The sequence below is a fragment of the Candidatus Hydrogenedentota bacterium genome (assembly GCA_019695095.1).
GTDB lineage: Bacteria > Hydrogenedentota > Hydrogenedentia > Hydrogenedentales > SLHB01 > JAIBAQ01.
This window is the reverse complement of record JAIBAQ010000024.1, coordinates 1-46,988: the sequence shown is the minus strand read 5'-3', so window position 1 is coordinate 46,988 and position 46,988 is coordinate 1. Positions and strand designations below refer to the sequence as shown.

The window sequence follows — 46,988 nt, the reverse complement described above, 5'->3', positions numbered from 1 at the left end:
GTCAACGATCCGGGGACAATTCCGCCGCCCATCACGCGGTTGCACTCCGCGAGTTGGATGTCGAGGCGGGTAGAAACCCCTTGCGCGCTATCGGTTATGGGAATGGGTGCGGCAGCTTGCTCCTTGAAGGATTGACGGGTATGCTTTCCAGACTCGACGACCTCTTCTTCGACGATGGTATTCCATTCGCCGCACGCGTCGCAGCGTCCGGACCATCGAACGGAAATCGCGCCACAACTCTGGCAGACAAAGGTCGACTTGGCTTTTGACATCAAACTGGCCCTTCCGAATGCGATTTGCCAGGAGGATAGCAGATAGCGGGAGGATTGGGGAATCGGGTGTGCATAAACGCGATTTGATGTGAAAGGGGATCTGTTTCGCGTCTGGTGTGTGATGCCCTTGGGCTGCGCGGACGTATTGTTTACCGCTACATAGAAGGGATTGGTTGACCGTATGGAGAAGTTGTCGTTTCTAACGCCGGAATTGGCCCGACGCATACAACGCGAGTTTGGAACGCCGGTCTTTGTTTACGACCAGGCGACCCTTGAATCGCAGGCCAAGGCACTGCTTGCGTTTCCCAACGCGTACGGACTGAAGGCGCGGTATGCCATGAAGGCATTGCCCAGCGCGGCGGTATTGAAGATATTCTCCAAGATGGGACTCCATATTGACGCGAGCAGCGGATTTGAAGTGGTGCGTGCGTTGAAAGCCGGGATTCAGCCGAATGAGATTCAACTCACCGCGCAACAGTTGGCGGATTCGTTTGGCGACTTTGTTCGCAAGGGGGTCTTGTTTAACGCGTGTTCCCTGTATCAACTCGATGCCTATGGCAAGGAATTTCCGGGGACGGAGGTATGTGTCCGCATCAATCCCGGGATGGGTTCCGGGCACAGCAACCGAACAAACGTGGGGGGGCCTTCGGCGAGTTTCGGCATTTGGCACGAGCATCTTGATGACGTTTTCGCCGTGCAGAAGAAGCACGGTCTACGGATAACCCGCATGCATACCCACATCGGTTCGGGAAGTGATCCGGCGGTGTGGGAGCATTGCGCCCGGCTTTCGCTGGGTATTGCGGCGAAGTTTACCGAGGTTGAAACGTTAAGTCTCGGCGGGGGCTTTAAAGTCGGGCGTATGCAGGACGAGGTGTCAACGGACCTTCAGGCGATAGGCAAGCCGATCGCGGCGGATTTCGTGCAGTTCTACGAGCAGTACGGGCGCAAACTGCGCCTTGAAGTGGAGCCGGGGACCTTCCTCGTGGCAAACGCGGGCGCACTGGTTGCCACAGCGGTGGACGTTGTCGATACCGGCGCCGACGGGTACACGTTCATCAAGGTGGATAGCGGGATGACGGAGGTGCTGCGTCCGTCGATCTACGGGGCGCAACATCCGATTGTGGTCGTTCCAGCACACGACGAGGCGCGCGGAGAGAGAGACTACATCGTGGTGGGTCATTGCTGCGAGAGCGGCGACGTATTGACTCCGGAGCCTGGCAACCCGGAAGGGCTTGCGCCGCGGCGTCTCACGGAGGCACGTATTGGCGATCCGGTGGTCATCGGCGGGGCCGGAGCCTACTGCGCGGCCATGTCGACCAAGAACTACAATTCCTTTCCCGAAGCTCCCGAGGTGTTGCTGACGACTGGCGGGGAATTGCGGCTTATCCGCAAGCGGCAGACTCTGGAGCAGATTCTCGAGAATGAGGTTTAGGGGGCGCTTGACGCCTTACTCGAGCACACGCTTCTTTCGCGAATCGCGACTAACCCGATCACAAAGACTATTGCCGCGATTGTCAGGATAAGGAGGGAGAAACCTTTTTCCTCTCGCACGGCGGGGCCCACAATGCGATCGACGGCATGTGGGACGTGATTGGTCTCGATGAGAATCGAAGACGCGTTCACAATGAAGTGGGCGAGCATGCCAGGAAAGATGCTTCCCGAACGGAGCACGATGAAGGCGAGGACCACGCCGCTGAGCCCCGTGATGAGTAACCGGTGAACGCTCAAGTGGGCTAGTCCAAAGAGAAATCCCACCGCAATCAGCAATGCCCAACTGGGTAGATGTCTGCGAAGCCCGGAGAGAATGGCGCCGCGAAACAGCGCTTCTTCGCAAATGGCGGGAGATAGGGCCAATACGAAGAGGAGTATGGGGACGGGCGTATTTCCCATTCCCAGCAGGCGCGACATTTCTTGAGCCAAATCTTCCGGGAATGGCAACACTCGTTGCTGCCACACGCTAACTTGAAGGCTTAGCACGACCCACCCAGAAGCGGCAATCGCCGATCCAATGAGGGTGCCAATGGATGGCGCGCGGAGGTTGAGTGCCGATTTGATGTCTACCCGCAGGAACCAGAGCATGGCAAGCGTGGGGAGGAGGAAGAGTCCCCATTGAGTCACGAAAAGCCCGACCAATGCGTGCTTTGCCTGAACGTACGCGCCCACGTAGTAGAGAAGCAGCAGACAAAGCGTGAAGAGCAGAAGGGCTGTGCCTGGAGTCGGTTGTGTGCGCGGCGTAAAGCGCGAGCGTCTGAATGTGAGAGGAATGCCGCGATCTTGGGACAAGACTACTTCCTCACGCTGGAAGAGTTTCGCCGCCAGAAGCAGTGCAAGAATAGCGTAGAGAGTCGTGCTCGCCAGTACCATGAAGACGGGTTGTAGTCCGACTTCGTCGGTCATGAGGTCCTTGAATAGGAGTGCGACGTTGACGATAGGAATGAACTGTGTGCCCGTGCTCAAGGAGATGCCCGGTACGGCAGCGAGTGCGGCGGGAAAGAGGAGTAGCAGGAGGAAAGGAGCGAGTAGATTCTGTGCTTCACGAAAACTGCGGGCGAGTGTGGCGATGGACATCATGACCGCGGAAATCAAGAAGGCCAGCGGGGCCAACGCCAAGGCGATTATGACAACACTGCGAACGGGAAGGCTCAGGCTGAATTCACCAATGGTCTGCTCCAGTTGTGAGAGTTGAATGGCGAGTGCCAGGATCATACTCACCAGATTGAGTGCACCCGTGAACATAGCCAGACAGAAGACGGTCAAAAACTTCCCGGCAAGTATCTCGAGACTTGATGTCGGCGTCGAGAGTAGAGTCTCGAACGTTCCTCGTTCTTTTTCGCCTGCGGTCAGATCGACAGCGGGCACCAATGCGCCGATACCCAACATGACGATCATGATGAGGGGCATCATCATTCCAAGGATGGACCCGGTGGACTTTGCGGGCGTTGCAACATTCTTGCGAGTAACGTCAATGGGACGAGCGAATTCCTTCTGGATACCCAATGACGCGAGACGGTCATCCAAAAGGGCTTCATAGCGCTTGTCGAGACCCTCGGCAAGCCTGTGTTCTGCCTCCAGCGAATCGCCCTCGGCGGCGTCATAGAGAATACGGATTCTCGCCGTTCCTCCGCGCGCCAGAGTCTCCTGGACGTTGTCCTCAGCGATCACCACTGCATGGATCTTGCCTGCGTTCAGATCCAACCTGGCGTCCTTGGATTCGAATAGGGCGATCTTTGGGATGTCCGAGATCCACTCGCGAAGCTGCTCAGTGCCCGGTCCTTCGACGGCAACGCGAGACATACCCCCAGCGACCTTTCCTTGCTGGAGAAGAACGGCCTGGGAACCGGCGATGAACAGTCCTGGATAAATGACGACCGGAATGCCAATCATGGCAATGAGGGTGCGCTTGTCGCGCAGCATGTCCACGAGTTCCTTCCGGAAGATGACAAATACCGTGAAGAAGTTCATGGAACGGCCGCCTTGCGCTCTTCCACCAGCGCGAGAAACGCATCCTTCAAATTGTCGGTATGGGTTTGCTCAAAGAGGCTGGCCTTGGTTCCCATGGCGAGGATACGGCCGGAGTACATGAGGCCAACCCTGTCGCACAACAGATCGGCCTCGGTCATGTAGTGCGTGGAGAAGATGATGCAGTGATTGCGCTGCTTGGCGTCGATGATGAAGTCGAGGATGGTCTTGCTCGTCATGATGTCCAAACCGAGCGTGGGCTCATCCAGAATGAGGACAGGGGGATCGTGCAGCAGAACGCGGGCGATGGATACCTTCTGAGACTGCCCGGTACTCAGGGCTTCACAACGCCGATCGAGAAAGTCACGCATGCACAGGGAGTCCGCGAGGTCTTCGGTGCGGCGTGCGATGCTCGTATCGTGCATTCCGAACAGGCGGCCGAAGTACCGGAGCAATTCGCGGGCGGTGAGGCGGCCATAGAGTTTTGTATTGCCGGAGAGGAACCCCACTTTGCGGCGTGCATCGGCAGGTGCGTCGTGGGTTGGCCTGCCACCTATAGAGCAAGTCCCGGAGGTGGGCGTGATGATCGTGCCGAGCATACGCAAGAGGGTCGTCTTGCCTGCGCCGTTGGGACCCAAAAGGCCAAAGATCTCGCCGGGGTAGACGGACAACGTAGCGTCCTGCACCGCCAGCACACGGCTGCCGCCCGCCCCCTCGAATTCTTTCGTCAGGGCTTCGGCGCGGATCATTGGCTGCGCATTGTCGGACAAGTCTTACTCCCGGTAAACCGACAACCATTCATCGGCATGCAAGAGGTTGTCACTGATTCGACACACCTGTCAAGCTGCCGCGAGCTTGTATCCTTAAGAGGGGCGACGGTACAGTGAAACCACCGGGACGGGAAAGAGCTTCCTTGTCCGCCGCTGGAGGATACAGAATGCCGTGCTTAGTGGTTTTGCTCGCGCTGATCGTGCCGCGGGTTACGCTGTTTTTTATGTGGATAACGGGATACACGGGGCGGGCATTCGAAACGTGGCTATGGCCGTTGGCCGGCTTTTTTATCATGCCGTACACGACCTGCGCCTACGCTATCGGTATGAACAGCACGGGTGGTTTCAGAGGCTGGACGTTGGTCTTGCTCATTGTGGCCATCTTCTTTGATTTGGGTGGCCATGGGGGCAGCGCACGGCACACGCGGCGGCGGTTGGTTCGCGTGCGTGTAGACAGACACTGAAAGGACACAAGACGTGGGTAAGGCTATTGCTTTGGTTACGGGTGCAAGTCGCGGAATTGGCCGCGGAATCGCAATCGAACTGGCCAAGCATGGGTACGATATCGTGGGAATCGCCACCAAAGCGGACCCGGCCAACACCGAATCGGGGTTGTACGAGGTCAAAGGGGTCGTCGAATCACTCGGACAGCGAATGCATCCCATCGCAGGAGATATCTCGAATGTGGACGATCACGAACGCGTGCTCCAGGGCGCTTTAGACGCATTTGGGCAGATCGACGTTCTTGTGAACAATGCGGGAGTCGCTCCGTTGAAGCGGATGGACATTCTCGAGACCAGTCCAGAGAGTTTTGACAGGTTGACGAACATTAATTCGCGTGGCCCCTTCTTTTTCACGCAGCGCGCTGCCAAACAGATGATTGAGCAGGTCAAAAGAGGAACTACCTACGCGCCCATCATCGTTTTTGTGACGAGCATTTCGTCCAATACGGCCAGCCCCAGCCGGGCCGAGTATTGTGTGAGCAAGGCCGGCCTGTCGATGACAGCCCAGTGTTTTGCCGTCCGTCTAGCCGAATTTGGAATCAACGTCTACGACGTTCGTCCAGGGATCATTGCAACCGACATGACGTCTGCTGTGCAGTCGAAGTACGACCACCTGATTGCCGAGGGATTGCTGCTTCAGAAGCGGTGGGGGACCCCTGAGGACATCGGCAAGGCGGTAACGGGGCTTGCAGAAGGCTATTTCGCGTACGCGACGGGGGCGGTCATTGAAGTCGGCGGGGGATTTGGCGTCCAGCGACTTTAGCCAAGCCTCCTTGAGGCCAGGTGGATTTGAGGCGATTTCATCGCTATCATGGAGCCAGCAACTGCAAGGCTAGTTTCGCGTAGGTGGTATCGCCATGACGAATCGCATCAACGCTACCGTACTGTGCTGTCCTGTTTTACTTTTCTTGTCGTCCCTTACGGCGTCGGCTCAAGAGCCGCCTTCCGCGCCTCCCGAAGCTCTCAATCGCACAATTAGCTTCGAAAATGACATTCATCCCATCCTCGCGGAGCGCTGTTTTGAGTGCCACGGGCAGGGAAAGCGAAAAGGTGGTCTTTCGATGGCGTCGCGGGAGACTCTCTTGGAGGGAGGAGAATCCGGTGCTGCTGTCGTTGAAGGAAAGAGTGCTGAGAGTCGCCTGATTCGACTGGTAGCGGGGATGGAACAGGATACCGTCATGCCGCCGAAGGGCCCCCGGTTGACCGATGAACAGGTGGGACTTCTGCGTGCATGGATCGATCAGGGATTGCCCTGGGACCTCAGGACCGAACCTGCGCAGACGTCGTGGAAGCCGTCAGTCACGCTGAATCGGACGCAACCGCCGGGCGAGGTTCAAGGCAATTCGCTGGACCGGTTCCTGGGCGCATACTGGGAGAAGCACGGTGTTCAGCCTGCCGAGCCGGTTTCCGATGCGGCGTTTATGCGCCGGGCGTATATCGATGTATGGGGTCTGCTTCCAGATGAGGCGGCGCTTAAGGCATTCTGCGAGGATACCGCCGCCGATAAGCGCGCGAAGCTCATTGACACGTTGCTCGCCGATCAACAGGCGTATGCCGAAAACTGGATTTCGTTTTGGAACGACGCGTTGCGCAACGATTTTCAGGGGACTGGGTATATCGACGGGGGGCGGAAGCAAATCACTGATTGGCTTTACAACGCGCTCTATCAAAACCTGCCCTATGATCAGTTTGTCTCCCAACTCGTGAATCCGACTCCGGAGAGTGAAGGCTTCGTCAATGGCATCATTTGGCGCGGGGTGACGGCGGCGGCCATGGTGCCGCCGATGCAGGCCGCGCAAACGGTGTCGCAGGTCTTCCTTGGCGTGAATCTGAAGTGCGCTTCGTGTCACGACAGCTTCGTGGATCATTGGAAGCTCTCGGATTCGTACGGTATGGCCAGCGCGTTTTCGGACAGTCCGTTGGAGTTGGTAAGGTGTGACGTGCCGATGGGTGAGATGGCCCAGGCGAAGTTCCTGTGGCCGGAAGTCGGCGAGCTTGACGGAACACGGTCCAAAGAAGGGCGCCGTGCCCAACTCGCGCGGCTGATTACAAGCGAACAGAACGGCTTTTTCACGCGCACCATCGTCAATCGGCTTTGGGCGAAGTTCATGGGGCGTGGCCTTATCGAACCGCTGGAAATCATCGAGAACGAGCCGTGGTACCCGGAAATGCTGGATTGGATGGCCGCGGACCTCATTGACAACGGCTACAACCTCAAGAGCACGATGCGGCTAATTCTTACGTCCAGGGCGTATGCGCTCCCCGCCGTGAGTACTCCCCTCCAATCGGAGGAACCGTACGTATTTAAAGGGCCTGAGGTGAAGCGCATGTCTGCCGAACAATTCCTGGATGCGCTGGCGTCGGTAACGGGGGCTTGGCAACAAGATCCAAAATTCAACTTGCCGCAAGAAGCCAAAGGCCGCGAAGGGCAGATCCGCGCGTGGCGCATCAATGCCGATCCGCTGTCGCGGGCGATGGGGCGTCCCAATCGAGAACAAGTCACGTTGCGTCGGCAGTCTGTTGCAACCGCCTTGGAGGCCGTGGAGCTTACCAACGGCAAGACGCTTTCCGACGGCATGAAGCGAAGCGCCGCGGCATTGCTGGCATCCGGACAGACTGACACCGATGCTTTGCTTCAAGTTCTGTACCGGCGGGCCCTGCAACGCGATGCGACGACTCAGGAATTGGAGATTGGCAAGGGAATTATCGGGGCTCCGCCGACTCAGGAAGGCATGGAAGACTTGCTGTGGGCCATGTCGATGCTTCCTGAGTTCCAATTGATCCATTGAGAAGAACGGTGGGAATGAGGACACTACGATGACGACGTTGAATAGGCGCGATTTCCTCAAGACGGCGAGCGCGGCAACGCTGTCTGCCCTGGCGGCAGGTTTCCCCCGCAAAGCCGAGGCAAATGAACTCGAGAGCATTCGACCCACGGCCGATACCATGATTGTGTTGTGGATGGCGGGTGGGATGGCACATACCGAGACGTTCGATCCGAAGCGCTACACGGAGTTCACAGCGGGAATGCAAGCGAACGACGTGCTCAGTACTTTTCCTGCGATCGACACTGTCGTGGACGGCATGAAGTTCTCGGAGGGGCTTGAGAAGATTGGTTCCGTGATGGATCGCGGAACGCTTATCCGTACGTATCAAGCGGCTGATCTGGGTTTCATTCTACATTCGCGTCACCAATACCACTGGCACACGGGCTATGAGCCGCCGCTGTCCGTTGCCGCGCCACACATCGGATCATTCATTTCGCGCACACTCGGCCCATTGAATCCTGACGTGCCCGCTTTCATCGACATCGGCCAGAGTTTCGATCTGGGTGAAGGGGAGGAGTTGAAGGCATTTCACACGGCAGGCTTTCTCGGGACGGAGTATGGGCCTTTCTTCGTTCCGAATCCGACCGAAGCGCAGGCCAGCGTGCAACCTCCCGCAGGAATGAGCGATGCACGCTTCAAGAACCGAAACAAAGCGTATAAGGCTCTGGCCGACGCCAGTCCAGTGGGTCAACTCGGAAGCGACTATCAACGCGAATCGTTGGTTCGTTCGATGGAAGGCGCGTATCGTCTCTTAACGTCGCCGGCAGCGAAGGCATTCGACCTTTCCCAGGAACCAAAGGAAATCTACGACATCTACAATACCGGGAAATTTGGACTTGGCTGTCTGCTTGCCCGGCGTCTTTGTGAGGTGGGCGCACGCTTCATAGAAGTCACCACGGAATATGAGCCCTTCAAGCATTGGGATACGCACGAAGACGGTCATTCGCGCATGGTCGGCTTGAAGCAGATGATCGACGCGCCCGTTGCGCAGCTTGTTCTGGACTTGGAAGCACGGGGTCTCCTGGAACGAACCCTGATCGTGCTTGCGAGTGAGTTTAGCCGCGACATGCTGACCGAGGGCAAGCCTGACAACAAGGTGAAAGACCAAGTCGAAGTGCCTGCGGTATTGACCGAACCAAAGCACTACGGCATGCACCGTCACTTCACGGACGCGGGTTCGGTCCTCCTGTTTGGCGGCGGCATCAAGAAGGGGTATCTGCACGGCGTCACCGCGGACGAGCGCCCCTGCAAGACCATTGAAAAGCCGGTGAAGACGACCGACCTGCATGCCACGATGTATCGGGCGATGGGAATACCGCCAAACCTGGCCTATGAGGTCGAACGCAGGCCTTTCTACACGACCAAGGACGGACTAGGGAAGCCCGTGATGGAGTTGTTCGCGTAGGGAAGAGGCTGCGTTAACCGGCAACGGCAACAGGATCGGGCAAGTCCCTGCGTATCTCGTCAATGCGGTAGCCAAAACCGGGGCCTTGAATCGTGCTTAGGTCGAGTTGTCCGTTGCGCCGACGGAACAACCCAGGGTGCACGGCCGCCTCTAACGACGATGCCTCGGGGTAGAACTGCATCGCATTGGATTCGACGCCCATGATCGTGCCCGCGTGCGCCGCGAGGAGAACGTGGGGGACTTGCGCCAACATAGGATTGGTGAGATCTTGCACCATGAGTGTCATGCCGTGGGCCTTGGCCCAGCACAGGCTGAGGAGTGCGCCCGTCTGTGTCTTGCAGGTCTTCAGCGCCACACCGGACCAGCCCAGTTCTCGCCCCAATTTCACCAGCCGCCAGTCGTGCGCGCTTTCATCCATGAACAGGGGTTTACGTGCCGATACGCTGTGCACATCGATGCGATGCGCTTCGAGGTCGTAGGGAAAAGGTTGCTCCACGTACAAGAGCATGCCGTAGATGGCAGGGTGTTCGGCCATCAGGCGGTCGAGAATGACATTCACGTAACCGGGCTCCGTAACAGTGCAGTTGAAGTCTGCTGAGAGCCAAAGTACACCACACTTTTTGGCTAACTCGCCAACTCGCACGAGACGGTCCCAATCCCAATCGGCGTCGTTGCCGCGCAACTTCACCTTCAAGCACCGCAACCCGTCGCGGGCGATCCAATCGCGCAGCAGCACCGGATATCCGTCGTCGGGTTCGGAGCCGTCGAGTTCGGAAACGCTGATTGGGTCTTTACCGCCAACCAAATGCCAGACAGGAAGCGAGTCGAGACGAGGAAAGTCGAGATAATCCGCCGGAAACTTGCCCTCGAATGAAATGCCGCCATTGCGTGCGGTATCCAGATACGCGGAGAGGTCGCGGCTCATGAACTCGGCGGTGTAAGTATCATAGACGGGCACGCCGTGTAACTGGCCGTATGCGTCATGCAAGGCGATATCGAAAGCGGAGCAGCACACCAGTGCCGCCAACCACGGCATGGGCTCGGAATGGGATGCGTTGTGTTGTGCCAGAAGGGGAGGAAGGACCTGTTCTTGGAAGTCGGCGCCAAGTTCCACCGGGTGACCAGATGACTCGAATCCCGCCCAAGCCGACACCAGACTTATGCAGAATTGCTTTATCCGTTCGTGTCGCTTCTCATACGGGAGGGTACTTGGCCAGACCCACTGCACGCTTAGCGGAGTCTCGCCCCAACCAACGGCCGTGCGGCCTGTCTTGCCGGCGACAGTGATGCAAACGCGCGCGCAGGTAACGTGTGTGAGGGTTTCCGTGCCAAACTTCAGGGGCACGCGCGTTTCAACGGGCAGGTAGAAGAGGGTGGTGCCCGTAATTCGAACGTCGTTTCTTGTGACCATTAGCTCAATCCCAAAGAACAGTAGTCCTAGTAGATGCAGGCATCAAGCAGCGACAGTACCTCGTCAAGGAGATTGTCGGAAGCCTTCGTAATGTACTTCACGCTCCGTGCACGAAAATCAACAGATTTGATTTGCTCCACCATCACGAATCCAGTGACTTTCCCTTCGTTGTCGAGTGGAACATGAAATGGATATTCGCGATTTGTGTTGGTAATTGGGCAGAGCAACGCCATGCCTGTATGTCTGTTGAAGGTTGTCTTGCTTACAACGATGGCAGAACGGCGCCCTTTCTGTTCGTGACCCGACTGAGGATCAAGTGTTACGGAAACAAGATCGCCTTGGCGAGGCACATAAGACGGCATCTACCAAGTTTCCTTGCCGCGAGGCTCGCCCCACTCGATTTCCCCGCGCTTGGCGTGCCTGGGGATTCTGGAAACTAGTTCCTCGATGTCATACTTGCCTCGGATACGTCTCGCTACCCGAATCTCGATTACTCCTTGCCGTGTGGAAACCTCAACTTCCTCACCGATCTCAATCGAAGCAGATTCTAGGATATCTCGCGTAAGGCGAAGCCCTTGGCTGTTTCCCCACTTCTGTATGCGCGTGACCATAGTCGATTCTCCAAGGTATATACAAAGTATAGCCGCAGAAAGAAGGGGAGTCAACGTGGCGGAACGGGTAACGTAATTAACGCACCCCAGCCATTTCCAGCGCTCGAATCTCTTCGGCCCACTTGGCTCGTTGGGATTCCGCGACTTGAGGGTCGGGCAGAAGACTTCGGCGCGTACAATTCACAAGGGCCTGAAGCGTCTGATAGCGGCGAGTCTCCCCAATGGCAGGAGGGACGTGATCGTGAAGGACAGCGAGTGCATCGTCGATGGTGAGCGGTTTTTGTTTGAGTGCGGCTTTTGCCTTCAATTCCGATCGCATGGAAGCAAAACTGGCCGCTGAATAACCCAAGGTCGCTGCGTCGAGACGCTGAAGCGATGAATCGTCCAAGGTTCCCTCCATGCAGCCACTCACGAGCCACTTCACGAACTCCGTGCGGTCATCACCTTCGGGGTCAAGAACGGGGATGATCAGGTCGCCCACGCGGCCAGGCCGTCGCAGGTCAGGGGACAAAAGGTGAATGCGAGCGGTCATCAGGAGCCAGACGACGCGTCCGCGAGACTTGGGATCGGACATCATGGCTTGGATCTTACCAGTCAATCGGCGCTCGGTTTCGTGAGCCTCGGGGCCAATCGCCCCGAATTGCGTGTCGGCCTCATCCACGAAGATCAGGACCTTTGCGAGAGCGTCCAGCACGCGGCGCAACCGCTCGAATATGACGTCGGTCTGTCCGAACCACTGGCTCCGGATGTTCTTGAGGACCAACACCACCATATCTAATTCAGACGCAACTGCCTCAAAGATAAATGTCTTGCCGCCGCCGATGGCACCCGCGACTGCTGCGCCGGATAGGGCCTCCGGCCCGGTGGCACGGAAACGGGGAATGAGTTCCTCGCGCAGAAAGCGTTTGAGCTTTGTGAAGCCAACCACATCGTTCAGCGTATGAGAGGGTTTCTTGAACTCAACAATATCTTCTCCCAATTGCCCTTTGATGTAGTCTTCGACTTTTTCGATCACTTGCTCTTGCGTGAGCGTTTTGCGCTCGTGTTGCGCGCCCTTCATGAGCTGCATCAATGCATGGATCGAAAGGCCAGCCGTAAAGCGCGCCAGGTCTTCGGGGCTGCTCCATAGCTGTAATGGTCCAGTCTCGGAACGACTAGCAAGGAACCAATTGATGAAATGGAGGCGAGCCGACTCGTCGGGAGAGGGCACACTTACCTCAAGGACCTGTGGAAGTCGCGATACGCGGCTGTTGAGGAGGCTGCGAGATTCCGACAACAACACCACGGCATCGTGCCCGTTCATGAAACCCGGATCGCCAAACCAGTCGTGGCAGATATTGACACGGTGTCTGTCGACGTCCGAAAGGCGGGTAATCTCACCTTCCGGGAGGAGCATGTCGGCGGATTCGATGAGGATGAGCAAGTCCTCTTTCAGCAACGGAGCTCCATTGGACTCGGAGCGCGAGCACAGGCACATCTGCCGGAAGAGTTCGAGGGCGACGGTGGGATTTCCTACGGCGGCCTTTAAGTTGGCGTCGAACGCCGCCCCCAAGGCTTCGTGTTCAATGGCTTCCTTGGAGTTGGAAAGCATGCGCTTGATGGCAATCTCGTTTGCATCGAGTCCGGTTCGCCATTTCAACCACGCGTCTTTGACCTTGTCTCGGTCGGCTACATTCACAAAGCGAATCGGGCCGTTTATCTCGTAAACAACCAAGATGACATTCGGAAGCTTCCACTGCGCGGAGAGAAAGTCGAGTAACGTTACGTAGTCTTGCGAACCGTCTGCGCTTGAATGGCAGAACAAGTCGTACACATTTCCGGTAAGTACGACCGTGCGTGCCTGACCGGAATTCAGGATTCGTCCTGCCGAACGGAGAAACGCGTAATCTGGAGAGGTCATTGCACGATTTTCCTCGCGACGAGACTATTCGGGCAGCGGGGTCTTTTCTGCTGGGGCCTTATCCTTTTCGGCAGGTTTGGTATCCGCAGCTTGGGCCAAACCGAGTAGCTGATCGAACTCGGACGATGCGGATGTGTTTCGTGCATATTCGAGGAATTCCGCTTCGCGTGCGCGGGAATCCGTGCCCGCGAGCTCTTTTGAAATGCGGGCCTCCGCCTTGGCCTCTTCACGCATGGTGCGCAGTCTCTGCAGTTCCTCGGCGGTCCCGTCATGCGCGATGCCGGACAGGGTGTCCGCGATTTCACGTTCTTCTTTTGCGGTCATGATTTCCGCAACGGCGTCCACGGCCTCGCTGCGCAGCTTATCCACTTCACGCATGAGTGATTCGAGTTGGACCTTGTGTTCCTTGATGCGGCTCGCGAATCCTTCGACGTCTTCTTCCAGCTCCTGGATGCGGGCCTTTTTCTCCTCAAGCGTGGAGGAGAAGTCGTTGTAAGCGGCCAGGCAACGCATATAGTCCTCGTTGCTCTTGATTTCTTCCATGCTCTTGCCGGCGGCCTGCATCTGGGAAACGGTCTGTTTTGCTTTTGCGAGCGCGCCCGTGCGCAGGCGTTCGAGATGAGCGACCTCTTCGGACAGGGTCTTCACCTTGGACATCTTCATGACTTGCTGCGAAATGAGACCCGCAACCGCCTGCTTGAATTGCTGAATACGTTCGGTTTTCTCGCGCACGATTTGATCGTAACGAGCCCGGATTACGTGGGGATTGGTGTCCAAGCCGCGGCGTGAGGAATCCACGCGGCCGGTAACGAGTAGAATTAGGGACTTGAACCAACGTCCGATTGCGCTGAACATGGGCGCGTCTCCTTTCGCGTTTCCCCACTCGGGGAATCCGTCATGCAGTGGGTCACTGCGAATGTCTACATAGGAATTTCACCAGCAATGCAGGTGGGAATGCAAGTAACCAGTTTGCCATCTTCAATATTTGATCGTTTTCAAGGCCGCGGAACATACCGTGTGGGTATTGATGCTCTTGGAGGACATTTCGTTTAGCCGCCGGTGACTCGGCACGAAATGTCGTGATTCGACGGCAGATTCAGAGGAGCGCTGGCCACTTTTTTCGAGGGTGAATCGACTCGATGACTTGAATCGATCCATATACCTTGGATATTATAAATGTGCGTATTATAGGAGTGCCGCTATGTACCGCGAGAATGGGGCTTGGAGGAAGTTTGAATGACGGATGGAATGCAGTTTTCCGTTAATGTGGACGGACCGCTGGCCGTTTACACACAAATCGAAAATCAACTCATGTTTGCTATCGCGTCCGGAAAGCTTGCAGAAGGAGAAGCGATTCCTTCTGGGCGCGACATGTCTGAAATGGTGTCAGTTAATCCGAATACAGTTAACAAGGCATATCGCGATTTGGAGATTATGGGATTGCTGCGTACGCGCCGTGGAGTAGGAGTCATGGTGGCTGCGGGCGCCAAGCAAATTGCGTTGCGCAAGACGTTACCAATGGTTGCCGAACATCTCCGGGATGCCGTTGCGGAGTGCCTGGCGTGCGGTATGAAGGCAAGCGACATAACCGCGACGGTAAACAAGGCGATCAAGTCTGGAGCGACGCCATATGCTGGTGGTGCCTGATTCGGGCTCGCTGAGGTAAAGTTCTGAAGGAATGCAGAGCGGGACGCCCCAATGGGACGTCCCGCTTTTTGTTGTGTTGGGTCAGGCCGATTACAGTGCGCTAAGCGCGTACGAAATGAAGCAAGACCAGAAACGAGAGAAGGGGGTCTCGCCCGGGTACTTGATGAAGGACACGTGGCCGTCCATATAAAGGACGTTACCACCGCCAGGTACGTGGTTGAAATTGCCTGAGTTGTCGCCGCTGATGTCGTCGGTCATCACGAAGATTTCGCTCTGGGCCTTCGCGGAGGCGGCCGGGTTGTTGATGTCGGAGATCAAGAAACGCTCGATGCCTTCCCTCAGGCGCGGGAAGATTCCCAGGTCATCCTGATAAACGGATGCGTCTACACCACCGGTTTCCCAGGTTTGTGAGCCTGTAAGCAGGTCAAGTAGGCTGTCTTGCGCATCTGGGGTCATGTAGGCCAAGACACTAGCGTCAGGGGTGAGAGCAGCATCGTTTTCCTGTGTCGGATCAAGCATGGCCTTCTGCGGCGAAATTAACCAGCCGATGTAGATGTAGGAACGCGCGTCAAAAGCGCAGGGATCGGGTTGACCGGCCGTGCTGAATTCGTCCAGCTCTCTATCGTAGCTGGCATCAGATGGACATTCGAGAATATTGACGTCGGTCAAGTATTCCGGAAAGATGTCCACACCATCGCAAATTGCCTTGAAGTTGCTCGCGACGCAAGTACCAGGGACTGCGGTCCGTCCCCACTTCTGGTTTGTGGGATACTTCTCGCCCTTGGACTCGTTGGCGTACATCTTGAAAACGAGACCCATTTGTTTGAGGTTGTTTTGGCAGCTCGCGCGGCGTGCCGCTTCGCGGGCCCGAGCTAACGCCGGAAGCAAGATGGCTGCAAGTATGCCAATGATAGCAATCACTACAAGAAGCTCAATGAGAGTAAAACCACGCTTTTTCATCTAGGAATTCCTTCCTTGCGCAAAGCTCAAAGCAATGCATGTTACTGAATTCCGGTTCTACCAGGATTGACACATAGCGGGCTACTGCAATTTCGGAACCGAACGAATTGACTACTTTCCCACCCCCTTCCGTCGCAATTACACGACCTTGTAAACCAAAGAAAGGGTTACTCGGGGACGCCGACTGCTATTGGAAAGGCATCGGAATCACCAGTACGTACAGCTTGCTGCATTCACCCTAGCATGATTCGGATTTTTCTGCAATAGGTTTGCGACCAAGAGTCAGGAGGTGTACGTAGGGTCAGATGAGCGAAGCTGACGCAAGTGTAGCCGAAACGGCTGGTTGCATATTTGTAAGGAAGACGAGTTGTCGAGCTGTTTGACACAACGTTTTCTCACAAAAGCCTTTACAAACTCAGGCTGTTAAGTCTCCAAGTCAGCCTTCTAAAGATGGTTACGGTTAAGGGGGGTTGCGTATCTGTGCTAGTCTGAGGTTGGACGGTCATTCTCGTCGAGAGTTCGCCGGATTCGTAGGTAGGATTCGTAGCGGGCTCGGGGAAGCATTTCTTCCTCTACAGCGGTCTTTACAGCGCACGACGGTTCGTGCGTATGCGTACAGTTGCGAAATCGGCACGATTTCGAGAAGTCCGTGAATTCATGGAAGTAGAAGTCCAGTTCCTCCGGGACAACTCCCCACAGGCCCAACTGACGAATACCGGGTGTGTCGATTATGCGAATCCCCCCGCGAAGTTCATACATTCGAGAGGCAGTTGTGGTGTGCTGTCCGCGTTGAGTGCTCTCAGAGATTTCACGAGTCACCAATTCGTGGCGAGGGTCCAATGCATTGATGATCGATGACTTGCCGACACCGCTGTTCCCCGCCAAGACGCTTATTCGACCCGTCAAGCAGTCTCGCAGTTCTTCAAGTCCGTCACCGTTTGTGCAGCTTGTATTAACAACACGCACTCCCATGTCTCGATAGAGCTGAAGTTGCGGAGGCTCCTGCGAGACAAGGTCGATCTTATTCAGACAGACCAGGGGTTCGACGTTACCCACTTGAGCGGCTATCAAGTATCGGTCGATGAAGCCAGGGTTGAAGTACGGTTTGGCTGCCGCGGCAACCACAACCGCTAAATCGATGTTCGCAGCAAAGACCTTCTCGCGATTCTGTCCGATAGCGGGCCTGCTGAGTTTGTTGCGTCGATGCCGAACCGCTTTCACGAAGGGTTTGTCCTCAAGCCGTTCAACAAGCACTTCGTCGCCGGGAGCAAGTATGGAACGTTTGCGGTCTAACAACGAGTCAGCGACGCGGCAGAGACACTCTTGACCCTCCCAGAGAACGAAGGCGAGCGAACCGTACGGTGAAACTAAAAGCGCGTTGGGTTCGATGTCGCTGAAATAGACCCTGTCTTCCGGCGTGCGACCGGAGGGTGTCTCTTGGCGAGAGTTGGCTACGCGAGTCGGCGTGTCGATGTCTTGGACGCCCCAGTTGCGTTTGCGTGTTCGCCCGCGCTTAGGCATGGATTCCCTGCTGACCTGAAAGGTGAATCATATGCTGCCCCATACAACCATGGATTCCCAGGCTATGGGTTCATCAAGGTGACCCTTTAATTCAATCTCGGAGCGCAATCGGGCTACCCCTTCATCAAACTCCGTGGAATCCATCAGATTGAACGTGCTGATAAAGCGGTTTTCGATCTTTCGCAGGTACGCGGAGTCTATCGGCACAGGTGCGGCTCGGTGGACACGGTGGTCGATACGGTTAAATCCGGCGGCCTTCATCGCAGAGACGACAGTCTCCAAGGGTTGGAATCTCTTCGTGTCAATCGAGGCAAAGCTGGGAAAGTAGCGGTTCATGGGGTGGCGTTCGATGAAGTCGTGCGTTGTTGTGACATGCGCGCTATGGCCCGATCCGAGCAAGCGTGCACATTCGCGAAAGAGCGGGTCTAGATCGTCAATGTGGTGCAGCATGTACACGCTGAAGACAAATTGCGCGACGCCCGATGCGAGGGGTGTGGCCAGCGCATTCGCTTGGATCCAACGAGCGCTTGGACACTTCCGGCGGCCTTCGCGCAACATGCCCAGGGAGGCGTCCAGGCACGTAAGCTGACACGGATGACCTTCAAGCAGGGCAACGGAGTTGTTGCCGGTGCCTGCACCCAACTCGACCACGCTCCGGGCCCCACTCTCGCGCGCCAGCGAGAGTATGGAATCCATGAAAGGCCCACCGATGCTCCGGAACCGATCGTAGGTCTGCGCAATTTGATCGTAGTTCACGGACACGCGGTATCCGCTCCTTGTGTTACTTCTTCTCGATGCGCGTAAAGTCGGCCACTTGAGTCACGGTATTCAAGAACTGCTGCAGAAGCGCCTGGCGATTACGGCGGACACGTTCGTCCGGATCGTTCACCAAGACTTTCTCGAAGAAGCCCGAGATGACCGGCACTGCGTGCGAGATGGCCTCGATGGCGTCGTCGAATTCGTGCCGCTCCATCAGAGCGGGGATTCTGTCACGAATGGCATTGCACTCAGCGAGAAGATTCTGCTCAGGCTCGGTCAACAGGCCCGCATCCAGGCTATCCGCGGGCTCCTTAATGATGCGTTGCATGCGCTTGGTCTGTTCCGCAAGGCTTTGGACTTCGCTGTCCTCCAGGCGCCCTAATGCTTTCGCGCATTCACGGGCATGACGGGGACGGCGTCCATGCGTAGCCAGAGCGGCGGCGACCAAGTCGTAGGAGAAACCCTGGTCACGAAGAACTACAGCCATGCGGTCGTTGAAGAAATCGATCAATTCCTGCAAAGCCTTGTCCGGCGCGTGTACGACGGTCCCGTAGTTGGCAAGGGCCGCGCGGAAGAATGTCTCGAGATCGATTTCCAGCCCCGCCGACTCCACGATGGAAAGCAAGGCAAGGGCATTGCGGCGGAGCCCGAACGGATCACTGGTTCCCTTTACGCGCATGCCTATTCCAAAGTAGCCCGCCAACGTATCAAAGCGATCGAGCAAGGCTGCCACAATTCCCAGAGCCGAGGAGGGGAGTTGGTCACCGGCGCGCCGTGGCAGGCGATGCTCGGCAATAGCGTCTGCGATGTCGTGAGCGATGCCTTCTTTCTTGGCATAGAGCATACCCACTACGCCCTCAAGGGAATCGAACTCGAATACCATTTGTGTCGTCAGATCCGCCTTCATCAAGGTCAGGACGTCCGCCATCTTCCGGTCATCCACCAGTGGCAAGTGACCCTTCAGGGTGAAGTAGAGATCGCGCAGGCGCGCTACCTTGTCGGCCACCGTCCCGAGCTTCTGGTGGAACATGACGGACGACAATTTCTCTGCAAAGGCTTTCAAGGGTGTTTGGGTGTCGCTGTCCCAGAAGTACTTCGCATCACGCAGGCGCGCGTTCAGAACACGCTCATTGCCTTGCCGGATAATTGCCTTGCCTTCGGCGGAATGCTCGCCGTTTGCTACACACACAAAGTAATGACTCAGTTTGCCATTTGCCGTCCGGAGGGGGATGTACCGTTGATGAACCTTCATGGGTGTGATAATGACTTCTTCTGGCAGGGTGAGCGCGTCTTCCGGTATGGCCCCGACAATCGGTTCGGGCCACTCGGCAAGGTTGGCAATTTCCGTGTATAGATCTTCATCCTGCTCGGGGACGAGGTTCATCTCTGTCGCGAGGGCCAGGACTTTATCCCGAAGAACAGCTTTGCGCTCCGCCCCGTCGACCAGCACGAGGCGTCCGCGCAGGTCATCTACGTAGGATTGCGCAGATGAAATCGTTACAGGCCCTGCTGCCAATCGCCGATGACCATAGGATTCGCGGCCTGAATACACGAAGCGCTCTGGGCCAATCTCGGACGCGTCGCGTAGCTTGATTTGTACGGGTACGAGTGTCGAGCCGTGCAATGCGACAACCCAACGAATCGGACGCGAAAACACCAGGGTGGAATTCTCCCACCCCATGGTTTTGACAAAATGAATACCCGTCACGAAATCGTTGACAATCTCATTAAGCAGCTTGGACAGGTGACGGCCCTTTTGTTGCACTTGCGCGAAGGCGTATTCGGCCTTGCCGTCTTCGCGGAAGTAAATGTCTTCCACCGATACGCCGTTACCTTCCGCAAAGCGTTTGGCGGGCATGGTCCAGTTGCCATTGTCGTCTTTGCATACGGCGCGTTTGGGGCCGCGAACTTCCTTGCTGACGTCTTTCTGGCGCGAAGGGACATTCGGTGCTTGAATCGCTATTCGCCGCGGGCTTACGTAGACCGTCAATGGGCCATGGGAAAGACCCCGTTCCGCCATGAGCTTTGAGAAAAGGGCAGGTGCTTGAGCTTCAAGAGTCTGAATGTCCTTGTCCGGTAGTTCTTCGACGCCGATCTCAACCAGGAGTGTTTCCTCAGGCGAGTACTCGGAAGACTCCGGCGCTTTTGCGGGCGCAGTCAGTTCTGCGATGGGCTTGGCGTGGCGCAGCATGGGAAAGCCCATCGCCTCGCGCTGGGCAAGGAAACCTTTGGCACACCGCTCGGCAATCGCGCGGCATCGTAGCAGAAAACGTCCGCGCTCTGTGACCGAGAGAGCTCCACGCGCGTCGAGCACGTTAAACAAGTGCGAGAGCCGCAGGCAGTGATCGTAGGCAGGTAAGATGAAGCCTAGTTCAAGAAGACGGGCGCCTTCGCTTTCCCAGATATCAAACACATTGAAGAGTTTGTCTGTATCCGCCGCCTGGAAATTGTAGTGGCAGTATTCGACCTCTGAAGCATGGAATATGTCGCGGTAGGTAACTCCGCTTGGCGCCCACACAAGGTCATAGACGTTTTCGACTCCCTGCAGGTACATGCAGATGCGCTCGATGCCGTACGTCAATTCGCAGGCGCGCACATCGAGCTTCACCCCGCCACATTCCTGGAAGTACGTGAATTGGAGAACCTCCATTCCGTCCAGCCATGCTTCCCAACCAAGTCCCCATGCGCCCAGGGACGGACTCTGCCAATTGTCTTCCACGAAGCGGAAATCATGTTTATGAAGATCGAGCCCCAACGCTTCCAGGGATTGAAGGAATAGTTCCTGCACATCCGGAGGCGACGGTTTCAGAATAACCTGGTATTGGTAGTAGTGCTGAAGTCGGTTGGGATTCTCGCCGTAGCGACCGTCCGTTGGCCGTGTGCTCGGTTCGGGATAAGCGACTGACCAGGGCTCGGGACCCAGGACGCGCAGAAACGTCGCCGGATTCGATGTCCCCGCGCCAACTTCTGTGTGGTAGGGCTGCCACAACAAGCAACCGCGCTCGCTCCAAAACCGGTTTAATGTCTGCAACACTTCCTGAACGTACATTGCGATATCCTAACTGCTGACGCTTGGTGAGTTGGATTGCCCCGAGGCGCGCCGATACGGATTCCGGCGCGGCAAGCAGGTTCCCGAGGCCGATTGACAGCACACGGGAGCCCTTATGTTAGCAAGTAGTGGGGGGCGCTTTCCACGAAGGTGGACGGTTGAGAAAATAACGAATGAGAGCACCCTGCATGGGAGTCTATCTCCATGCAGGGTGTTGTGAACTCTAATGCTTCGGATTATCCGTTGAGGAGCGTGTCCATCCTCTTGCGAAGGTCCGTGAGATAGGCTTCATCGCCGCCGCCCAACTCGGCGGTGCCGAAACCCTGGTAGCCGACCTCAGCGAACGCTTTCCGTACCTCGGGCCAGTTGACGTCGCCTTCGCCGAGATTGGGCCATGAGCTATCGGCCTTCTTATACTCCTTAACGTGCACTTTGTAGATGCGCTTGCCGAGCGTGCGAATCCAAGCCTGAGGCTCGGCGAACTTCACCACGTTGGCTATGTCGAAGTACGCGCGTACCCACGGGGAATTGAATTGATCCACGTACTTGGCCATTTCGTTCGCATCAAGCAGGAAGTTGTTCCACACTTCTTCAATGCAAATGATTACCTTGAGCTCTTCGGCGACGGGGATCAGCGTGCGAATATGCTTCGTCGAACGCTCCCATGCCTGATCGTACGTGACCTCGCCCTTCACGACGCCGGGGACAAGGAGAATATTGTCGGCGCCCATGGCTTGGGCGGAACGTAGTGCCGATTCAACCTTTGCGCGAGCCGCTTCTTGTTTTGCCGTGTCGGGATCAGTGAGTGTGGGGTCCCAACCGCCGTAGATGACGGAGTGAATGGGGACGCCCGCAGCCTTTGCCAAGTCGCCGCGTTTCTTGGCGGCGGCGAGATCATCGACCGGTTCCGATTCGATACCCTCAAACCCGCATTTCTTTGCCAGCTTGAACCGGTCTTCTTCTGACAGGTCCTTGGGAAGCATGCCGAAGATGAGGGCGGTCTTGAAGGGCTTGGCGGCAGCGTCGGCCGCTGCGGCTTGAAACAGCGAACTGGCCATACCTGCGCCCGCGGCCAATGCCGCTGTCTGCATCATGAAATCCCGTCGTCCGATCATTGAACTGCTCATTCTCTCTTGTCCTTTCCCACAGCCCGGTTAGGCGGGCAATACCCACGGTTTACGATACTCCGGCGTAACAAGAGCGTTCGCCTCGGGGTCGTTGACGATTTGTCCGGTCTGGGCGTCCCAATGAATCTTACGCCCAATCTTATACGAAAGGTTACCGAGATTCAGCGCGATGGCCAAGGGAAGGTGCTTTTCGACATCGCAACTCGGCAACTTCCGGGAGCGAATGGCTTCCAGGAATTCACGCGGATGTTCGGGAATCGAGCCAACCTCAGGCTCGGGGACCGTCACGCCAGCGAGCCGGTCTCCTTCGGGGATAATCCAGTACTCGTCATAGTCCGCACATAGCGTGGCTTTCGTTCCCTGGAAAATGATGCCAAGGCGCCGCCGGATGTCGTTCTTGCCTGGCTTCTGGAAAGCTTGCCCAAAGCTGTTGCCGCACGAGTTCGACCAGGTAAGAATCATACCCGGATACTCGAAGACGGCCTCGAGAGTGTCGGGGATTGTACTGATGTCTTTCATCACGAACTTGCCTCCGACCGCGGAGGCCGAGAGGGGCTGACCCAGTTCAAGAGCCCACACCGGAAGGTCAATGATGTGCGGCCCCATCTCATGCAACCAGCTTCCGTCGAGGTCGGCGAAATACCGATGGTAACCCAATTTGAAGCGGGCTTCGTTGTACGGAGTCAGCGGATGAGGACCGCACCACATGTCCCAATCGAGGCCGGGTGGGGGAGGGGTATCCGGCGGACTACCGATGCCGTCAGGTGCTTCATTCAAGGCGAGTCCGGTTCGAACAACCGAAATAGGGCCGAGAACGCCTGAACGGACGATCTCGACGACCTTGTGGTAATTTGCGCTGGCATGGATCTGGGTCCCAACCTGTGTCACACGGTTATTGGCGCGTGCCGCTTTAACCATGGCCATCGACTCACCCGGTGTCAGGGCCAGAGGTTTCTCGCAGTATACGTCCTTCCCGGATTGACATGCGTGAATGGTGATTAGGGGGTGCCAGTGTGGTGGCGTTACTACGAACACGGCGTCCAGTTCGGGCATCTCGAGCATCTTCCGGTAATCGGAAAAGCCCTTGGGCTTGGATCGCGTGGAGGCAATCGCCTTGTCGAGATGCGGACGGTACACATCGCACATGGCGGCGATCTGAACGTCTTTCTGGCTGTTTAGCCACTGGACGTGCGACATTCCGCGGCCGGCGACACCCACGATACCGATATTGATGCGATCGTTCGCCCCCAGGACACGTCCCTGCGCAGGTGCGGCCGCGGGAGCCTTCTTGGCCACTTCGACCGGTTTTTCGGTCGTTGCGCAACCCGCGCCCAGCCCTGCACCAAGTGCCGCACCCGAACTCGATTTGAGAAACTGACGTCGCGAGATACTCTTCATGCCTAGGCGCTCTCCTTCTTGGTCCCGGCCAACGTTGAGGCAGTAGCCTACGTGAGCGTTGCTAAATGATCAAGGGTAGAGACCGGTATAATCGCCCACAATGTCTCAACTACTTGTCACAACCATATACCGTACTTGTCCATCGAGTGAGTGCTCGGGGTATGTCTATTGCGTGGACTCGGAGGCGGGTCACGTACTTGTCCGATACCCCATCCCTGAAGCGGCATTGCGAGCGCACGACCTCAATCCAAGAGGGGGAATGCGGGGCGGGCGAGGAATTGCCGTGCAAGGAACAGAAATCTATGTTGCCAATTTTGATACGGTCTTCCGGTTCAAACCATCCGGTGAGTTCATCCCGTTTGTCTCACATCCAAGCTGTTCGGATATTCATGACATCGCCTTCATGAATGACAGCATGTATGTGACTTCGACGCGCAATGACTTGCTTCTCATCTTCGATTGCGCAGGTCGCCTTCGCAAATACCATAATGCGCGCGAGTGGACTCAGGTAAAAGGATTCGCCGGCTGGCGCGCCGTGAATCTCTTGGAGGAAGGAGGTATTCACGCGGGTCACCTCGACTTTCGGGACCCCAGAACTCACGAAAAGGACGCTTACGATGGCGCGCATTTGAATAGTGTCTGTCTGGCGCCTGACGGCACGCTATACGTGTCGCTGGGGCTGGTGAGGAATGAGGAGGAGGGTCCGGGCAAGGCCTGCGTGGTGAGGTTGCGAGAAGGACGGGATGCCGAAATCCTCTATATGCGTCACAATGTGCATGTGGCCATTCACAACCTTGTGATGCAACCGGATCGTACGCTGCTCTTTCTGGATACTGGCGAGGGTGAACTGGTGCGTTTGCGGACGGACGACGGCGAGGTTCTCTCCAGACACGCGTTCTCTTCGGAGTATCTGCGCGGTTTGTGCCGATTCGAAGATGGGCGTCTCGTTATTGGCGATCAAAACTCAGTCTTGTTCTTTGACCCTGCCACACCTTCTGCAACTCGCCGCGTCGTATTGTCAGAGAATTCGCGCGAATCCGTTCACTCCATAGCGGTGTTGAAGTAAAAAAGGCACCGCGCGCAGGGGGGGGACTGCGCGCGGCGAGGTATGTAGGTACTACCCGGCTATGAAACGATTCGTATAGCGCTTGCGTCCACCGTGCTATCGGGATTCAGTACCCCTTCAACGTGCACGGTGAGTCCAGCGACAAGGTCAGCTTCAGTGCCTGTCGGCGTATCGGTATCCGCCGGCAAGAAGACTGCTGCGCCTGCATAATTGACGGTTGTCGTCACGCCGCCCGACGTGAGCGTCAGCGTATCAGCGTCCATGTCGACACTCTCGATGACCCCTTCGAGCGTAACGTCGGCTGACTGGACGGTGATATCGGCACGTAGCTGGGGTGTCAGGGTGTACTTGCCGTTGCCGTTCTCAATTAAGTGGATACCTCCAAAGTCCAAAACAATCAGGCTGTTTTGCCCTTCCGGTAGCTCAAACGATTTGGAGATAAACAAGTGGCTGTTGGCAGTCAGGTGTACATCTTCGATGACCGTATCCGGATCGGACTTCAGAACCAGCCTGGGATTATCGATCTCGATACGGATCTTCGTGTAGAGCCCAGAAGGCACGGAATCTACCGCAATCAACGAAGAGAGACCTGACATCGTCAGGTCAAGAAGATCGACGTCTTGTTCACCGTCGAAGACAACGACTTTGCTTGATCCCGCTTTGGTGTCATCGGACGAGCCCGCGTGGTCAAGCGAGATTTCGGTAACGCTAACCACGAAGCTCTCAATATCGTAGATATCGACGACCGATTTCTCAGCCTGCAGGGCAGACACTATTGCAGAGGCAATCTTGTTTTCGCTGCTTGAGAGCAGGACTGTGATGTCCGACTTACCGGTACCTTTTGGCGGGCAACCCAGTATCAAGAGAGGTACCGCCGAGAGTGCAATTAGAGATGCTGCTCGTTGAGCAATCGTTCTATTCAAGTTCATATGCGCGTACTTCCACACCCCGAACGAAAGTATTGAGCACTGACGTCCCTGCCATGTCTCACAATTGGATTTTCCCGAGAACGATGGAATCTGTCAAGGAGTTTGTGTGTTTTGCACGAACGTTCAAAAAACGGCGTGCCGAGTGGTGATGAATGCATCGGAAGACAGGGGCAAAACGACTGTTCTTGAATGAACGTTCAAAAGAACTGCGTCGCGCTACTGCTCAGTCATCAAGACAACGGGACCCAGCAATCCTGATTGCTGCAGTGGCCTGTCAGACGGAAAGCGCACATTGGTCACCGTGCGCTGCTCCGCTTGAGGCAACGAGGCGTCTCCGATGATGCGATTGGGCCAGAGATTTACTACGGTGATCTCGAGCAGGTTCCCTTTCGTCTTAATCGCATCCGTTACATCCACTCTCCACGGAGCGGTCCAGACAATGCCCAGATTCTTCCGGTTGAGTTTCACTTCAGCGATGTACTTCACGTCACCGAGATCGAGATAGACCCGTTTTCCCGATCTTGGCTTTTCAGCGCAATCGAAGTGCGCTCGATAGACAGCCTTCCCTGAATAGAAGCGGATACCGGGATCGGGGTGCTGGGTCCAGTCAATGAGATCGCGGAATTCCAGACCTTGGGGACCACCCCAAGCCGGATCAAAATCGACTGACCATGGTCCAGTGATTGTCTGGCTCAATTGGACGTGAGTGATATTGGTGTCCTGTGTCCCATTCTGGGCCGACGGTATGTTCCTGCGAAAAACCACGAAGGTGGACGCATACGGCGCAAGCTCAAGCGGAACAATTGTGCGATGGCCGTCTTGCTGGAAACTCTGGAAAGACTTTGTCGATCCTGACACGGGATCCCACTGTTCCGGCAGTCTTTCTATCACTCGAAACTTACAGTCTCCCCGAAACCACTGATCGGTTGAGTTGGCAAGAAAGTAGGCTTCCGCTTCGGGCATCGTGCGGTGTATGTATCGTATGAAGATTGGCTTGCCCTCGTTCGAAGCTTCAAAATCTGGGTGGATAGAGAGCTCCTGCAGAACTTCATTCACCGATCGACCGCACATCACGGTTCCTGCGCCCAGGTTGAGTTTGGGATCCGATGTGCCGTTGCTTTCTCCCCAGATATCATGAACAAGTTCGTCGACCTCCTGATCACAGACGGGGTAATCCGAAAGCCCCGGGCAGTTATCGGGGCGGCTTCCGATTACTACTGCCCCTGCCTGAATGAGTTCTTTTATACGTTGCAGGAGCGCCGGTGATAGTTGCGCACCCTCCGCAATAACCATGGCCCTATACGTCGGGCCGTCCGGGATAGACAGGCGTCCGTTTTGAACGCTCATTCGATGCATCAAAATGTCAGCGTTTACCGCGTCGAAGTCGTAACCTTGGGGTATTAGCGGCTTCGTGAACTCCTGCGAAGGCGCAAACGTGGTCACCCCTTCACCGTAGAACCAGCAAATGTCAGCGAAGGGTTTGCCTCGCTGCAGCATATACTGGCAGCGGCCAAGGTAGTTGAAGAAAGCGCGGCTCTGTTCCCACCACGTTATGTTGCGATCGAAATGCGTTCCGGCGCCGTATTGATATCCGGGCTTGATGTCGAGTCGGGGTTGGTGCGTGTACTGATGAAAGACCATGCGGTTGAGACCATTGCAGAAGGCTTCGTCTCCCACGGGCTTCAAGGAAGCTGGATACTCCAGCCAGTGATTCCACGAGGTGAATGCTTCTGCTTGGACAATCGAGCGGCCGTAGGCATGCGCGGAAGAGGATACCGTCTTGATAACGTTTCCCCACGGATTGAACTGCGACATGATGTCCGTTCCAATCCAGAACTCACCCATCGTGATATCGTTCTTGCCGGCGCACTCCAGGCCGTCTATGTGTGGCCACGGGTACGTGCCGTATCCTGTCTCGCTGTGAACCTGCATCCCATGCTCGTGCCCGAGTTCTGCGAATCTGCCAAAGAAACGTTGTGCAATTAGGTCGCCGATGGTTCGCCGGAAGTCCCAGAGAAAGCGATTCGTGATTTCCCTGTTGTCTACAATGCGCCGGGCCATGGCGGGAAGATAGGGCAGAAGGTCATAGCCTCTACGCGCCTGGAATTGCTCTCGAAAATCCTCTACCCATGTGGGCTGCTGACCTCGCACGTCCGCGCCAACTTCGTAGCTGTCGATGTGAAGGTACTTGAGAGACTTCGCGCGCACTTCCTTCGCATCGGCCATCAATGGCAATGCAGTTGCGGCAAAATGGGTTTCGATTCCTTTGGCGCTCAGCATGTCTGATTCATAACCGACCACGGTCGTGCCGCACCGGGTGCGTTGGCCCACCACGGTGTAACCAAAGCGAAGCACCGTCCACCTGCCTGCCGGTGCGTCCCAGCGCAATTGCCCTTGTTCGTTCACGTTCGCGGTCAGGTCCACAACATCTGCTTTACGGCAGTCCGATTCTCCGGTGTCTGGGTATTCTTCAGATAAGACGGCTGGGCCTTGCCGCGGGTAATCCCAGAAGCTTCTGTTTCCTGATTTGAACGGCCACCATTTGATTCCCTGTCGCGGCGCCGCAACATCTGTTTTGCGTAGCACTGCAAATTCCGATATCTGCACGGGGATTCCGGATGCGGAAGGGATCACGAGACGAAAACGGCTCGCGTGTACTTCGGGAAACTCCACGCGACACACTTCGCCGGGCTTCACACTTACGCGTGCTATGGTTGAATATTGATTGGCGTCGAGACCTACCTGGACTTCACAGATGCCTGGCGCTCCCTGCTGTGGCGACAGGACGTAGGCCGCCACGGCGGTTAAGGGTTCGCTGTATTGGAGCGCCAACCAGGCAGGCTTCTCCGGCGTCGGAGACTCTTTACCTGATGACCAGTAAGTCGCCGGATCGTTGTCGACTGCGTCATCCGGTGGGAAGTTCCATTCGTCGCAATAGCCCCCGAGCGTGGAACTTGCGCTCACGGATTGAGGCGAGAGGGGGCGGTCTGGCTTCTCGGGAAAGGCAACGACCATGCAGTCATGGTAGTACCCGTCGAGCTGTGGCGGCGCTGGAAGCGTGCGCTCAATGAGACCGGGTCCTTCGATTTGCAGTTCCGAATAGACCAGTTTCTTGTTCGCGCAGTCCGCACTGATCCACGGACCTCCGGCGTCCCAACCGTCGCATAGGTTAATGCTAACCTCCATGTGAAGCCGGTCTGCTTCACGAAGGGCAAACTTGAAGAGCTCGTGCCATTCGGGGCTCAGGAACTTGGGGCCTGCCGGACCTTCCCCTCCGCCCGCGTTGAAGATCAGGACGCCATTGATTCCTTGCCGTTTCATCTCTGAGAGGTCGGCGGTGATGCCATCCTTGGTCACATTTCCGTTCAGCCACCACCAATATACCCAGGGTTTTGCGCTGTCCGGAGGGCGTACGAAGCCTGCTTCAAGATCTTCTGTCCTCCGCGCCCCGGCATGGGCGAGAGAACTCCAAAGCAGAAGACATGTGGCGACGGCAATCATCTTCTTCATGGCGAGGCTCCCCAGACTTCAACGATACCAGCTCCCTAAGATGATATACTCTAAATCGGCACGCAAGGGAGTCCGTAATATGCACACCCTTTCACGTCCTAAGGTGTACGCACTTGTCGATTGGTATGTTTCCAGGTGCGACAGGCACAGTCTCGTTTACCGCCCGAGCCTGACGGCGCTTCTCAAACGTCTCGGGTATCCTTTCGCCGCGCTCCTAGTTGGCGCCGGGATACTCTATCTGGTCCATCACGCGTCCACACTGACTGCTGTGCCCCTCGTCTTGAAGAGCGGTGCGCAAGTTTTTGTGGTCCTTCTCGGGATACTGAGCATGCTGCCCGTGTTGTCGGCCTTGATCGAGGAGGTGGGCATTGGCCGTGACGCCAGCGGGAATCTGGTAGTCCAAAAGCGGTCCCTGTGGACATCGAGACTCGTCTCGCCGCTCTCTCAACACACAACGATTCAGGTGAGCGCCTGCCAATCGCTCGCTCGCACCCGCCGGCATGGGCCTTTGTATTCACGCGGCTATACGTGGATCGTCACGGTGGTGAGTAGTCCGTTAATGCAGGGCGTAGGAGGGTTCCACCTCGAATTCCAGCTTGATCACCAGCATGAGCGTCCGCTGGACAACAGACCCTTCCCGTCCAGGGTTAAAGAGTTTGTTGACGCGCTGAGTGGTATCACCGGTATTAGCGCAGATCCAAAACCCGCCATCGTTGACGCGCAGGTATCCGGGCGAGGGTGGGGTACAACCAGAAACATCACCATCCCGATTTCGCGCGTAACACGCCACGAGATACCACTCGATGAGTTGCCTCCGGACGTACGTGCAAAAGTTGAGTCTCTCGTCAATTCGGAGAAAGGTGGACTCACTCCGGGGTTCACCAAAGAGGTCACGCTCAAACAGGAGTTCAAGGTTCTGGGGAAGGATGGAAGCGTCCAGCACTATGATTCAATCGAAGATCTCCCGCCTGAAGTGCGCGAGGCAATCGAGCGCATGCACCGCGCGCATGGACGAGAATAGAAGAATCCCACCTGCCGCAATCGTCATTTGTCGTTTATGTTGGCACAATCCGTCTCATGCCGCGTAGAATAGGGTCAGACTTGCCCGCACAACACCCCGAGGCGTTTCATGATTCACACAGAGGCTCTTACGAAGCGATTTGGCGCTAATCCTGCCGTAGACAACCTCAATCTCGACATCGAACAGGGAGAGTTCTTCTGTTTTCTCGGGCCGAACGGGGCAGGAAAGACCACGACCATCAAAATGCTTACGGGGCTATTGAAGCCGACTTCTGGGCGCGCCGTCCTGGGCGGGCTGGATATTCAGAAGGAACCGGTCAGGACCAAGGGGCTGTTGGGATACATACCGGACACCCCGTTTCTTTATGAGAAACTGACGGGCCGCGAGTTCATGCGGTTCGTGGCGGGCTTGTATCAACTGCCTCCTTCGGCCATGAATGGCGCGTGTGGCGAGTTGCTGGAGTTGTTCGAGATTAGCCATGTCGCTGACCGGCTCATCGAGCACTACAGCCACGGTATGAGGCAGAAGCTATCATTCGCGTCGTGCTTTCTGCACTCTCCCAAGATCGTGATTGTGGATGAGCCCTGGGTTGGGCTCGACCCAAAGAACATCCGATTCGTGAAAGACTATCTCAAGCAGAAGACGCGCGAGGGGTTGACAGTGTTCATGTCGACACATTCGCTGAGCGTGATCGAAGACGTCGCCGATCGCATCGGCATTATTTACAAAGGCAAGCTGCTACACACCGGGACGCTCAAGGAGATTCTCGCCCTTTCCGAAAACCCTGGGTCTTTGGAAGATGTCTTTCTCGAACTCACGCGTGAGGCGGATGAATGACTCGCATCGGCGCGCTGCTGTGGGCCAAAGGCCGTATCGCCCGGAATCAGATTGCTTCGGTCCGCAATGAATCGAAGCTGAAAGTGGCCGTCGTTTCTGTTTCCGCCATTCTACTTTGGGTTGGCGCGTTTTGGGCTTTTTCCGAAGCGTTCAATTGGCTCAGGGGTTTCGAGGCTTCGCTGAACCTCGGCAATCTGGTGATGAACCGTCTGCTTTCGGTGTTTGCCTTGGCTCTGTTCTTCATGCTCATTTTCTCGAACGTGCTGATTGCGTTTTCGACTTTGTATCGCTCGCAAGAGGTAGCCTATCTGATCCACGCCCCCTTGCCGTGGTGGGAGTTCTATCTTGGGCGTCTGGTTGAATGCATTGCATTCAGCTCTTGGGCCTCCGCCTACCTGGGATCGCCGCTAATCCTGGCGTACGGGCTTGTGGTCAAAGCACCGCTCCCATTCTATGCGGCTTCGATCGCTTGCTACGTGCCCTACGTGACCATACCCGCGGCAGTCGGTTCCGTGATTGCGATGCTACTCGTGCGCATCTTTCCTCGCCTTCCACGCGGCAGCATGATTGGTGCTGGCGCGCTATCCGTCGTCTTCCTGTTCTTTTACCTTCGCGACCGCTTGAATTCTGTCAAGCTGTCGGAATCCGTCGTCCTCGATGCCATGTCCCGCACGCAATCCTGGTTCCTTCCGAGTCACTGGGCCTCGGCGGGCGTTTTGGCAGCGGGTAGGGGAGAGTATGCGGACGCGCTCTTCTGGTTGCTCATGCTGGTTTCTACGGCATTCATGTCTGTCATGCTTGGGGCAATGCTTGCGCATGCGTTGTTCTATCCGGGATGGTCCAGCCTCATGGGGCACCAGCTTTCCCGGCGTGCACCGGGCAGCGGCTTGCTTGGGCGTATCGACTCGCTGCTCAGACCGCTCCGAGAGCCGCACCGCGCACTGGTCATCAAGGACATTAAGCTCTTTTGGCGCGAACCCAGCCAGTGGTCGCAGTTTGTGATCTTCTTTGGAATCATGGCGCTCTACGTTGCCAGCTTGAAAGACCGCGCGGCCGCTTTCGACACACCTTTGTATCGCAATTGGATGGTTTGTTTGAACATCGCGGCGTGTACGCTGATTTTGGCGACGCTTACCAGTCGCTTCATCTTCCCGCTCATCAGCCTTGAGGGCCGTCGCTTCTGGGTGTTGGGACTGGCACCGGTGACGTTCCGGCAAATAGTCTGGCAGAAGTTTTGGCTCAGCGTGTGTACAACGTCCACGTTTACCATCTCTCTCGTCGCTTTAACCTGCTATATGCTTCAGGTCGAGCCGATAGCCTTCGCCCTTGCCCTGTACAGTATCGTCATCACCAATTTCGGATTGTCAGGACTGGCAGTCGGACTCGGTAGTCTCTACCCAAACTTTCAGGAAGACAATCCCGCTCGAATTGTGTCGGGGATGGGGGGGACCCTCAATTTTCTCCTCAGCATGGCGTACATAGTCCTGATCGTCGGCGCGCAGGCGGTTATCCTGTTCTGGGGAAGCATTCAGGACGCCGGCCATACGCCCCGTTTCTGGATGGCGTTGGGCCTGGTGATCGCTTTTATGACAGTCCTGAGTGCAACGGTCACGCTGCTTCCGATGCGTTTGGGTTTACGAAACCTGAACGAATCTGAGTACTGATATTCTGGTCACATTACACTCGATGAATGCAGCGGTACTCTGGATCATGAGGTACGCACTCGTGACGCGCGCACCGAAGCCGTGAATTGCTATGATTCCTCTTGGGAGGAGTCAAAGCATGACCGAAATTAACATACGGACCACGGAACACTGCCAGTTCGTCAACATTGACCGTCACGTGCAGCGCGCCGTGGATGAAGCGAAGGTCAAGGATGGCGTGTGCGTGGTCTTCGTCCCACACACGACAGCCGGCATAACGATCAACGAAAACGCCGATCCCGACGTGGTCGCGGACATGAAGACGGCACTGAATCGAGTCGTGCCGTGGGACGCGGGCTATGCCCACGCGGAGGGAAACGCGGCGGCGCACGTGAAAGCGTGCATGATGGGCTTCAGCCAGCAGGTACTCGTTAAGAGCGGGCGGATTCAGTTGGGCACGTGGCAGTCCGTCTATTTCTGCGAGTTCGATGGGCCCCGATCGCGAAAAGTATGGATTCAGTGCTTGCGATCTGAGTAGGCGAAATGACTCAGCTTGCCGAGACGTCTTGTGCTTGGCGAGCCAGACGGGAAGATACCTGCCGCGCCTCGTCGGATAGAACCGCCTCGCGAATCTGACGGGCGACGGTGCTGTATTGCCACTCGCTGGAGAGTGGATGCCAGCCGGAGCCATCCATAAGCAGGTGGCATCCACGAGCGATCGCTCCGTACGAATCCGAAATCCCAAGATGGGAGAGAGGCAGGCCACCGAGAACGGCACTGGCCCCACCATCGACAAGCCCCCACAACGCGAAGCACAATTCTGCCGGACTGCTGCGGGCAGGCAATACCAAGTCACCGCAGTCCACGGCATCCACGATAATGGAAGACATGATTTCGAACACGCGCAAGTCGGCGGACTTCATTCGGGCACGCTGCTCTTCGGATACTTTCTCGAGCACGGCCTCCGCGTCAATGATGTGAATGACCCGGAGTTCGTCGGGGTACAAGCGGAAGAAGTGTTCCGTTGCTTCTCCCAGCGCAACCATTCGTTCTCGCGGCCTGCCAGGAAACTGCACGCAGCGTTCAATCATCTCCAGGCGCTTTTGCGTGCACCGAAAGCCCAATTCCGCAACGAGTTCCTCTTTGCACGCAAATCTCGCGTAGACAGTGCCCTTCGAAAACCGCGCGGCCTCGGCTATCCGGCTCATGGTCAGGCCATGATACCCGTCGCTGAGCAACATGGCTTGCGCCAGCCGAAGAAAGAGGTCGTCGCGTTGTCGGAGTTCGCGCTGTTTGCCAGAGACCGTAGTCATGATAATTCCGGACTTGAGCCCAACTCTTTTAAGTTCTCGGGACTAATGGAAAGCGGGGGGCAGAGGTTGCCCCCCGCTATGTGAAATTCATTCAGCAAAAGCAGTCACTATCAAGCCGGACTCTTAATCGAGTTGACTGTGGACATGAAGCATCCAAAGAAGCGAGAGAATGGCGAATCGCCGGGATACCTGATGAAGCTTACATGGCCGTCCAGATAGAGCACGTTTCCACCGCCGGGAACGTGATTGAAGTTTCCGATCCAGTTGCCGCTTACGTCGTCATGCATGACGTAGATTTCGCTCTGGGCCCTGGCGCTCGCCGCGGCATTGTTGATGTCGGAAATCAGGAACCGTTCAATACCTTCGCGGAGACGATACGCAGTTACGCTGCCTTCCGAAAGGTCTTCGTCATAGATTGAGGCATCCAACGTCGTGGGAAACTCATTTGCCAGGTCAAGCATGTCGTTCATGGCCACGCCCGCATCCAAATTGAGATAGCCTATGACATTGTCCGCCGTGATGGCCGCGTCGTTCTCCAATGTCGGGTCTGCCATGAGAACTTTCGGCGTAAGCAGCCAGCCGATGTAAATATACGAACGGGCATCGAACGTGCACGGATCGAACTCTCCGCCTGTCTTAAAGTCTTCAATTTCTTGCTGGTACGTGGCATCGGATGGGCATTCAAGGACATTGATGTCCGTCAGGTATTCAGGGAACACCGCCATACCGTTCGGCGCTGCGCGGAATTCATTTGAGGGAACGCACTGTCCGGCAACCACTCCGCGTGACCACATGTGATTGGTCGGGAACTTCTCTCCTTTTGACTCACCGGAGTACATTTTGAAGACTAGGCCCAACTGTTTGAGATTGTTTGCGCAGCTAGCGCGGCGCGCCGCTTCACGAGCCCTGGCCAGTGCAGGCAACAATATGGCGGCCAGAATTCCAATGATCGCGATCACCACAAGTAATTCAATCAGCGTAAATCCCTTGCGATGCATTACTTCTTTCCTCCCCCGTTTCGGGTATTACGAAAATACTTGAAGGCACAACTTGAGTAAGGCTATACGCGTCGATTGGCTAGGTGGATACAGGCTGGTCAAGCCTGAGTTCTCGATACCCCCTTTCTTCCTTCCGTTGGCACAAGCCCATTCCTCCCCCGAGGCATCTCGTGACTTGTCTGGCCGAATGGATACGGTGCGGCTGCGTCTGCAATACTCGATAGTGAACCCGAGCGCGCAAGACTCGTCGTGCACATTATGACGCAGCGTCAGTATAGTATATCGAGGTCTTTAATCTGTCAATAGGTCATTTTGTGAACGCGAAGTCAATATCGCGCTACTTCACGTCCAAGCGCGCCGCAGTCAGCGGCATACAGCAGAAGTTTGGGGATTGGTTGTTGCAGGAAAGTCAATAATAGTAGGGACTTGGGAAAAAACCGGAGCGAGCTGCTTGCCAGCGCATCAGACCCTTATGGTCTAGCGAGCACCGTCTGAAAGGACTGCATCTCGGTCACGCGCTTCGCTTCTTCGGAAAGAAGAGTATCCCGTATTTGCCTGCTGACAAGACTGTAGTTGATTTCCGTCGTGAGCGGCCTCCAACCCAATCCGTCCATGAGATAGTGGCACCCGCGCGCAATGGCGCCGAATGAGTCTGCGATGCCCAATGCCTCAAGGGGGAGACCTCCAAGACGGGCCGAGGCGCCGCCATCGACAAGCGCCCACAGTGCGAAACAGATTTCGCGGACGGTTGTTCGAGGGGGAAGCGCGAGATCCTTTAAGGAAATAGCCTCTTCAATTAGGTCGGCCATAGCGGCGAAGACTCGCTCATCGTAGGTTTTTAGCCTGCTGCGCTGCTTCTCCGGGACCTTCTCCAGCACGGCTTCGGCGTCAATGATGTGAAGGACTCGAATACTCTCTGGGTACAAGCGGGCGAAGTGCTCGGCCGCTTCGCCGATGGCGACCATCCGTTCTCGCGGGCGTCCCTCGTAGCGCATTGCGCGGTCTACCATCGCAATGCGTTCTTCCCGGCACCGGCAGGCCAGTTCAACGACCAGGTCTTCCTTGCATGTGAAACGATTATAGAGCGTTCCCTTGGAGAAGCGCGTGACGCTGGCGATACGAGCCATTGTCAGGCCGTGATAGCCGTCCTCAAGGAGGATGTCTCGGGCAACGCGCAAGAAGAGATCGTCTCTCATCTGGATTTCACGTTGCTTGCCGCTGCTGCTCTTTTGCGTCATTACGCTGTGGTCACCATCCTGGTTAACCATGGTTTCGCTGCCTCCTCTACTTGCCCAGGTGCCGGTACGTGAGGCCGTGCGATGCTTCGTGTATGCGTGGAGCGGCCGACTCGCGGCCGCTCCACAAAGAATGACGTCTACGACAGGTCATGATCAACCTGCATATATCTTTATTGAGACTAGAGGGTATATGCAAACTCATTCAGGACTGCGATAACGCGAGAAAATGGGCTATCCCCCGGGTACTTGATGAAGGACACGTGTCCATCCATATACAGCACGTTGCCGCCGCCGGGGATGTGGTTCATGAACGCGACCTCTCCAGTGTTGATATCGTCGTACATCACGAAGATTTCGCTCTGTGCCTTTGCCGAGGCCGCTGGATTGTTGATATCGGAGATAAAGAATCGCTCGATACCTTCGCGCAGACGGTACGCGATCTTGCTGCCGGCCTCAAAGTCTTCGTGATAGACGCCCGGATCGGGAACGCTTGCAGACCCCCATTCTTCATCGATTCTCTGAAGCAGATCGGTGATTCCCGCTTGGAAATCGGGGCTTGTGTAGGTCAAGAAAGTTGCAAGCGTAAGGTCAGCGTTGTTCTTGTCTGCCGCATTGTTCAACATCAACTCGTCCGAAAGCACCCATGACGAGTAGTTGTAAGACGTCGCGCGGAATTTGCACGGATTTGGCGTGCCGGCGTTCACATCTTCAGGCGTGTACCACGTTTCAATTTCGGGATTGGAGTCGGAAGGACACGCCATAACGTTGATATCCGTTAAGTACTCGGGATACACCTCGCGACCGTCAAAGAAAAACTCAATGAATGTGCGACGGGTACAGGCATCCCCTTCCCACTTCTGCTGACTGGGATACTTCTCTCCTTTGGATTCGTTTGCGTACATCTTCATGACAAGACCGAGTTGCTTGAGATTGTTCTGACAGCTTGCGCGGCGGGCAGCTTCGCGCGCCCGCGCCAATGCGGGAAGAAGAATAGCAGCCAATATGCCGATGATAGCAATTACTACAAGCAGTTCAATCAACGTAAAGCCCTTGCGGTTCATTGTAAATGACCTCCCCAGGTTGGGCCTGTGACTGCAAGCGAAAACCCTAGACGATTAAGTCGAGCCTTTCGTGCCTGTAAGCACAATTGGCGGGTGGTTGCGCTACTTTGATGCCAGATTGTCCCCTTTCAAGAATTCCCTAGACTTGTCCCCACAATAGGACCTTGCCCCCTGTCTCCAGTAGCAGTATGACTCTTGGTCGAATTTCTGTCAATAGGTCAGGTTCTATCTTCTGTCACACATTCTCGAAATGTGTCATCTCATGTCAAGATGAGGTGCAACTCCTTGTGCAGCAACCTATTGGAGTTGTGCGCCTAGGCGCTCCGGACGTTAGCGAGATGCGTAGTGGGCGCTGTATAGAGTGGGAGAGAGCGGAGTAACCTCTACGGGCGTGATGATGGTGGGGCTGAGGGGGGTAGACGGCAGGAGATTGACATATGTGAAGTATAAAGACAAGCGCCCCACACCCTGCGGTATGAGGCACTCTCTAGTAGTAAAATCGAGATCTACGTCGAAAAGACTAGCTAACCTTCGGAGCCTTGCCCTTCTCTTCGATGGTCTTGAAGATGCTGTCGGCCGGTCCGTGCGCCATTTTCGGATCCAGCTTGCTGACGGTCTTAAGGTGCTTCATTAGGTGATCTCCTCCGTTTCTTGTCGTTATGCCTCGTCATAGGCGATGCTACACTCTATCAACACTCGCCTAAGATCGTCAAACATCGGTACCACACGGCTGGGTTAGAAATCGCTTTGCGATTTCCTACCCTACAAACTCAATTACCCCTGAGGTCATTTGATGTTACACATACGTGATTGCGTGTGCGTTGGGATTCAAGAAAACCACTCTTCACCCCAAATCACGTCAGATAGACTATAGTCCGAATTCCCAAATAAGTCAAGCAATATCTTGTGGTAGAACGCGTTTGCTGCACCTTCCTACACAACGCGCTGGGGCACCATGTGGATGCATGCCCGTATATGGGGTGCGATTACCGGCAACCTTGTTCGTCTTGTTTCGGGTTTTCTGTATTTAAATGCGGTATATGCGTGCATGGGTCCCTGCCAAAGCTTTTCAAAACCGAGATCTCGGCCTGCGGGACATGGTAGACTCGAAAAGTCGCAACGCGCCGTGTGCCACTTACGCGGCGAGAGTGGCGGCCTTTTCGAGGAGTACCACCATGAAAAGACTAGTAGCCCTGTTCCTCATGGCACTTGGTTGTATGCCGGTCTTAAGGGCGGACACGACTCTTCGTGTGCTTACCTACAACATTCACCATGCAGAAGGGACAGATGAGGTGTTAAACCTGGAGCGTATCGCTCGGGTAATTCAATCTGAACACCCAGATGTGGTGTGCCTGCAGGAAGTTGATCAGGGTTGTACCCGCACGAATCAGATTGATATGCCCGCAGGACTGGCCAAGCTACTCAATATGGAAGTGCGTTTCGGCGCAAACCTCGAATTCCAGGGCGGCAAGTATGGCAACGCTACGCTATCGCGATTCCCAGTTGTATCCTCAGAGAACATCTCCTTCCCATTCAGTGGCACGGGGGAGAAGCGTGGATGCCTGAGAGTAACGCTGTCCATAGACGGACAGGAAGTCGACATCTACAACACACATTTCGATTTGATCGCTACGTCGCGCCGTGTGCAGGCAGAGAGCATCGTTGGCCGCCTTCGCGATGTGCCCAGCGTTGTGGCAGGGGACCTAAACGAATCGGCAGGAGACCCAGCGCTCCGGATACTACTCAGCAGACTGCTCGATTCGTTTCTTTGGCAGACGGGCAAACGGGAAGGAACGCTTCAGGGAAAGGACTCCAAAGACCGGATCGACTTCATTCTGGTATCGAAGTCAGTAAACGTACTATCCTCCCGCGTCGTCGACACGCCAGAGGCGTGCATCGCCTCCGATCATCTTCCGTACGTTGCGGAATTGACTCTGGAGCCCGCCAAGGAGACCGCGGCAGATAAAGGGGTGCGCGACAACGAAGACGAGCGAGTGGAAAGGGCACTGGTTCCCGAGGAGTGACTATGGCAAAGATGAAACTTCGAGTTGGCGTGGTGGGAGTCGGCGCAATTGCGGACGAACGTCACCTTCCATATTGGAATGAACTTGAGGCGGAAGGCCGCGTTGAGTTGATGGCAGTCTGCGACTTGATTCCCGATCGCGCTGAGGCGATGGCCAGCAAATACGGCGCGCGCGCAGTCTACACCGACTACAAGAAGATGCTGAAGGACGGTCAGTACGACATTATCGACGTCTGCACCCATAACCGCTGCCATGCTCCCGTGTCCATTGCCGCGTCCAAGGCTGGTGCGCACGTTCTTGTTGAAAAGCCTATGGCCATGAACGCCAAGGAATGCCAGCAGATGATGGCGGCGGCACAGACCGCGAAGCGCAAACTCATGGTCGCGCAACACATGCGGTTCGAGACTGCGCACGAAAAGCTCAAAGAAGTTGTTGAGAGCGGCCGCTTGGGAACGATCTACTCGGCAAATGCCACATGGCTGCGGCGTCGCGGCATTCCGGGCTGGGGGAAGTTTCACATTCAAAAGGAGTCGCTCGGCGGGCCGCTCATCGACATCGGCGTACATATGATGGACTTGGCGGTATGGCTGATGGGTTGTCCCAAACCCGTTGCTGCCTCAGGCAAGGTGTATCGCATGTTCGGAGACCGCGAAGACCTTGTTAACGGGGAATGGGGAGAACGGCATCCACCAAAGGAGTTCGATGTCGAAGATTATGCCTCCGCTTACGTGCGCTTCGAAGGAGGCATCACGATGACCGTAGAGGTCTCCTGGGCCGCGAACATTGCGGAAGAGAAGGCGGGAATCACGATCCTCGGCGACAAGGCAGGCATCATGACCGATCCGTTGGGTGTTTACGGGTACGAACGCCGCGCGCTGACCAGTACCAAGTATGACTGGATGCCGAACGAAGAGGGCCATCGCGGGGAAATCCGGCATTTCACGGAGTGCGTGGAAAAGAACCGAGAGGTGCGCGTGCTACCCGCACAGTCCCTCAACATTCAGAAGATTATCGATGCAATCTACGAGTCCTCGGCGCGCAATCGCGAAGTGACAATAGTCTAGCGTGTGAGCTTAGTCTCTACGGCTCCAATCTCAGCCAACCCATTTCTCGTGGATCTTCTTCGCCGTACCCCAGGCGAAATCTTGGAGGAGTGGGTGAAAGAGGTGCCCAGGACTGCACCAATGCGTTGGCGCCTTCCGCGCCTGCCGACTGCACGCGCACGTTGATGCACATTGGACGTGACCTATCGAATTCGCCGTCGAATGCGGTAAACGGAATTCGTAGGCGCACCGTGTGATGTTTGTCGGAAGCCACACTCTCCACATCCCATTCTCTTGCGGTGGCACGCCAGCCCAAACGCTCGTTCTTCTGTCCATTCGCGTCGATCTGAAAAGTACGCCGCGGATAGATGTGCGAAGATTGGATGTGGACCACAACTGTTGGACGTGACAACACAGCGGATCGATCGCACTCAACGTTCAAGTAGAGCGATTGATCATCATAAACGGCTTGCCAGTGGGCTTCCGAGGGGGCAGGCGCGAGTGGTGCTTGCTCAATCTTTGGACTGCCGGGTGACTCATGCCAGACGTCGTCGGTTCGCCACGCCGAGGCAAATGACTTGCTGGCAGGTAGGCAATGATACACGAGTGGGGAACCTTCCAGACCACACAGTCCAGGAAACACGTTCTGTCCGATCTCCAGCGCGCGCTCTGCCTCGGAAAACTCGGTATCGAGCATTTCACGCAGTGCGTCCACGCGCCACGTCAATTTGGCGGGGAAGTACTTGTAGCCTTCAGCCTCGGCGTGGAAACCTAGAAACGAATTCTCTTCGCACAACGCACTCATATGCTGAGAATTCTCGATTTCCTGCTCCACGAGGGCGCGCAGGTCCCGCAGCACGTCTTTCTTGCGACTCTTTGGCCCGTAGAGTAGCTGTTCGCGAAGGTCGTAGAAGCGAAGAATGTTATAGCCGGAGCGGAATTGAATACCGAGGGCCTCCGCAACGGATAGGTCTTGTTCGCGGTCCGGTTCTCCCGCAAACTCGTCCTTTGTTTCATCCAGCAATTCAACGCCTCGTTGCCATGTCTCCGACAAGTTCTTGCAGAGTTCGAGCACCTCGGGGTAGGTATGCGTGCCGGAGAAACACTCGCCGATGCGGTCGCCTGATATGGGGTAATCAAGACGCCAAGTTGGACCGAGAGGAAGATGCACCGGCTTCAAATGCAGCGGCCAGACGACTCCGTCGGTCATTGGTCCGTAGAATTGAAACGCGTTGGTCATCGGATAGTTGTCGTAGGCTTTGGCGAACAGGCGCCACGCCTTCACAATCCGTGGAGCGTACTGGGAGCCCCAATCTCTGCACGCGAGGTCCAAGAGGAATTGCTCTTCGCTTATGCCCTCTTTCATGAAGGGCAATTCGCTTGCAGCAGCCCGATTCATTAGGCAAGGCAAGTTGCCGAAGTACCAGCACTGCATAACGGAAGTAACGCCAAGCTCCCGCATGGCCCCGTATTTGCCGTAGAGTTGACCCGGCACGGGCACATAGGGTGCTGAGGCAACCTCGTGAGAGCAGCACGCCTGAATTTTCGCGGAGATCTCCGCGGATTGACCAGCGGATGCGACTGCGGTTGCCATTTGTTCGAACGCAGCACTGGGACCGACGTAGGAAAGCCAGTAATCGCCGGTCTGCCGTTGCTTGCCAAGTTGGGTTTTGTGTCCTCCCGATTCGAAGTTGTACTGCACAACGACGCCGGGCGGTGTGTGTCTGGCCATCTCGGTGAGCGGTTCCACCGAGGGCAGCGGTGTCCCAGGTCCGCTCTCGGGGACATACAACCACGAGATCAGTTTGGCATCCGGGGCAGCCTCGTGCATGCCTTGCTCCATCGGCGAAAGCGTTGCGTTCAAGACTTCCCATGGCTGTTTTTCCGCGCACCGAGGGCAGTTGATATGCCAGTTGGCGTCCGCTGCACTCAAGCACGTGGTTGGCGCCTCGCCATAGCTGATGTTAATCAGCCCGCCAAGGTTCGGCACCTCCGCGAAAATTCCTTGTATCGCTTCTCGCAGATACGTCTGGGCGGCTTCGGAGAATGGACAGAAGAGTCTTGTTGAGGCGTTCAGTTCCGCTCCACTCAATTCAGGATGCGCAACAAGAAGAGGATGGCCGGCCGTCATTGCACACGGTTCGATGCAGAAGAGGAAGACTTTGATGCCGTATCGCCTGCATTTCGCTACCGTCTTGCGAAGCTTCTCAAGTCGTTTCTCGCGGTCCGGGCTGCAATCCGGTATCAGAGAAGTCTTGCACAAATCCTTGAACTCAATGGTGAGCCATAGCCCATTCACGCCGTCATGCGCCAGGCGATTCAGGTAGCCATCGGGATAATAGTCCACGTCATCGAGCAATTCGTCGCGGTTCATCGGGGGGCGTTTGATGGGACCAAAAAAGCACCGCGAAATTCGCGTTTGGATAAAGGGCGAGCGCGAAATCTCGCCTACATCTAAAAAAGGTCCGTCAGCGCGGAGGAGTTGATCTTCGAGGAAGTATATACCTCTCCGAATACCCTCTGTGTCGTTCGCCTGAACGCGGCACTCCTCCTTGGAGATTCTCAGGGTGAACGCTTCGCGTTTCTGCGTGGGGACGCGCTCTGTGACGATCCGAAATGGCCCATTTGTGGAAAGGCCGACAGAAGAGAAGAACGCCTTCATATCCGCGTGGGCGGTTTCCAGCAGGCCCTCCGCGTCCGGAAACTCGGGGTGAATTTGGACGCCCTGCCGGAGGTTCGCCTCATCATCACCGCATTCCGTTCGCGTCCAATGCGGGTGCCAGGACATCGGGGCGGCCAACTCCGTCGCGAAGGGCCATTCCGTTTCACCTGGACTGACAGGCGGCTCGCTGCCGAAGATTGCTGAACAGAAACAGATCAGAGAGACTAGAAGAGTACGCATCGGTTCCCCCCTCGATGACTCAGAGGCGCATGCTAGCCTGCGTGAGAAGGCGTGTCAACGGCCTTGCCACCACAAGATTCTATTTACACCGAGTGGGCGTTTATGAAATCGCGGACTGCGTCGGCTTGGGGGCGATGTCCATCGATCAGCACGGCTCCAAGGATGGTATATCCCTCAAGTGTGCCTTTCTCGACTAGTTCGGCGACGCCATCCATTTGGCTTTTCACGAGATCGACCGGCACCGGAGCCACCTTGGTGTAGTCGCGAAGATAAACGCCCATGACAATGGGCTTGTCAGGGAATAGGCCGCGACATTGGTCCACGTATTCGGGCATGCGGACGATGTCCTCGGATTTCCAGATCCACAGGGTCACGACGTCCATGTGCGGACTCATCCCAGCCCAGAACTCCTTCTTCTCAAACTCGTGTGTATAGACAACAGACCAGAGCTTGAGAGCGGGGTTCAGTTCGCGAATTGCGGCGCGAATGTTGGCGAACTCACCGGGACCATACTGGGCGCTATCCATCAGTCCGAGCAGGTCGTCGCAATAGACTCCCGTCACATTGCTGAATTGTTTCGCAAGACGCGCGACGTTTTCGCCTTCCGAGCGTACGGTTGCGGGGTCGCTCTTGGGCTTACACACGGGACGGCCGTTCTCATCCCAGATCCATCCCCATTTGCTTATATCGCAGACCACTTCGTCGTAGTCCTGCAGCAGGCGCAAGGCATGGACATCATTGGGGTGAAACAGGTAATTGACTCGCGAAAGGCCAAAGTAACGCGCTCCTTGGCCAAGTCCATAGATGGAAGGCGGAACCTGTGGGTCAATCCCTTGTCCTTCCCACACCCATCCGATATCGCGAAAAGTCGGTTTGCCGGGATTGTTCGGCTTTGCTTCCTTGGGCTGACCTTCCGCGCTCATCGCCTGTCCGGCGACACTCAAAGCCAATCCCGCTACTGACGCTGTGTGAAGAAACTCTCGCCGCTTCATGTGTGTCCCTCCTCGAAGAGAAAGTTCAAATTGTTTCAACTCTACAAGCAGGTCCACGTCAACGCGCGTATAAGGTACACCTGTACACCGTGTACAGCAAATAGCCTGGCTGGGAGTAACGGGCGCGGTGAAGCCAATTGCGGTATTTGATTCGCGGTTGAAGTCCTGAGAGGATGATTCGGTTCGCCGGAACACGCGGGCGATACCAGTTGGATTCCAGCTGCCGGGGGCAAGCAAGTCGGGACAGGCAAGGAGTCAGTCATGATAGAGCTTGGTATGCACACGGACAATTGGCGCACATTGAGTGGGGGCTTCGGAAAAGCCGCGGAAACGGCCGTCAAATACGGCATAAAACACCTGGAGTTTGCAGCTATTCATGGCCAGTATTTCATTCAGGCCATGGGATACGAACCGGGCATTTCTCTCGAGTCAAACCCGCGCGCACTGAAGCGTTACTGCGACGAGCGCGGGCTGAAGATATCGCAAATCGACGGCGCCTATCCCATGATGGGACCGGATGGCTCGGCGTACGGCGTGCAGTATGTAAGGCAGTCTATACGGTTCGCGGCCGAGTTGGATTGCCCCATGGTGGACACGACCGACGGCGCTTTCAAAATCGAGGGACTCAGCCGGGATGAAGTCTTTCGCATTACCTGCGACAACTACCGGCAAGTTCTATCGTGGGCGGAGGATTACCGAATCGTTGTCAATGTGGAGCCTCACGGCCCCTATACAAATGACGGCGATTTCATGCTGAAGTTGTTCAGATACTTCGATTCGGAATGGTTGCGGTGCAATTTTGACACGGGCAATTCGTTCATAGCGGGTCACGATCCGGTGGAGTACTTGAAGCTGTTGCGCCCGTACGTTTCTCATTGCCACATCAAAGATGTCAGCGAGGGACTGGCCGCGGCGGCACGTGGAGAGGACACCGGGATCGCGTGTAGCGAAGTGCCCATCGGAGGCGGGGTCAATGCAGGAAACATAAGGGATTGCATTGCCTTCTTGAAAGAAACGAATTGGGACGGCGTAGTCTCGCTTGAGTGCTACGGCGCTGACGAGAACATCCGCCAGAGTGTCGAATTCCTGCGGGCGATTGTATAAATAGGATAGGCCACAGCAGGGAAAATCCTATTGAAAGAAATCGCAAACGCTCCTATGATGATTCCTAGAGCCACTGAGGGGAAACGGCTGTAGATACGAGTCCAGAGTCCAGAGAGGGGGATAAGCGCCATGGCACACCAAACCGACCGCCGTACATTCATGAAGGGCGCAATTATGGCGCCCGCCGCGATGGCAATGGCCATGCAAGCGGAAGGGGAAGCAAAGGCGCCTCAGGATTCCGGTGCAACCGCCACGCTACCCCAGGGGCGTATTGGCAACATGCAGGTCAGCCGGATCTTGCTTGGGGGGAACCTGCTCACGCACTTCACGCATAGCCGCGATCTGAAATACGTCTACAATCTCGCCGCGCACTACAATACGGATGACAAGATTCTGGAAACCCTGGCCGTTGCCGAGCGGAATGGGATCAATACGCTTGTCATTCATACTGTGCCCGAGATACTGGCGGTGCTTAAGAAATATCGCGTGGAGATGGGCGGTAAGATGCAATACATCATCTGCCCGACGGCACCGGTAGGGAACGATTTGAGCGAGTATGCAAATCAAGTGAAATCGCTGGTTGACGATAAGGTTGATGCCATCTATTTGTGGGGTGTTCACGCGGACAAGCTAGTCGCGGAGGGCAGGATGGACGCATTGGCGCGTCTGGTCGACATGGTGAAGGAGCACGGCATCCCGTCTGGCGTCGGTTCTCATGACACCAACGTCGTTGTGGAATGCGAGAAGAACAAGATCAATACCGATTTCTATATCAAGACGTTTCATCATCACAAGTATCCGACGGGCCCCAAGCCACATGAATTGACCGAAGCCTGCAATGAGATTCCGGGCTATTGGTGCAAGAACCCTCAAGAGACTTCCGAGGTCATGGCGAGCGTGGAAAAGCCGTGGATTGCATTCAAGGTGATGGCCGCGGGCGCGATTCCTCCCGAGAGCGCTTTCCAGTACGCGTTCAAGAACGGCGCGGATCATGTTCTTGCGGGGATGTTCGATTTCGAAATCGCGGATGACGTCAAGATCGCAAATGACATCCTGGCGAATCTGGAGAGGGAGCGTCCGTGGCGGAGTTGAGCGCAAAGGCTGCACTTCGCGCCCTTTCAGTTCTCTTGGCGCTGTGGTTGGCGACGTTTTCAGCCCATGCCGCGAAGCCCGTTCACGCGTTTTTCGCTCTCTGCATGGACACACACGACAGTCAGAAGCGTACGCTCGATCAGCAGGCGTCGCTCCTCAGCGAATTGGGGTTCGACGGAGCGGGCCATCTCTGGCTGGATGACTTGAGTGAGCGCATTGCGACACTCGATGCGCACGGTCTGAAGTTATATCAGGTCTATATGCGCGTGAATGTCGCCCCAAACGTGGAACCGTACGATCCTCGCTTGAAGGAAGCCATTGCCTCGCTGAAAGGGAGCGACACGATGTTGGCGCTTCTGATTAGCGGAGGATCACCATCGGACACGAGTCACGATGCCCGCGCCGTCGAACTTGTTCAGGAAATCGCTGATCTGGCTGCGGCATCGGGTGTGCGCGTTGCACTGTATCCCCATTCCGGTGACTGGCTTGAGCGCGTAGAAGACGCCCTACGCATTGTGCAAAAGGCGAATCGCCCGAACGTCGGTGTTATGTTCAACCTATGCCATTGGCTGAAAGTGGACGACGAGAAGAACCT

38 protein-coding genes are annotated in these 46,988 nt (G+C 56.0%); 16 read left to right on the top strand and 22 right to left on the bottom strand.

Going from position 1 to position 46,988, the window contains the following annotated elements; genetic code table 11:
* A partial coding sequence (locus tag K1Y02_06445) for a DNA repair protein RadA (protein MBX7255983.1) occupies positions 1-272 on the bottom strand: 272 nt, incomplete at its 3' end.
* Between the two features lie 181 nt (positions 273-453).
* On the opposite strand from K1Y02_06445, the gene K1Y02_06440 reads away from it, so the two are divergent.
* The gene (locus K1Y02_06440; protein MBX7255982.1) at positions 454-1,704 is read left to right on the top strand and encodes a diaminopimelate decarboxylase; all 1,251 of its coding nucleotides are present in this window, start codon (positions 454-456) and stop codon (positions 1,702-1,704) included.
* On the opposite strand, the gene K1Y02_06435 is transcribed toward K1Y02_06440, so the two are convergent.
* Together K1Y02_06435 and K1Y02_06430 are read right to left on the bottom strand one after the other, a co-directional pair.
* A complete protein-coding gene (locus K1Y02_06435) occupies positions 1,701-3,734 on the bottom strand; it encodes an ABC transporter permease (GenBank protein ID MBX7255981.1) in 2,034 nt (677 codons plus the stop codon). The two genes, K1Y02_06440 and K1Y02_06435, sit on opposite strands and share 4 nt — an antisense overlap.
* Positions 3,731-4,501, bottom strand: a complete 771-nt coding sequence (locus K1Y02_06430; protein MBX7255980.1) for an ATP-binding cassette domain-containing protein — start codon at positions 4,499-4,501, stop codon at positions 3,731-3,733. The genes K1Y02_06435 and K1Y02_06430 overlap by 4 nt, the downstream gene beginning before the upstream one ends.
* Positions 4,502-4,668: 167 nt before the next feature.
* Here K1Y02_06430 and K1Y02_06425 point away from each other — a divergent pair, with 167 nt between their 5' ends.
* From K1Y02_06425 to K1Y02_06410, 4 genes are all read left to right on the top strand, one after another.
* Positions 4,669-4,965, top strand: coding sequence for a hypothetical protein (locus K1Y02_06425; GenBank protein MBX7255979.1), 297 nt, complete (start codon positions 4,669-4,671; stop codon positions 4,963-4,965).
* Positions 4,966-4,978: 13 nt separating this feature from the next.
* A complete protein-coding gene (locus K1Y02_06420) occupies positions 4,979-5,767 on the top strand; it encodes a 3-ketoacyl-ACP reductase (protein MBX7255978.1) in 789 nt (262 codons plus the stop codon).
* A 94-nt stretch (positions 5,768-5,861) separates the two neighbouring features.
* Complete coding sequence (locus tag K1Y02_06415) at positions 5,862-7,793, top strand: PSD1 and planctomycete cytochrome C domain-containing protein (GenBank protein ID MBX7255977.1); 1,932 nt, start codon at positions 5,862-5,864, stop codon at positions 7,791-7,793.
* Positions 7,794-7,821: 28 nt separating this feature from the next.
* The gene (locus tag K1Y02_06410; GenBank protein MBX7255976.1) at positions 7,822-9,237 is read left to right on the top strand and encodes a DUF1501 domain-containing protein; all 1,416 of its coding nucleotides are present in this window, start codon (positions 7,822-7,824) and stop codon (positions 9,235-9,237) included.
* A 13-nt stretch (positions 9,238-9,250) separates the two neighbouring features.
* Here K1Y02_06410 and K1Y02_06405 read toward each other — a convergent pair whose 3' ends face one another.
* The 5 genes from K1Y02_06405 to K1Y02_06385 form a co-directional block, all read right to left on the bottom strand.
* Entirely contained in the window at positions 9,251-10,648 is a 1,398-nt protein-coding gene (locus K1Y02_06405) for a mandelate racemase/muconate lactonizing enzyme family protein (protein ID MBX7255975.1), read from the bottom strand.
* A 26-nt stretch (positions 10,649-10,674) separates the two neighbouring features.
* Positions 10,675-11,010 carry a type II toxin-antitoxin system PemK/MazF family toxin gene (locus tag K1Y02_06400; protein MBX7255974.1) on the bottom strand — a complete coding sequence of 112 codons (336 nt, stop codon included), beginning with the start codon at positions 11,008-11,010 and terminating at the stop codon, positions 10,675-10,677.
* Positions 11,011-11,259, bottom strand: a complete 249-nt coding sequence (locus K1Y02_06395; GenBank protein ID MBX7255973.1) for a transcriptional regulator/antitoxin, MazE — start codon at positions 11,257-11,259, stop codon at positions 11,011-11,013.
* Between the two features lie 76 nt (positions 11,260-11,335).
* A complete protein-coding gene (locus K1Y02_06390) occupies positions 11,336-13,159 on the bottom strand; it encodes an ATP-binding protein (GenBank protein ID MBX7255972.1) in 1,824 nt (607 codons plus the stop codon).
* 24 nt (positions 13,160-13,183) lie between these two features.
* A complete protein-coding gene (locus tag K1Y02_06385) occupies positions 13,184-14,014 on the bottom strand; it encodes a hypothetical protein (GenBank protein ID MBX7255971.1) in 831 nt (276 codons plus the stop codon).
* 381 nt (positions 14,015-14,395) lie between these two features.
* Here K1Y02_06385 and K1Y02_06380 point away from each other — a divergent pair, with 381 nt between their 5' ends.
* Complete coding sequence (locus tag K1Y02_06380; GenBank protein MBX7255970.1) at positions 14,396-14,806, top strand: GntR family transcriptional regulator; 411 nt, start codon at positions 14,396-14,398, stop codon at positions 14,804-14,806.
* 90 nt (positions 14,807-14,896) lie between these two features.
* Here the strand turns inward: K1Y02_06380 and K1Y02_06375 are convergent, their stop codons facing one another.
* The 6 genes from K1Y02_06375 to K1Y02_06350 form a co-directional block, all read right to left on the bottom strand.
* Positions 14,897-15,766, bottom strand: a complete 870-nt coding sequence (locus tag K1Y02_06375; protein MBX7255969.1) for a DUF1559 domain-containing protein — start codon at positions 15,764-15,766, stop codon at positions 14,897-14,899.
* Between the two features lie 483 nt (positions 15,767-16,249).
* Complete coding sequence (gene rsgA, locus K1Y02_06370) at positions 16,250-17,287, bottom strand: ribosome small subunit-dependent GTPase A (GenBank protein ID MBX7255968.1); 1,038 nt, start codon at positions 17,285-17,287, stop codon at positions 16,250-16,252.
* A 27-nt stretch (positions 17,288-17,314) separates the two neighbouring features.
* Entirely contained in the window at positions 17,315-18,049 is a 735-nt protein-coding gene (locus K1Y02_06365; GenBank protein MBX7255967.1) for a methyltransferase domain-containing protein, read from the bottom strand.
* 19 nt (positions 18,050-18,068) lie between these two features.
* The gene (gene glyS / locus K1Y02_06360) at positions 18,069-21,095 is read right to left on the bottom strand and encodes a glycine--tRNA ligase subunit beta (GenBank protein ID MBX7255966.1); all 3,027 of its coding nucleotides are present in this window, start codon (positions 21,093-21,095) and stop codon (positions 18,069-18,071) included.
* A gap of 236 nt (positions 21,096-21,331) precedes the next feature.
* Positions 21,332-22,222 (bottom strand): sugar phosphate isomerase/epimerase, encoded by an 891-nt coding sequence (locus K1Y02_06355; GenBank protein MBX7255965.1) that lies wholly within the window; start codon positions 22,220-22,222, stop codon positions 21,332-21,334.
* A gap of 27 nt (positions 22,223-22,249) precedes the next feature.
* Positions 22,250-23,620 (bottom strand): Gfo/Idh/MocA family oxidoreductase, encoded by a 1,371-nt coding sequence (locus K1Y02_06350; GenBank protein MBX7255964.1) that lies wholly within the window; start codon positions 23,618-23,620, stop codon positions 22,250-22,252.
* A gap of 283 nt (positions 23,621-23,903) precedes the next feature.
* Here K1Y02_06350 and K1Y02_06345 point away from each other — a divergent pair, with 283 nt between their 5' ends.
* Positions 23,904-24,686, top strand: a complete 783-nt coding sequence (locus tag K1Y02_06345; protein MBX7255963.1) for a hypothetical protein — start codon at positions 23,904-23,906, stop codon at positions 24,684-24,686.
* Between the two features lie 59 nt (positions 24,687-24,745).
* Here K1Y02_06345 and K1Y02_06340 read toward each other — a convergent pair whose 3' ends face one another.
* Entirely contained in the window at positions 24,746-25,615 is an 870-nt protein-coding gene (locus K1Y02_06340; protein ID MBX7255962.1) for a DUF4382 domain-containing protein, read from the bottom strand.
* A gap of 216 nt (positions 25,616-25,831) precedes the next feature.
* On the bottom strand, positions 25,832-29,125 hold the full coding sequence (locus K1Y02_06335) for a hypothetical protein (protein ID MBX7255961.1): 3,294 nt from the start codon (positions 29,123-29,125) through the stop codon (positions 25,832-25,834).
* 79 nt (positions 29,126-29,204) lie between these two features.
* Between K1Y02_06335 and K1Y02_06330 the strand changes: the two genes are divergently transcribed.
* From K1Y02_06330 to K1Y02_06315, 4 genes are all read left to right on the top strand, one after another.
* Entirely contained in the window at positions 29,205-30,146 is a 942-nt protein-coding gene (locus tag K1Y02_06330) for a hypothetical protein (GenBank protein ID MBX7255960.1), read from the top strand.
* Positions 30,147-30,254: 108 nt separating this feature from the next.
* Positions 30,255-30,983: an ABC transporter ATP-binding protein gene (locus K1Y02_06325; GenBank protein MBX7255959.1), complete on the top strand. Its 729-nt coding sequence runs from the start codon at positions 30,255-30,257 to the stop codon at positions 30,981-30,983.
* On the top strand, positions 30,980-32,647 hold the full coding sequence (locus tag K1Y02_06320; GenBank protein MBX7255958.1) for a hypothetical protein: 1,668 nt from the start codon (positions 30,980-30,982) through the stop codon (positions 32,645-32,647). The genes K1Y02_06325 and K1Y02_06320 overlap by 4 nt, the downstream gene beginning before the upstream one ends.
* A gap of 118 nt (positions 32,648-32,765) precedes the next feature.
* The gene (locus K1Y02_06315) at positions 32,766-33,164 is read left to right on the top strand and encodes a secondary thiamine-phosphate synthase enzyme YjbQ (GenBank protein ID MBX7255957.1); all 399 of its coding nucleotides are present in this window, start codon (positions 32,766-32,768) and stop codon (positions 33,162-33,164) included.
* 10 nt (positions 33,165-33,174) lie between these two features.
* Here the strand turns inward: K1Y02_06315 and K1Y02_06310 are convergent, their stop codons facing one another.
* The 4 genes from K1Y02_06310 to K1Y02_06295 all read right to left on the bottom strand — a co-directional run bounded on the left by K1Y02_06310 (position 33,175) and on the right by K1Y02_06295 (position 37,236).
* Positions 33,175-33,939 (bottom strand): TetR/AcrR family transcriptional regulator, encoded by a 765-nt coding sequence (locus K1Y02_06310; GenBank protein ID MBX7255956.1) that lies wholly within the window; start codon positions 33,937-33,939, stop codon positions 33,175-33,177.
* Between the two features lie 110 nt (positions 33,940-34,049).
* Positions 34,050-34,937, bottom strand: a complete 888-nt coding sequence (locus K1Y02_06305; protein MBX7255955.1) for a DUF1559 domain-containing protein — start codon at positions 34,935-34,937, stop codon at positions 34,050-34,052.
* A 470-nt stretch (positions 34,938-35,407) separates the two neighbouring features.
* Positions 35,408-36,205 (bottom strand): TetR/AcrR family transcriptional regulator, encoded by a 798-nt coding sequence (locus K1Y02_06300; GenBank protein ID MBX7255954.1) that lies wholly within the window; start codon positions 36,203-36,205, stop codon positions 35,408-35,410.
* Positions 36,206-36,354: 149 nt separating this feature from the next.
* Positions 36,355-37,236 carry a DUF1559 domain-containing protein gene (locus K1Y02_06295; protein ID MBX7255953.1) on the bottom strand — a complete coding sequence of 294 codons (882 nt, stop codon included), beginning with the start codon at positions 37,234-37,236 and terminating at the stop codon, positions 36,355-36,357.
* 1,175 nt (positions 37,237-38,411) lie between these two features.
* Between K1Y02_06295 and K1Y02_06290 the strand changes: the two genes are divergently transcribed.
* Together K1Y02_06290 and K1Y02_06285 are read left to right on the top strand one after the other, a co-directional pair.
* Positions 38,412-39,260, top strand: a complete 849-nt coding sequence (locus tag K1Y02_06290; GenBank protein ID MBX7255952.1) for an endonuclease/exonuclease/phosphatase family protein — start codon at positions 38,412-38,414, stop codon at positions 39,258-39,260.
* A 2-nt stretch (positions 39,261-39,262) separates the two neighbouring features.
* Positions 39,263-40,324 carry a Gfo/Idh/MocA family oxidoreductase gene (locus tag K1Y02_06285; protein MBX7255951.1) on the top strand — a complete coding sequence of 354 codons (1,062 nt, stop codon included), beginning with the start codon at positions 39,263-39,265 and terminating at the stop codon, positions 40,322-40,324.
* A 16-nt stretch (positions 40,325-40,340) separates the two neighbouring features.
* On the opposite strand, the gene K1Y02_06280 is transcribed toward K1Y02_06285, so the two are convergent.
* Complete coding sequence (locus K1Y02_06280; protein ID MBX7255950.1) at positions 40,341-43,205, bottom strand: hypothetical protein; 2,865 nt, start codon at positions 43,203-43,205, stop codon at positions 40,341-40,343.
* An 83-nt stretch (positions 43,206-43,288) separates the two neighbouring features.
* Positions 43,289-44,197: a hypothetical protein gene (locus tag K1Y02_06275; GenBank protein MBX7255949.1), complete on the bottom strand. Its 909-nt coding sequence runs from the start codon at positions 44,195-44,197 to the stop codon at positions 43,289-43,291.
* A gap of 261 nt (positions 44,198-44,458) precedes the next feature.
* Here K1Y02_06275 and K1Y02_06270 point away from each other — a divergent pair, with 261 nt between their 5' ends.
* The 3 genes from K1Y02_06270 to K1Y02_06260 form a co-directional block, all read left to right on the top strand.
* A complete protein-coding gene (locus K1Y02_06270) occupies positions 44,459-45,301 on the top strand; it encodes a sugar phosphate isomerase/epimerase (GenBank protein MBX7255948.1) in 843 nt (280 codons plus the stop codon).
* A gap of 129 nt (positions 45,302-45,430) precedes the next feature.
* The gene (locus K1Y02_06265) at positions 45,431-46,393 is read left to right on the top strand and encodes a hypothetical protein (protein ID MBX7255947.1); all 963 of its coding nucleotides are present in this window, start codon (positions 45,431-45,433) and stop codon (positions 46,391-46,393) included.
* Positions 46,381-46,988: sugar phosphate isomerase/epimerase (locus tag K1Y02_06260; protein ID MBX7255946.1), on the top strand; the 608-nt coding region annotated here is incomplete at its 3' end. The genes K1Y02_06265 and K1Y02_06260, both read left to right, overlap by 13 nt.

What these genes read in the sequence shown, in the direction of transcription:
- K1Y02_06305 (MBX7255955.1), bottom strand. Translation starts at nt 34,937, where the DNA reads ATGCATCGCAAGGGATTTACGCTGATTGAATTACTTGTGGTGATCGCG.
- K1Y02_06380 (MBX7255970.1), top strand. Translation starts at nt 14,396, where the DNA reads ATGACGGATGGAATGCAGTTTTCCGTTAATGTGGACGGACCGCTGGCC.
- K1Y02_06325 (MBX7255959.1), top strand. Translation starts at nt 30,255, where the DNA reads ATGATTCACACAGAGGCTCTTACGAAGCGATTTGGCGCTAATCCTGCC.
- K1Y02_06265 (MBX7255947.1), top strand. Translation starts at nt 45,431, where the DNA reads ATGGCACACCAAACCGACCGCCGTACATTCATGAAGGGCGCAATTATG.
- K1Y02_06300 (MBX7255954.1), bottom strand. Translation starts at nt 36,205, where the DNA reads ATGGTTAACCAGGATGGTGACCACAGCGTAATGACGCAAAAGAGCAGC.
- K1Y02_06390 (MBX7255972.1), bottom strand. Translation starts at nt 13,159, where the DNA reads ATGACCTCTCCAGATTACGCGTTTCTCCGTTCGGCAGGACGAATCCTG.
- K1Y02_06285 (MBX7255951.1), top strand. Translation starts at nt 39,263, where the DNA reads ATGGCAAAGATGAAACTTCGAGTTGGCGTGGTGGGAGTCGGCGCAATT.
- K1Y02_06315 (MBX7255957.1), top strand. Translation starts at nt 32,766, where the DNA reads ATGACCGAAATTAACATACGGACCACGGAACACTGCCAGTTCGTCAAC.
- K1Y02_06400 (MBX7255974.1), bottom strand. Translation starts at nt 11,010, where the DNA reads ATGCCGTCTTATGTGCCTCGCCAAGGCGATCTTGTTTCCGTAACACTT.
- K1Y02_06340 (MBX7255962.1), bottom strand. Translation starts at nt 25,615, where the DNA reads ATGAACTTGAATAGAACGATTGCTCAACGAGCAGCATCTCTAATTGCA.
- K1Y02_06295 (MBX7255953.1), bottom strand. Translation starts at nt 37,236, where the DNA reads ATGAACCGCAAGGGCTTTACGTTGATTGAACTGCTTGTAGTAATTGCT.
- K1Y02_06350 (MBX7255964.1), bottom strand. Translation starts at nt 23,620, where the DNA reads ATGAAGAGTATCTCGCGACGTCAGTTTCTCAAATCGAGTTCGGGTGCG.
- K1Y02_06335 (MBX7255961.1), bottom strand. Translation starts at nt 29,125, where the DNA reads ATGAAGAAGATGATTGCCGTCGCCACATGTCTTCTGCTTTGGAGTTCT.
- K1Y02_06405 (MBX7255975.1), bottom strand. Translation starts at nt 10,648, where the DNA reads ATGGTCACAAGAAACGACGTTCGAATTACGGGCACCACCCTCTTCTAC.
- K1Y02_06415 (MBX7255977.1), top strand. Translation starts at nt 5,862, where the DNA reads ATGACGAATCGCATCAACGCTACCGTACTGTGCTGTCCTGTTTTACTT.
- glyS (MBX7255966.1), bottom strand. Translation starts at nt 21,095, where the DNA reads ATGTACGTTCAGGAAGTGTTGCAGACATTAAACCGGTTTTGGAGCGAG.
- K1Y02_06410 (MBX7255976.1), top strand. Translation starts at nt 7,822, where the DNA reads ATGACGACGTTGAATAGGCGCGATTTCCTCAAGACGGCGAGCGCGGCA.
- K1Y02_06320 (MBX7255958.1), top strand. Translation starts at nt 30,980, where the DNA reads ATGACTCGCATCGGCGCGCTGCTGTGGGCCAAAGGCCGTATCGCCCGG.
- K1Y02_06275 (MBX7255949.1), bottom strand. Translation starts at nt 44,197, where the DNA reads ATGAAGCGGCGAGAGTTTCTTCACACAGCGTCAGTAGCGGGATTGGCT.
- rsgA (MBX7255968.1), bottom strand. Translation starts at nt 17,287, where the DNA reads ATGCCTAAGCGCGGGCGAACACGCAAACGCAACTGGGGCGTCCAAGAC.
- K1Y02_06330 (MBX7255960.1), top strand. Translation starts at nt 29,205, where the DNA reads ATGCACACCCTTTCACGTCCTAAGGTGTACGCACTTGTCGATTGGTAT.
- K1Y02_06280 (MBX7255950.1), bottom strand. Translation starts at nt 43,205, where the DNA reads ATGCGTACTCTTCTAGTCTCTCTGATCTGTTTCTGTTCAGCAATCTTC.
- K1Y02_06440 (MBX7255982.1), top strand. Translation starts at nt 454, where the DNA reads ATGGAGAAGTTGTCGTTTCTAACGCCGGAATTGGCCCGACGCATACAA.
- K1Y02_06425 (MBX7255979.1), top strand. Translation starts at nt 4,669, where the DNA reads ATGCCGTGCTTAGTGGTTTTGCTCGCGCTGATCGTGCCGCGGGTTACG.
- K1Y02_06270 (MBX7255948.1), top strand. Translation starts at nt 44,459, where the DNA reads ATGATAGAGCTTGGTATGCACACGGACAATTGGCGCACATTGAGTGGG.
- K1Y02_06375 (MBX7255969.1), bottom strand. Translation starts at nt 15,766, where the DNA reads ATGAAAAAGCGTGGTTTTACTCTCATTGAGCTTCTTGTAGTGATTGCT.
- K1Y02_06395 (MBX7255973.1), bottom strand. Translation starts at nt 11,259, where the DNA reads ATGGTCACGCGCATACAGAAGTGGGGAAACAGCCAAGGGCTTCGCCTT.
- K1Y02_06355 (MBX7255965.1), bottom strand. Translation starts at nt 22,222, where the DNA reads ATGAGCAGTTCAATGATCGGACGACGGGATTTCATGATGCAGACAGCG.
- K1Y02_06310 (MBX7255956.1), bottom strand. Translation starts at nt 33,939, where the DNA reads ATGACTACGGTCTCTGGCAAACAGCGCGAACTCCGACAACGCGACGAC.
- K1Y02_06290 (MBX7255952.1), top strand. Translation starts at nt 38,412, where the DNA reads ATGAAAAGACTAGTAGCCCTGTTCCTCATGGCACTTGGTTGTATGCCG.
- K1Y02_06385 (MBX7255971.1), bottom strand. Translation starts at nt 14,014, where the DNA reads ATGTTCAGCGCAATCGGACGTTGGTTCAAGTCCCTAATTCTACTCGTT.
- K1Y02_06435 (MBX7255981.1), bottom strand. Translation starts at nt 3,734, where the DNA reads ATGAACTTCTTCACGGTATTTGTCATCTTCCGGAAGGAACTCGTGGAC.